This window comes from Brevundimonas sp. MYb52, assembly GCF_002979535.1.
Classification (GTDB): Bacteria; Pseudomonadota; Alphaproteobacteria; order Caulobacterales; family Caulobacteraceae; genus Brevundimonas.
In genome coordinates this window covers 1-53928 of sequence record NZ_PCPB01000010.1, presented here as the reverse complement: position 1 = coordinate 53928, position 53928 = coordinate 1, and the positions used below count along the sequence as shown (strand labels likewise).

General features: G+C 68.0%; 59 protein-coding genes, 1 tRNA gene and 1 riboswitch (1 of these 61 only partly in view). Of the genes, 39 read left to right on the top strand and 21 right to left on the bottom strand.

Annotation, left to right across the window (positions count from 1 at the left end; translation table 11 throughout):
• From CQ039_RS11645 to CQ039_RS11630, 4 genes are all read right to left on the bottom strand, one after another.
• On the bottom strand, positions 1–358 hold the beginning of the coding sequence (locus tag CQ039_RS11645; RefSeq protein WP_233190143.1) for a transporter. Its footprint begins 992 nt before the window's first position; 358 of the gene's 1350 nt are visible here — the first part of the coding sequence; its start codon is at positions 356–358; its stop codon lies off the left edge, out of view.
• Between the two features lie 28 nt (positions 359–386).
• Positions 387–1142 carry a Crp/Fnr family transcriptional regulator gene (locus CQ039_RS11640; protein WP_105562495.1) on the bottom strand — a complete coding sequence of 252 codons (756 nt, stop codon included), beginning with the start codon at positions 1140–1142 and terminating at the stop codon, positions 387–389.
• Positions 1143–1335: 193 nt separating this feature from the next.
• The gene (locus tag CQ039_RS11635; RefSeq protein WP_105562494.1) at positions 1336–1866 is read right to left on the bottom strand and encodes a rhodanese family protein; all 531 of its coding nucleotides are present in this window, start codon (positions 1864–1866) and stop codon (positions 1336–1338) included.
• Positions 1867–1877: 11 nt separating this feature from the next.
• Positions 1878–2192: a helix-turn-helix transcriptional regulator gene (locus CQ039_RS11630; protein ID WP_105562493.1), complete on the bottom strand. Its 315-nt coding sequence runs from the start codon at positions 2190–2192 to the stop codon at positions 1878–1880.
• Between the two features lie 67 nt (positions 2193–2259).
• Between CQ039_RS11630 and CQ039_RS11625 the strand changes: the two genes are divergently transcribed.
• The 5 genes from CQ039_RS11625 (at position 2260) to CQ039_RS11605 (ending at position 9304) form a co-directional block, all read left to right on the top strand.
• On the top strand, positions 2260–3138 hold the full coding sequence (locus CQ039_RS11625; RefSeq protein WP_105562492.1) for an MBL fold metallo-hydrolase: 879 nt from the start codon (positions 2260–2262) through the stop codon (positions 3136–3138).
• Positions 3139–3236: 98 nt separating this feature from the next.
• The gene (locus CQ039_RS11620; RefSeq protein WP_233194708.1) at positions 3237–3581 is read left to right on the top strand and encodes a hypothetical protein; all 345 of its coding nucleotides are present in this window, start codon (positions 3237–3239) and stop codon (positions 3579–3581) included.
• A gap of 57 nt (positions 3582–3638) precedes the next feature.
• Positions 3639–4892: a TolC family protein gene (locus CQ039_RS11615; RefSeq protein ID WP_105562491.1), complete on the top strand. Its 1254-nt coding sequence runs from the start codon at positions 3639–3641 to the stop codon at positions 4890–4892.
• The gene (locus tag CQ039_RS11610) at positions 4892–6073 is read left to right on the top strand and encodes an efflux RND transporter periplasmic adaptor subunit (protein ID WP_105562490.1); all 1182 of its coding nucleotides are present in this window, start codon (positions 4892–4894) and stop codon (positions 6071–6073) included. Before CQ039_RS11615 ends, CQ039_RS11610 begins: the two co-directional genes overlap by 1 nt.
• A 9-nt stretch (positions 6074–6082) precedes the next feature.
• Positions 6083–9304, top strand: coding sequence for an efflux RND transporter permease subunit (locus CQ039_RS11605; protein WP_105562489.1), 3222 nt, complete (start codon positions 6083–6085; stop codon positions 9302–9304).
• Between the two features lie 31 nt (positions 9305–9335).
• On the opposite strand, the gene CQ039_RS11600 is transcribed toward CQ039_RS11605, so the two are convergent.
• Positions 9336–9563 (bottom strand): hypothetical protein, encoded by a 228-nt coding sequence (locus CQ039_RS11600; RefSeq protein ID WP_105562488.1) that lies wholly within the window; start codon positions 9561–9563, stop codon positions 9336–9338.
• 250 nt (positions 9564–9813) lie between these two features.
• Between CQ039_RS11600 and CQ039_RS11595 the strand changes: the two genes are divergently transcribed.
• The 8 genes from CQ039_RS11595 (at position 9814) to CQ039_RS16630 (ending at position 18667) form a co-directional block, all read left to right on the top strand.
• Complete coding sequence (locus tag CQ039_RS11595; RefSeq protein WP_146112097.1) at positions 9814–9906, top strand: potassium-transporting ATPase subunit F; 93 nt, start codon at positions 9814–9816, stop codon at positions 9904–9906.
• Between the two features lie 16 nt (positions 9907–9922).
• Positions 9923–11635, top strand: coding sequence for a potassium-transporting ATPase subunit KdpA (gene kdpA, locus CQ039_RS11590; protein ID WP_105562486.1), 1713 nt, complete (start codon positions 9923–9925; stop codon positions 11633–11635).
• Between the two features lie 12 nt (positions 11636–11647).
• Positions 11648–13723: a potassium-transporting ATPase subunit KdpB gene (gene kdpB / locus CQ039_RS11585; protein WP_105562485.1), complete on the top strand. Its 2076-nt coding sequence runs from the start codon at positions 11648–11650 to the stop codon at positions 13721–13723.
• Between the two features lie 16 nt (positions 13724–13739).
• Positions 13740–14483 carry a TorF family putative porin gene (locus CQ039_RS11580; RefSeq protein ID WP_105562484.1) on the top strand — a complete coding sequence of 248 codons (744 nt, stop codon included), beginning with the start codon at positions 13740–13742 and terminating at the stop codon, positions 14481–14483.
• On the top strand, positions 14483–15064 hold the full coding sequence (gene kdpC / locus CQ039_RS11575; protein ID WP_105562483.1) for a potassium-transporting ATPase subunit KdpC: 582 nt from the start codon (positions 14483–14485) through the stop codon (positions 15062–15064). Before CQ039_RS11580 ends, kdpC begins: the two co-directional genes overlap by 1 nt.
• A complete protein-coding gene (locus tag CQ039_RS11570) occupies positions 15064–17733 on the top strand; it encodes a sensor histidine kinase KdpD (RefSeq protein WP_105562482.1) in 2670 nt (889 codons plus the stop codon). The genes kdpC and CQ039_RS11570 overlap by 1 nt, the downstream gene beginning before the upstream one ends.
• Before the next feature lie 10 nt (positions 17734–17743).
• Complete coding sequence (locus CQ039_RS11565; RefSeq protein WP_105562481.1) at positions 17744–18433, top strand: winged helix-turn-helix domain-containing protein; 690 nt, start codon at positions 17744–17746, stop codon at positions 18431–18433.
• Between the two features lie 72 nt (positions 18434–18505).
• Complete coding sequence (locus tag CQ039_RS16630) at positions 18506–18667, top strand: hypothetical protein (protein WP_158255985.1); 162 nt, start codon at positions 18506–18508, stop codon at positions 18665–18667.
• Positions 18668–18693: 26 nt separating this feature from the next.
• Here CQ039_RS16630 and CQ039_RS11560 read toward each other — a convergent pair whose 3' ends face one another.
• From CQ039_RS11560 to cpdR, 3 genes are all read right to left on the bottom strand, one after another.
• Complete coding sequence (locus CQ039_RS11560; RefSeq protein ID WP_105562480.1) at positions 18694–18915, bottom strand: hypothetical protein; 222 nt, start codon at positions 18913–18915, stop codon at positions 18694–18696.
• 488 nt (positions 18916–19403) lie between these two features.
• Positions 19404–19478: transfer RNA gene (locus tag CQ039_RS11555), tRNA-Val, on the bottom strand.
• A 114-nt stretch (positions 19479–19592) separates the two neighbouring features.
• Entirely contained in the window at positions 19593–19949 is a 357-nt protein-coding gene (gene cpdR, locus CQ039_RS11550; protein WP_105562479.1) for a cell cycle two-component system response regulator CpdR, read from the bottom strand.
• A gap of 126 nt (positions 19950–20075) precedes the next feature.
• On the opposite strand from cpdR, the gene CQ039_RS11545 reads away from it, so the two are divergent.
• Complete coding sequence (locus CQ039_RS11545) at positions 20076–20915, top strand: N-formylglutamate amidohydrolase (protein ID WP_105562478.1); 840 nt, start codon at positions 20076–20078, stop codon at positions 20913–20915.
• Positions 20916–21164: 249 nt separating this feature from the next.
• Here CQ039_RS11545 and CQ039_RS11540 read toward each other — a convergent pair whose 3' ends face one another.
• Positions 21165–21851, bottom strand: a complete 687-nt coding sequence (locus CQ039_RS11540; RefSeq protein ID WP_105562477.1) for a DUF599 domain-containing protein — start codon at positions 21849–21851, stop codon at positions 21165–21167.
• Between the two features lie 137 nt (positions 21852–21988).
• On the opposite strand from CQ039_RS11540, the gene ppa reads away from it, so the two are divergent.
• Positions 21989–22546 (top strand): inorganic diphosphatase, encoded by a 558-nt coding sequence (gene ppa / locus CQ039_RS11535; protein WP_105562476.1) that lies wholly within the window; start codon positions 21989–21991, stop codon positions 22544–22546.
• 125 nt (positions 22547–22671) lie between these two features.
• Here ppa and CQ039_RS11530 read toward each other — a convergent pair whose 3' ends face one another.
• Entirely contained in the window at positions 22672–23343 is a 672-nt protein-coding gene (locus tag CQ039_RS11530) for a bifunctional 4-hydroxy-2-oxoglutarate aldolase/2-dehydro-3-deoxy-phosphogluconate aldolase (protein WP_105562475.1), read from the bottom strand.
• Positions 23344–23433: 90 nt separating this feature from the next.
• Positions 23434–24264 (bottom strand): alpha/beta hydrolase, encoded by an 831-nt coding sequence (locus tag CQ039_RS11525; RefSeq protein ID WP_105562474.1) that lies wholly within the window; start codon positions 24262–24264, stop codon positions 23434–23436.
• A 48-nt stretch (positions 24265–24312) separates the two neighbouring features.
• Between CQ039_RS11525 and CQ039_RS11520 the strand changes: the two genes are divergently transcribed.
• On the top strand, positions 24313–24570 hold the full coding sequence (locus tag CQ039_RS11520; protein WP_040347054.1) for an Lrp/AsnC ligand binding domain-containing protein: 258 nt from the start codon (positions 24313–24315) through the stop codon (positions 24568–24570).
• Positions 24571–24709: 139 nt separating this feature from the next.
• Here CQ039_RS11520 and CQ039_RS11515 read toward each other — a convergent pair whose 3' ends face one another.
• Positions 24710–25480 (bottom strand): hypothetical protein, encoded by a 771-nt coding sequence (locus CQ039_RS11515; RefSeq protein ID WP_105562473.1) that lies wholly within the window; start codon positions 25478–25480, stop codon positions 24710–24712.
• 135 nt (positions 25481–25615) lie between these two features.
• Here CQ039_RS11515 and CQ039_RS11510 point away from each other — a divergent pair, with 135 nt between their 5' ends.
• The gene (locus CQ039_RS11510; protein ID WP_158255984.1) at positions 25616–27286 is read left to right on the top strand and encodes an AIPR family protein; all 1671 of its coding nucleotides are present in this window, start codon (positions 25616–25618) and stop codon (positions 27284–27286) included.
• Positions 27287–27374: 88 nt separating this feature from the next.
• Here CQ039_RS11510 and thiC read toward each other — a convergent pair whose 3' ends face one another.
• Positions 27375–29288 (bottom strand): phosphomethylpyrimidine synthase ThiC, encoded by a 1914-nt coding sequence (gene thiC / locus CQ039_RS11505; RefSeq protein ID WP_105562471.1) that lies wholly within the window; start codon positions 29286–29288, stop codon positions 27375–27377.
• Between the two features lie 63 nt (positions 29289–29351).
• A riboswitch (TPP riboswitch) is annotated at positions 29352–29461 on the bottom strand.
• A gap of 56 nt (positions 29462–29517) precedes the next feature.
• On the opposite strand from thiC, the gene CQ039_RS11500 reads away from it, so the two are divergent.
• From CQ039_RS11500 to CQ039_RS11485, 4 genes are all read left to right on the top strand, one after another.
• The gene (locus CQ039_RS11500) at positions 29518–29970 is read left to right on the top strand and encodes a GNAT family N-acetyltransferase (protein ID WP_105562470.1); all 453 of its coding nucleotides are present in this window, start codon (positions 29518–29520) and stop codon (positions 29968–29970) included.
• 173 nt (positions 29971–30143) lie between these two features.
• Positions 30144–31145: a D-cysteine desulfhydrase gene (locus CQ039_RS11495; RefSeq protein ID WP_105562469.1), complete on the top strand. Its 1002-nt coding sequence runs from the start codon at positions 30144–30146 to the stop codon at positions 31143–31145.
• Entirely contained in the window at positions 31142–31846 is a 705-nt protein-coding gene (locus CQ039_RS11490) for an aspartate/glutamate racemase family protein (protein ID WP_255413087.1), read from the top strand. The genes CQ039_RS11495 and CQ039_RS11490 overlap by 4 nt, the downstream gene beginning before the upstream one ends.
• On the top strand, positions 31839–32405 hold the full coding sequence (locus CQ039_RS11485; protein ID WP_146112098.1) for a PH domain-containing protein: 567 nt from the start codon (positions 31839–31841) through the stop codon (positions 32403–32405). The genes CQ039_RS11490 and CQ039_RS11485 overlap by 8 nt, the downstream gene beginning before the upstream one ends.
• Positions 32406–32435: 30 nt before the next feature.
• Here the strand turns inward: CQ039_RS11485 and CQ039_RS11480 are convergent, their stop codons facing one another.
• Entirely contained in the window at positions 32436–33113 is a 678-nt protein-coding gene (locus CQ039_RS11480; RefSeq protein ID WP_105562467.1) for a DsbA family oxidoreductase, read from the bottom strand.
• Between the two features lie 142 nt (positions 33114–33255).
• Between CQ039_RS11480 and CQ039_RS11475 the strand changes: the two genes are divergently transcribed.
• On the top strand, positions 33256–34191 hold the full coding sequence (locus tag CQ039_RS11475) for a nucleoside hydrolase (RefSeq protein WP_105562466.1): 936 nt from the start codon (positions 33256–33258) through the stop codon (positions 34189–34191).
• Positions 34188–35033 (top strand): ribokinase, encoded by an 846-nt coding sequence (locus CQ039_RS11470; protein ID WP_105562465.1) that lies wholly within the window; start codon positions 34188–34190, stop codon positions 35031–35033. The genes CQ039_RS11475 and CQ039_RS11470 overlap by 4 nt, the downstream gene beginning before the upstream one ends.
• Positions 35034–35036: 3 nt before the next feature.
• Here the strand turns inward: CQ039_RS11470 and CQ039_RS11465 are convergent, their stop codons facing one another.
• The 3 genes from CQ039_RS11465 to CQ039_RS11455 form a co-directional block, all read right to left on the bottom strand.
• Positions 35037–36011 (bottom strand): hypothetical protein, encoded by a 975-nt coding sequence (locus tag CQ039_RS11465; protein WP_105562464.1) that lies wholly within the window; start codon positions 36009–36011, stop codon positions 35037–35039.
• The gene (locus tag CQ039_RS11460) at positions 36008–37447 is read right to left on the bottom strand and encodes a glycosyltransferase (protein ID WP_233190140.1); all 1440 of its coding nucleotides are present in this window, start codon (positions 37445–37447) and stop codon (positions 36008–36010) included. Before CQ039_RS11460 ends, CQ039_RS11465 begins: the two co-directional genes overlap by 4 nt.
• Before the next feature lie 251 nt (positions 37448–37698).
• Positions 37699–37905: a hypothetical protein gene (locus tag CQ039_RS11455; RefSeq protein ID WP_233190139.1), complete on the bottom strand. Its 207-nt coding sequence runs from the start codon at positions 37903–37905 to the stop codon at positions 37699–37701.
• A gap of 126 nt (positions 37906–38031) precedes the next feature.
• On the opposite strand from CQ039_RS11455, the gene CQ039_RS11450 reads away from it, so the two are divergent.
• The gene (locus CQ039_RS11450; protein WP_105562462.1) at positions 38032–38805 is read left to right on the top strand and encodes a YebC/PmpR family DNA-binding transcriptional regulator; all 774 of its coding nucleotides are present in this window, start codon (positions 38032–38034) and stop codon (positions 38803–38805) included.
• A 19-nt stretch (positions 38806–38824) separates the two neighbouring features.
• Here CQ039_RS11450 and CQ039_RS11445 read toward each other — a convergent pair whose 3' ends face one another.
• On the bottom strand, positions 38825–39484 hold the full coding sequence (locus CQ039_RS11445) for a hypothetical protein (RefSeq protein ID WP_105562461.1): 660 nt from the start codon (positions 39482–39484) through the stop codon (positions 38825–38827).
• Positions 39485–39589: 105 nt separating this feature from the next.
• Between CQ039_RS11445 and CQ039_RS11440 the strand changes: the two genes are divergently transcribed.
• Both CQ039_RS11440 and CQ039_RS11435 read left to right on the top strand, forming a co-directional pair.
• Entirely contained in the window at positions 39590–40288 is a 699-nt protein-coding gene (locus CQ039_RS11440) for an MgtC/SapB family protein (RefSeq protein WP_105562460.1), read from the top strand.
• A 224-nt stretch (positions 40289–40512) separates the two neighbouring features.
• Positions 40513–41229 (top strand): MgtC/SapB family protein, encoded by a 717-nt coding sequence (locus CQ039_RS11435; RefSeq protein WP_105562459.1) that lies wholly within the window; start codon positions 40513–40515, stop codon positions 41227–41229.
• A 25-nt stretch (positions 41230–41254) separates the two neighbouring features.
• Here CQ039_RS11435 and CQ039_RS16900 read toward each other — a convergent pair whose 3' ends face one another.
• From CQ039_RS16900 to CQ039_RS11425, 3 genes are read right to left on the bottom strand one after another with little or no spacing between them, the layout of a single operon-like run.
• Positions 41255–41383, bottom strand: a complete 129-nt coding sequence (locus CQ039_RS16900; protein ID WP_255413086.1) for a hypothetical protein — start codon at positions 41381–41383, stop codon at positions 41255–41257.
• Positions 41380–42615 (bottom strand): MFS transporter, encoded by a 1236-nt coding sequence (locus CQ039_RS11430; protein ID WP_105562458.1) that lies wholly within the window; start codon positions 42613–42615, stop codon positions 41380–41382. Before CQ039_RS11430 ends, CQ039_RS16900 begins: the two co-directional genes overlap by 4 nt.
• The gene (locus CQ039_RS11425; RefSeq protein ID WP_158255983.1) at positions 42608–43021 is read right to left on the bottom strand and encodes a MarR family winged helix-turn-helix transcriptional regulator; all 414 of its coding nucleotides are present in this window, start codon (positions 43019–43021) and stop codon (positions 42608–42610) included. Before CQ039_RS11425 ends, CQ039_RS11430 begins: the two co-directional genes overlap by 8 nt.
• Positions 43022–43115: 94 nt before the next feature.
• Between CQ039_RS11425 and ruvC the strand changes: the two genes are divergently transcribed.
• From ruvC to tilS, 13 genes are all read left to right on the top strand, one after another.
• Positions 43116–43634 (top strand): crossover junction endodeoxyribonuclease RuvC, encoded by a 519-nt coding sequence (gene ruvC, locus CQ039_RS11420; RefSeq protein WP_105562456.1) that lies wholly within the window; start codon positions 43116–43118, stop codon positions 43632–43634.
• A complete protein-coding gene (ruvA, locus tag CQ039_RS11415) occupies positions 43631–44254 on the top strand; it encodes a Holliday junction branch migration protein RuvA (protein WP_105562455.1) in 624 nt (207 codons plus the stop codon). The genes ruvC and ruvA overlap by 4 nt, the downstream gene beginning before the upstream one ends.
• 142 nt (positions 44255–44396) lie before the next feature.
• On the top strand, positions 44397–45422 hold the full coding sequence (gene ruvB / locus CQ039_RS11410) for a Holliday junction branch migration DNA helicase RuvB (protein WP_105562454.1): 1026 nt from the start codon (positions 44397–44399) through the stop codon (positions 45420–45422).
• Between the two features lie 119 nt (positions 45423–45541).
• The gene (locus CQ039_RS11405; RefSeq protein ID WP_105562453.1) at positions 45542–45943 is read left to right on the top strand and encodes a hypothetical protein; all 402 of its coding nucleotides are present in this window, start codon (positions 45542–45544) and stop codon (positions 45941–45943) included.
• Positions 45944–45946: 3 nt separating this feature from the next.
• Positions 45947–46393, top strand: coding sequence for a tol-pal system-associated acyl-CoA thioesterase (gene ybgC, locus CQ039_RS11400; RefSeq protein ID WP_105562452.1), 447 nt, complete (start codon positions 45947–45949; stop codon positions 46391–46393).
• 285 nt (positions 46394–46678) lie between these two features.
• The gene (tolQ, locus tag CQ039_RS11395) at positions 46679–47434 is read left to right on the top strand and encodes a protein TolQ (protein WP_105562451.1); all 756 of its coding nucleotides are present in this window, start codon (positions 46679–46681) and stop codon (positions 47432–47434) included.
• A 3-nt stretch (positions 47435–47437) separates the two neighbouring features.
• Complete coding sequence (locus CQ039_RS11390; RefSeq protein ID WP_105562450.1) at positions 47438–47899, top strand: ExbD/TolR family protein; 462 nt, start codon at positions 47438–47440, stop codon at positions 47897–47899.
• A gap of 4 nt (positions 47900–47903) precedes the next feature.
• On the top strand, positions 47904–48773 hold the full coding sequence (locus tag CQ039_RS16550) for a hypothetical protein (protein WP_146112147.1): 870 nt from the start codon (positions 47904–47906) through the stop codon (positions 48771–48773).
• 179 nt (positions 48774–48952) lie between these two features.
• Entirely contained in the window at positions 48953–50353 is a 1401-nt protein-coding gene (tolB, locus tag CQ039_RS11375) for a Tol-Pal system beta propeller repeat protein TolB (RefSeq protein WP_105562447.1), read from the top strand.
• 151 nt (positions 50354–50504) lie between these two features.
• Positions 50505–51059: a peptidoglycan-associated lipoprotein Pal gene (pal, locus tag CQ039_RS11370; protein ID WP_105562446.1), complete on the top strand. Its 555-nt coding sequence runs from the start codon at positions 50505–50507 to the stop codon at positions 51057–51059.
• A 109-nt stretch (positions 51060–51168) separates the two neighbouring features.
• The gene (locus tag CQ039_RS11365) at positions 51169–52320 is read left to right on the top strand and encodes a DUF3667 domain-containing protein (RefSeq protein ID WP_233190138.1); all 1152 of its coding nucleotides are present in this window, start codon (positions 51169–51171) and stop codon (positions 52318–52320) included.
• A 68-nt stretch (positions 52321–52388) separates the two neighbouring features.
• A complete protein-coding gene (locus CQ039_RS11360) occupies positions 52389–53231 on the top strand; it encodes a tol-pal system YbgF family protein (RefSeq protein WP_105562445.1) in 843 nt (280 codons plus the stop codon).
• Between the two features lie 83 nt (positions 53232–53314).
• On the top strand, positions 53315–53928 hold a 614-nt coding region (tilS, locus tag CQ039_RS11355; RefSeq protein WP_233194707.1), incomplete at its 3' end, for a tRNA lysidine(34) synthetase TilS.

Genomic DNA, 53928 nt, shown 5'->3' with positions numbered 1-53928 from the left:
CAGTCGCCTGACCGGCGCGCAAGGCGGCCATCTCTGTGTCGGCGAAGGGGCGTGAGGCGTCGGACTGGAACCGCCAGCGCGGGTCGATGCCGGACTCGGCGACGTCGGCGGGCGGCGCGACCCCCGCTGCGCGTTGGGCCAAGAGCGCGTCCTGGGCCTCGATGCGTTTCTGCTGGTCCAGAACCAAGGCCTCCAGCCGCGCCACGCGCGCAGCCAGATCGTCGTCCTGGGCCAGGGCGAGGCCGGGGCTGAGCAAGGCCGCCGCGGCGACCGACGCCAGCAGCAGACCGGCTCTGGGACCCTTTCGACGAGCGCCGCGCAAGTCGCGCTGCCGAGGCGAAGGACGATGCTGGGTCATGACGCGCTCTCTCTCATACGGTTGTGGGTCAATGAAGGACGGGAAAGTCGCCGCCATAGTCGCAGGCGGCGCGCAGGTAGGATTCGTCCAGAAGGGTCAGCCAGCCGTTCTGCATGGCGATCAATCGATTGCGTTTCATCTGGCCCAGGGTGCGGCTGACGTGCACCAGGCTGAGGCCCAGGGCGTCGGCCAGCGCCTCCTGCGTCAGCGGCAGATGCATCCGGTCGTGGCTGCACAGGCCGGCGCGGTGCAGCCGGTCGCGCAACTCGAGTAACAGGTGCGCCAAGCGGGCCACGGCGGACTGTCGCCCCAGCCGGACCACGTGGTTCAGCAGGCAGATGTCTTCATAGCGACGGGCGGCGATCAGGGCCCGGCGTAGTCGGTCGTGGCGCGGGTCCTGCAGCGCCAGGATTTCTCGCAACATGACGGCGTCGACGCATTCCACCCGGGTCAGGGCGACGGTGGCTGCTTCATCCAGGGGGCGGGGCTCGGAACTCAGTCCCACGCCGTCGCCCGGCAGAAGGAAGCTGAAGATCTGACGTTGACCGTCGGCCAGAACGCGTTGGCGGCAGGCCCAGCCGCTCAGGATCAGGCGCGGCGTCACCGCCCGTCCCTCGGCGGTGAACGGGTCTCCGGCGGCGATGACTTCCTGAAAGACGCATAGGCGTCGCACCAGGGCGCGTTCTTCGTCGGATAGCCGTGCGGCGGTGTTGAGCAGGCGCAAGGTCGGCGTGTCCGCAGGCACGGTCAGGCTGCGTCGCACGCTGAGGGTTCGCGACGTCATCGCTTGCACGCTTTGCGGCGCGACGGCGGCCCTCCAGCCGCGCAGCGCCCCTCCTTCGCCAAATACATATCCGGCGCTCCTCCGCGGGGCCAAACGGCCACCGAACGCCGGTGTTCCTCTTTGGGACGGGAAACATTTATTTCCGCAGGATCTGTGGCCTAGACGCCAGACCCTCCAGCCTCGGGGCGCTGGGTCAGCGGGGTCGCGGCTGGTTCCAGGGGGCGAGCGCCAGCAGGCGGGCCATGCCGCAGAACCCCGTGGCCCCCGCCACGAACAGGCCGACGCCGACAAGGGCGCTGAGACCCCAGAAGCCGGGGTGGACCAAGCTCCCCAGCAGGGCGCCGGTCAGGATCAGACCCCCGGCGGCCATCTGCACCTGCCGCATCAGTTCCAGAGGGGCCTTGGCGTCGGCGCGGACGGGCAGGCCGGCCCTTCTCCAGGCGTCCAGGCCGCCGTCCAGGACATAGGTCGGGCCGCTGAAGCGCTCGGCCAGGCGCGCGCCGTTCATGCCGGTGCGATGACCTGTGCGGCACATGAAGACAACGGCCTGGTCGGGCGCGACAGCCAGCGGCGTCTCGTCGAAGACCGAGAGAGGCGCGGGCAGGGCGCCGAGGACGTGGGCGCGGCTGAACTCGTCCGGCTCGCGGATGTCGATCAGGCGCACGGCGCCGGACTTCAAGCGAGCGGCGACTTCGGCGGGCGACAGAAGGGCAGGGGCGGTCATGGTCGAGTCTTTCAGGCGGGCGGGGGGCAATAGATCTGGGCGAGGACGGCGATTACGCTGAGCGCGGCGGGATCGGCGATGCGATAGAAGACAGCGGTGCCGTCGCGCCGCGTCGCCACCAGACCATCCTCCCGCAGCCGAGCCAGATGCTGGGACAGGGCGGATTGAGATAGCCCCGTCTGCAGTTGGGACACCTGCTGTTCACCTTCGCCGAGTTGGCACAGCAGCATCAGTCGATGTTCGTTCGACAGGGATTTGAGCAGCCGCGCGGCCTCTGCGGCGTTACGCTGGAATGCGTCCAATCCGATGGCTTCAAGTGTGGTCATGGCGACAGTATATTAGGTATTGCTAAATTAGCAAATCCTAATAAATAAAAGGCCGAAGGAGATCCGCATGATCCAGTCCGCGCCGCACTCGCCGCATGTCGTCGGGGTGTTCGATCCGGCGACCCATACCGTCAGCTATGTGGTGGCTGATCCGACGAAGGGGGCGGCGGCCATCATCGATCCTGTGCTGGATTTCGACTCCGCTGCGGCGCGCACCTCGACTGGATCGGTCGAGCGCTTGCTGGCCCTGATCGCCGAAAAGGGGTGGCGTCTAGACCGGGTGCTGGAGACCCATGCCCATGCCGACCACCTGACGGGCGCCGATGAAATTCGCGTCCGCACCGGGGCGCCGATCGGCATAGGCGAGCATATCAAGCAGGTGCAGAAGACGTTCGGCGACCTGTTCGAGGCTTCGGACGTCTCACCGGACGCCAGCGTCTTTGACCAGACCTTCGCTGACGGCGACTGCTTCCTTTTGGGGGAACTGGAGGTCGAGGTCCTGCACACGCCGGGCCATACCCCCGCCTGCGTCAGCTACCGGATCGGTGACGCCGTCTTCGTCGGCGACACCCTGTTCATGCCCGACTACGGCACAGCGCGCTGCGACTTTCCGGGCGGCGACGCGCGAACCCTGCACCGCTCGATCCAGAAGCTGCTGGCCCTGCCGGACGCCACGCGGGTCTTTGTCGGCCATGACTACCTGTCTCAGGGCCGCGAGACCTTCGCCTGGGAAACCACCATCGGGGCGCAGAAGGCCGGGAATATCCACATCGGCGGCGGGCGATCCGAAGACGACTTCGTCGCCCTGCGCGAGGCGCGGGACGCGACGCTCAGCCCGCCGCAACTGATTCTGACGGCGTTGCAGGTCAATATTCGCGCCGGCGCTCTGCCGCCCTCCGCCTCCTCGGGGCGTCGGTTCCTGAAGACGCCCTTGAATGCGATCTGAGTAGCGGCGTCCAGAGGGCTGTGTTTTGACAATCCGTCGCGGCAGATGAACCTTATAACAGATTGCCGCGCGTTCGGGCGGACAGTATCCAGCGGCGCATGACCTGGCCGATGGGGACATGGACGAAGCTGGTTGTGGCGGTGGCCTTCCTCGCCGCCGTCTTTTGCTTCGCCCCCATCGCTGATGCAGCGACCTGTGCGCCCGAACCGCCTGTGGCGCACGCCTCGGTCGATCATGACGCGGGCGACGGCGATCACGGCGGGCAGGCGGGCGGTCACGGCGTTTGCGCCCATGGCCATTGCCATCACAACAATACAGCGCGAACGGACGCAGGCGATAGCCTGCCGGTCCAGGCGCATGCGCGGCCGGTCCACGCCTTTCCCGCCAGTGATTTCCCCACCTCGGTGTCTCCCGACGGCCTGAAGCGACCGCCCAGAGTCTGACCCGACGACGGCGCCCCTGCGCGCTGATGTTCGTGTCAAACCTCTGAAAGATGAATCATGCCTCCCTCCTATCGCCGGCCGCCGCGTGTCGCGGTCGGCTGCGCCCTGGCCGCCTGGGCGGTCCTGTCGGCTGGCTCCGCCTGGGCCGACCCGGCGCCTTCGTTCGCCGAACTGTTGTCTCGGCTGGATCAGACCCCGGCGACGCTTGAAGCCGACGCCCTGACGCAGGCCGCTGAAGCGCGGGTGCGCCAGGCCGGCGTGCGTCCCAACCCGATGCTGGGGTTAGAAGCTGACAGCCTCTTCGGCACAGGACCCTATGCGGGGACTGCAAACGCTGAAGCCACGCTGTCGATCAGTCAGGATCTGGAGCTGTGGGGCCGACGCGCCGCGCGGGTCGAGGCCGCACGGGCGGATGCCGGCGCGGCGGCGCGCCAACGCGACCTGGCGGTCGTGGACGCCGCGGGGCGTCTGGCCTTGATCTACGCCGAAGCCGAGGCGGCCGAACGTCGGGCCGAACTGGCCGAAGAGAGCCTGATCCTGACCGTCGCCGATGCGCGCGCGGCGTTGGCTTTGGTGGAGCAGGGGCGCGAGCCCTTGCTGCGCGGCATCCAGAGCGAAAGCGAAGCCGCCGCCGCCCGCGCCGCGCGCGATGAGGCTCAGGCCGAACGGGATGCGGCCTTTGCACGCCTCGCCGCCGTCGCCATGCTGGCGGTTCCTGTGACCGGGATCGACGCCAGCCTTCTGGATCAAACCCCCAGCGCGGCCCGTGAGGCGCCGACGGCCGCGCCGACGGTGCGTGTGGCTGAGGCCGGGCGTGACGCCGCCGAGCGTCGTATCACCGTCGAACGCATTCGTGCCCGGCCGGACGTCAACGCCAGCCTGGGCCTGCGCCGCTATGAGGCCGAGGACGCCACAGCCCTGACGTTCGGGATCAGCATGCCCCTGCCGCTGTTCGACCGGAACCGGGGCAATATCGACGCCGCCCAGGCCGAGTTCCGCGCCGCCGAGGCAAGGTTGGCGGCTGTGCGGCTAGAGGCTCAGGCGGATCGCGCCGCAGCCCGAGCCCGGCTGGCCGCCTCGGCCAGCCGGGTCGGCGCCGCCGACGCCGGGATCGCCTCGGCCGAGGAAGCCTATCGCCTGTCGCGGATCGGCTTCGAGGCGGGACGTATCTCGCAACTGGAGCTTCGCGTGACCCGCGCGGCCCTGGTCAACGCCAGAACCACCGCCGTGGATGCGCGACTGGCGCGTGTCCGGGCGGAAATCGACCTTGCGCGCCAGGACGGCCGCGCCCCCTTCCAGGGAGATCAATGATGCTGAAGCTCACATCCGACAAAAAGCTGCTGGTCGGCGGCGTGGCCGCGTTCGTCGTCCTGGCCGGCGCCGGTTTTTATCTGGTGACGGGGTGGTCCGAGGCGCCGCCCGCCGTCACAGGCGCAGCCGCCCAGAATGAGAACGAAGCGGACCAGGCCGAGACCGAGGGCCCCGAGGGCTTTGTCGCGCTAGATCCCGCCCAGGCCCAGGCCGTGGGCGTCGTCGTGGTCGGCGTCGGGCGGGGCGGCGGGGCCGAGACGCGGCTGGCCGGACGGGTCGAACCGATGATCGACGCCCGCGCCGCCGTCGCCGCCGCTGTCGGCGGTCGCGTTGAGCGTGTTCTGGTCGCGCCGGGCCAGACGGTCAGGATCGGCCAGCCCCTGGTCTCGCTGGTCAGCGGCGACGCCGCCAGCCTGAGGGCCGAAGCCGACGCCGCCGAGGCCGCCTACATCGCCACCGAACAGGCGCATGGCCGCGACGAGGAACTGGCGGAACAGGGCGTCGTGTCGCAACGCGAGGCCGAGGTGTCGCACGCCCAGGCCCTCAGCGCCCAGGCCGCGGCGCGGGCGGCGCGCGCACGCGCCGTTGCGGCGGGTTCGCCCAACGCCTCGGGCCGTCTCAATGTCGTCAGTCCCATCGCCGGGGTGGTCACCAACGTCCAGGTCGGACCGGGCGGCTTTGTCGCCCAGGGCGGGGTGGTGGCCGAGGTCGCCAACCCGGCGCGCGTCGAGTTGGTGTTCAACGCCCCGCCGACCTTGGCCGCCCATGTGCGGGCTGGTTCGCCCCTGAGGGTCAGCAGTCCGGCGGGCGATTTCGACGCCGTCGTCACCGGCGTCGCCGCCGGGGCGAATCTGAACAGCGGGGCCACTGTGATCCGGGCGCGGCCGAACGGTGCAGGATTGCCGCCCGCCGGTTCAGCGGTCACCGGCGCCATCGTCACCGGCGAGGCTGTGGGCGGTCTGACCGTCCCGACCGAGGCGGTGCAGACCGTCGAGGGCAGGGCGGTCGTCTTCGTTCAGGTCGCGGGCGGGTTCCAGGCCCAGCCGGTTCTGGCGGGGCGGCAGGCCGGGGGCCGCACCGAAATCCTTCGCGGCTTGGCTGGAACCGAACGGGTCGCCGGCGCCAACGCCTTTCTGCTGAAGGCTGAGCTCGCCAAGGGCGAAGCCGAGCACGGTCACTAGGGGCGCGCCATGTTCAAATTCATCATCGAACAGTCGGTCAGGCTCCGATGGTTCGTCGTTCTGGTCACGGCCCTGGTCGCGGCCTACGGCCTGCTGGAACTGACGCGCCTGCCCATCGACGCGGTGCCCGACATCACCAACCGCCAGGTTCAGGTGACTACCGTCGCCCCGGCCCTGGCGCCGGAACAGATCGAGCGCCAGGTCACCTATCCGATTGAAACGGCCATGGCCGGTATTCCCGGCCTGACCTCGACCCGGTCCCTGAGCCGCAACGGTTTCAGCCAGGTGACGGTCATCTTCACCGACCGGACGGACATCTATTTCGCCCGTCAACAGGTGGCCGAGCGGCTGGCCCAGGCCCGCGAAACCATGCCCGAAGGCGTCGAACCGGCATTGGCCCCGATCACGACGGGTCTGGGCGAGGTCCTGATGTGGACCGTCGACTACAAGCCGTTCAACAGCGCCAACCTGGCCAGGCCCGGTCAGCCGGGCTGGCAGCCGGGCGGGGCCTATCTGACGCCCGAGGGCGATTTGCTGACCACGCCGCAGCAGCGGGCCACCTATCTGCGGACGGTGCAGGACTGGATCGTCGCGCCGCAGATGCGGACGGCGCCCGGACTGGCCGGGGTCGATACGGTCGGCGGCTACGTGAAGGAGTATGCGGTGCGCCCGGACCCGGCGCGCCTGTCCGCCTATGGCCTGAGCCTGGGCGACCTGATCCAGGCGCTGGATCGGGCCAACGCCCAGGCGGGGGCGGGTTATGTCCAGCGCGCGGGCGAGGCCTTGACGGTGCGCACCGACGCTCTGGCCTCGACGGTCGATGATCTGGCCCAGGCGCCGGTGGTCAATCGCAATGGTCTGGTCGTTCGGGTCGCCGACGTGGCGACGGTCGAGATCGGCCAGGCGCCGCGTCTGGGCGGGGCCAGCCGCGACGGCCACGAAGCCGTCCTCGGCACCGCCTTGATGATTGCGGGCGGCAACAGCCGCACCGTGGCCCAGGCGGCGGGCGAACGTCTGGAGCAGGTTCGCAAGACCCTGCCCGCCGGGATCGAGGCCGTGACGGTTCTGGACCGCAGCGCCCTGGTCAACGCGACCATCTCGACGGTGGCGCGCAACCTGACCGAAGGGGCGGTTCTGGTCATCGTCGTGCTCTTCCTGCTGCTCGGCAATATCCGGGCGGCGACCATCGCAGCCCTGATGATCCCGATCAGCTTCCTGTTCGCCGTCATCGGCATGAACCGTTTCGGGATCAGCGGAAACCTGATGAGCCTGGGGGCGCTGGACTTCGGCCTTCTGGTCGACGGCGCGGTCGTGGTGGTCGAGAACACGCTTCTGAGACTGAGCCAGCGCCGTGCCGAGATCGGACGGATGCTGACCCGGAACGAGCGGCTGGGCGTCGCCGTTGCGGCGGCGCGGCAGATGGTCAAACCGGCCGCCTTTGGTCAGTTGATCATCCTGCTGGTCTTCACGCCGCTGCTGATGCTGGAAGGGGTCGAGGGCAAGACCTTCATCCCGATGGGGGCGACGGTCATGTTGGCCCTGGTGGGGGCCTTCATCTTCTCCTTCACCTTCGTCCCGGCCATGACGGCCTTGCTGGTGCGCGATCCCAAGGTGGTCGAGGTCGATGAGCGCGGTCAGGCCCGTGAGCATGAAACCTTCCTGCTTCGCCACGCGCGGCGCTGGATTCAGCCGGCCATCGGGGCGGCGGTCGATCGGCCGAAGGTCGTCCTGCTGTCGGCGCTCGGGGCTCTGGCCATCGGCGGTGTCGCCTTCAGCACCCTGGGCCGGGAGTTCATTCCGACTCTGGACGAGGGGGATGTCGCCATGCAGGCCTTGCGCGTGCCCTCGGCTTCGCTGGAGCAGTCGCTGGCCATGCAGATGGCGCTGGAGCGGGCGATCCGCGCCCAACCCGAGGTCAAGACCGTCTTTTCGCGCACCGGCACCGCCGAGGCCGCCGTCGATCCCATGCCGCCGAACATCTCCGACAGCGTGATCGTGCTGAAGGATCGCAAGGACTGGCCGAACCCCAGGCTCAAGAAAGAGGCCCTGATCGCCCGCTTTGAAGAGGCGGCGTCCAAACAGATCGGCAACAGCTTCGAGTTCAGCCAGCCGATCGAATTGCGCTTCAACGAGTTGATCTCGGGCGTCCGCACGGACCTGGCGGTCATGATCTATGGCGAGGACTTCGCCGTCATGCAGAAGGTCGCTGACCAGGTAGCGACCGCCCTGCGAGACACTCAGGGCGCGGCGGATGTTCGGGTGGAGCAGGTCTCGGGTCTGCCGACCCTGACGGTCCGCGTCGATCGGTTCGCAGCGGCCAGTTACGGCCTGTCGGCGGCGGATGTGTCGGAAGCGGTTTCGGCGGCTGTCGGCGGCGCCGAGGCGGGACGGATCTTCGAGGGCGACCGTCGCTTCGACGTCGTGGTGCGTCTGGCCGAGGACACGCGCAACGACCCGGCGGCGCTAGCGGCCCTGCCTATAGTCTCCGCGACCGGCGTTACCGTGCCGCTGTCGTCGGTGGCCCATATCCAGACCGCCGAGGGGCCGAACCAGATCAGCCGCCACGACGGAAGTCGTCGCATGGTGGTTCAGGCCAATGTCCGGGGCCGCGATCTGGGCGGCTTTGTCGCCGACGCCCAGAAACAGGTCGATCAGATCCAGCTGCCGGCAGGCGTTCGTCTGGACTGGGGCGGGCAGTTTGAAAACCTGAAGCGGGCCGAGCAACGTCTGGGTCTGGTCATCCCCATTGTCTTCGTCCTGATCGGGGTCTTGCTGTTCATGGCCTTGGGGTCGTTTTCGGAAGCCGGCCTGGTGTTCGCCTGCGTGCCTCTGGCCCTGATCGGCGGGGCGCTGGCGCTGCTGCTGCGGGGCATGCCCTTCTCGGTCTCGGCGGCGGTGGGCTTCATCGCCGTGTCCGGGGTGGCGACGCTCAACGGCCTGGTCCTGATGCAGGCGATCCGCGAGCGCTTGCAGGCGGGATTGGCTCCACGCGACGCGGCTGTCGAGGGGGCGTCCAGTCGTCTTCGCGCGGTGCTGACGACGGCTCTCGTCGCCATCGTCGGCTTCATCCCCATGGCCATTGCTCACGGGGCGGGGGCCGAGGTTCAGAAGCCGCTGGCGACGGTGGTGATCGGCGGCCTGCTGACCGCGACGGCCCTGACCCTCCTTGTCCTGCCGACCTTCGCAGCCAGAGCGGTGCGGCGTCGGGCGGTAGAGGGCGGCGCGGACTAGGCGCTGGTCTTCCGGTGATCGGTCGCGGCGTTCAGGACGCGTCGCGACCGATTTCGCTCTCGCCAGTCTTGCTCTCGTTCCGGGTTGCCCGGCCCCAGGCGTCGTCGGCGCGGGCTTGGGCGATTTCCTCCGGGGTGGCGTCAGGGGCGCCGTCGGCGTCGCGGTCGGTGAAGCGGCGCGGCTGGACGAAGGCGAAGCCTGCGCCGGCCAGGATCATGGCGACCACGCCCACCAGGATCAGCGCCGTCATCGTGTCCATGCTTGTCTCCTTGGGTTCAGAGGGGCAACGCCCTGGCCCGCCTTCGGCTCCGTCGGCGGCGCGCCTCGTCCTTTCCTTATGCGCGCCTTATGCACGGCGCCGCTTTCCGCATGGCTCCCTTACGCCCCAAAGGCGTCTGTTCCGGCTCTCACTGAGTTGGAGGCTTCGGCATGGCCGATATGATCTTTCTGGCGATCGGCGGCGGGGCCTTCCTGGCCTTCGCCGCCCTCGCTGCTGCGTTGAAAAGGCTGTGACCATGGTGCTGAACCTCCTGTGGGGCGCCGGCGCCCTGGTCATCGCCGGCTACATGGTCGCGGCCCTGCTGCGCCCCGAGCGGTTCTGAGCGGAGCCGCCTTCTCATGAATATTCAAGGATGGGCCGAGATCGCCCTGACCCTCGGTCTGGCCGTCGTGCTCGGCTGGCCGATCGGGATCTATATGTCGCGCGTCTGGAACGGCGAGCGCACCTGGCTGGACCCGGTGCTGAAGCCGGTCGAGGGCCTGTTTTATCGCGCTGCCGGGGTGGACCCGACGCGCATCCAGGGCTGGCTGGGCTATGTCGGCGCCCTGCTCGCCTTCAATCTGGCGGGCTTCCTGCTGCTCTACGGCCTGCTGCGTCTGCAGGGGGTTCTGCCGATGAACCCGCAGGGGTTTGACGGCCTCAGTCCGCACCTGGCCTTCAACACCGCCGTCAGCTTCGTCACCAACACCAACTGGCAGAGCTATGGCGGCGAGGCGACGATGTCGACCTTCACCCAGATGGTGGGTCTGACGGTGCAGAACTTCGTCTCGGCGGCCACCGGCGCGACGATTGCGGCAGCTCTGGCCCGCGCCTTCATCGCCAATCGCGGAGAGGGAGTCGGCAACTTCTGGGCCGACCTGACGCGGACCAGCCTCTATGTCCTGCTGCCCATCGCCTTCATCGTCGCCGTGACTCTGGCCGGGCTGGGCGTGGCGCAGTCGCTGGCGGCCTCGGCCCATGCGACGACGCTTGAAGGCGGCTCGCAGACCATCAGCCTGTTCCCGACCGCCAGCCAGCTGGCGATCAAGCAGCTGGGCATCAACGGCGGCGGCGTGTTCAACGTCAACTCGGCCCACCCGCTGGAGAACCCGACGCCGCTGACCAATCTGATCACGGCGATCTGCATCAATGTCATGGGCTGGGCGGCCTTCTTCGCCTTTGGTTGCAGCGTCCTGGCCAAGAAGGAGGTCCGCGCCTTGGCGGTGGCCGCCGTCATCCTGCTGGGGGGCGCAGCCTCGGCCCTCTACGTCATCGAAAGCCAGCCGGCGCCCGCCCTGGTCGCCGCCAGCGTGGATGCCTCGGTTGGCAATATGGAGGGCAAGGAGGTCCGCTTTGGCGTCCCGGCCTCCGTGGCCTGGGCGGCCCAGACGACCGGCGCCTCGAACGGCTCGGTCAACTCCATGCACGCCAGCTACATGCCGCTGGGCGGGGCCGTGACCATGTTCCTGATGCAGTTGGGCGAGATCCTGCCCGGCGGGATCGGTTCGGGCGTCGCCGTCATGGTCTTGATGGCCATGCTGGCGGTCTTTGTCGCGGGCCTGATGGTCGGCCGCACGCCGGAATATCTGGGCAAGAAGATCGAGGCGCGCGAGATCCAGTTCGCCATGCTGGCGGTTCTGGTGGTGCCCCTGTCGGTGCTGGGCTTTTCGGCCGTCGCCGCCGTCCTGCCCGAGGCCCTGGCGGGTCTGCTGAACAAGGGGCCGCACGGCCTGTCCGAGGTCCTCTATGCCTATACCTCGGCGACGGGGAACAACGGCTCGGCCTTTGCCGGTCTGACCGCTAACGCGCCTTGGTGGAACACCACCCTGGGTCTGGCCATGCTGCTGGGCCGGTTCGTGCCCGCTATTGCGGTTCTGGCCGTCGCCGGCGCCCTGGTCGCCAAGCCCCGGCTGGCGCCCTCGACCGGGACCCTGCCGACCCATGGCCCGCTGTTCATCGGCCTGCTGATCGGGGTGATCCTGATCCTCGGCGGCCTGCAGTTCTTCCCCGCCCTCTCGCTGGGTCCGATCGTGGAGCATTTCGACATGCTTCAGGTCGTGGCCCGGTTCTGATCGGATAATCCCATGACTCAAGTCACGCTCGATCCGTCGAGCCCTCGGTCCCCCCACGTCTCATCGCCCATCGCAGGCGGACTGACCGGGGCCATGCTCGGCCGGGCGCTAGGCGACGCTGTCGTCAAGCTGAACCCGACCAAGCTTCTCAGAAACCCGGTGATCTTCGCCACCTGGATCGTCGCCCTGCTGGCGACCGCTTCGGCGGTCGTGGCGGTCGCCAGCGGCCAGGCGGCGGGCTTCGCCATCCAGCTGGCGCTGTGGCTGTGGGCCACGGTCCTGTTCGCCAATGTCGCCGAAAGCATCGCCGAAGGGCGCGGCAAGGCGGCGGCGGACTCCTTGCGCGCCACCCGCGTCACCACCAAGGCCAAGCTGATCGTCGATCCGGCGACCGGCACGGTGGTCCCGACCCCGGCGGGGGAGCTGGAGATCGGCTCCATCGTCCTGGTCGAGGCCGGCGACGTCATCCCCTCGGACGGCGAGATCATCGAGGGCGTCGCCTCGGTCAACGAGGCCGCCATCACCGGCGAAAGCGCCCCCGTCATCCGCGAAAGCGGCGGCGACCGTTCCGCCGTCACCGGCGGCACCACCGTGGTGTCGGACTGGATCAAGGTCCGCATCACCTCGGCTCCCGGCGCCACCTTCCTCGACCGCATGATCGCCATGGTCGAGGGCGCGGACCGTCGCAAGACGCCGAACGAGCTGGCCCTGTCGGTGCTGCTGGCCGGGCTGACCCTGGTTTTCCTGATCGCGGTCGCCAGCCTGCTGGGTCTGGGCGCCTATTCGGGGATCAAGCTGGACCCCATTGTGCTGGGCGCCCTGTTCATCACCCTCATTCCGACGACTATTGGTGGCCTGCTGTCCGCCGTCGGCATCGCCGGCATGGACCGCCTGCTGAAGGTCAACGTCCTGGCCACCTCGGGCCGTGCGGTGGAGGCGGCAGGCGACGTCGACACCTTGCTGCTCGACAAGACCGGCACCATCACCTTCGGCAACCGCATGGCCACCGAGGTCATCGCTGTGCCGTGCGTGCGTCCCGACGCCGCCATGCGGGCGGCGGTCATGGCTTCGCTGGCGGACGAGACGCCGGAGGGTCGCTCCATCGTCGAACTGGGCCGCAACGCCGGGGTGACGGGCGATCTGCCGTCTGGCGCCCGGACCATCCCCTTCAGCGCCGTGACCCGCCAATCGGGTCTGGAGGCCGACGGCCAGTCGTGGCGAAAGGGGGCGGTCGACGCCGTGCTGAAGTCCCTTGGTCTGGCCGAAGCGGATGCTCCGGCCGAGTTCCGCGCCGCCGTGGACCGCGTCGCCCGCTCGGGCGGCACGCCCCTGGCCGTGACCGAGAACGAAGCTCTGGTCGGCGTCATCCACCTGAAGGACGTGGTCAAGCCGGGCGTGAAGGCGCGCTTCGCCGACCTGCGCCGCATGGGCCTGCGCACCGTCATGATCACCGGCGACAATCCGGTGACGGCGGCGGCCATCGCTTCGGAGGCCGGGGTCGACGACTTCCTGGCAGAGGCCACGCCCGAGGACAAGATGCGCCTGATCAAGGCGGAACAGGCCAAGGGGCGGATGGTCGCCATGTGCGGCGACGGGGCCAATGACGCCCCCGCTCTGGCTCAGGCTGATGTCGGCGTGGCCATGCAGACCGGGGCCCAGGCCGCGCGCGAGGCCGGCAACATGGTCGATCTCGACAGCGACCCGACCAAGGTCATCGAGATCGTCGAGGTCGGCAAGCAACTGCTGATCACGCGCGGCGCCCTGACCACCTTCTCGATCGCCAACGACGTGGCCAAGTATTTCGCCATCATCCCGGCCATGTTCGTGGTCGGCCTGCCGTCGCTGGCGGCGCTGAACGTGATGAAGCTGTCCAGCCCGGAAAGCGCCATCCTGTCGGCGGTCATCTTCAACGCCCTGGTCATCATCGCCCTGATCCCGCTGGCGCTGCGCGGGGTGAAATACCGCGCCGTGGGGGCCGGGAAACTGCTGGGCCGCAACCTGCTGATCTACGGCCTGGGCGGCCTGATCGCGCCCTTCGTCGGCATCAAACTGATCGACATCCTCATCTCCGCCCTCGGCCTGGCCTGAGGGGAAGGACACCATCATGACGAAACGCAACACACCCAAAGCCTCGGGCGCCAATGACGCCCTGTTCGGCGGCGCCTGCCTGGTCGCCATCATCGCGCTCGGCCTGTGCAGCAGCCCGGCCCAGGCCGAGGACAGGACCGGCCCCGACGTCGCTTTCAACGCCGCCGTCGCCAGCGACTACGTCTTTCGAGGCGTCAGCCAGACCGAGGGCGATCTGGCCCTCTCCGCCGGTGTCGATGTCACCCATGGCCTGTTCTACGCCGGGGCCTGGGCCGGCAATGTCGCCTTCGCCGGGGACGCCGAAACCGACGCCGAGATCGACCTCTACGCCGGGGTCCGGCCCGAGTTCGCCGGCTTCAACTGGAACTTCGGCGTGGTCAGCTATTTCTATGCGGGTCAGTCGGACGGGGCCGACTATGACTATGTCGAGTTGAAGGCCGCAACCTCGCGCGCGGTAGGTCCGGCGACCCTGGGGGCGGCGATCTACTACTCGCCCGACTTCTTCGGCGCGTCCGAGGACGAGGCGACCTATGCCGAGATCAACGCCGCCGTCAGCCCGGCGGATCGGTGGACCCTCTCGGCGGCGGTGGGGCGGCAGTGGGTGTCGTCTGACTTCGACTACACGGCCTGGAACCTGGGCGCGGCCTATCAGCTGACGGACCATCTGGCGCTGGACGTCCGCTATTTCGACACCGACGAACACGGCTTCGGCTCGGCCTATGACAGCCGGGCCGTGGCCAGCCTGAAGGCGATTTTCTGATGCTGAACCAGATCCGTCCGGCGGTCGTGATGATCGCCCTGTTCACCGGCGTCCTCGGCGTCGCCTATCCTCTGGCCGTGACCGGGGTGGCCCAGGCCGCCTTCCCGGAACAGGCGAACGGCAGTCTGGTCCGCGACAAGGCGGGGCAGGTGGTCGGCTCGGCCCTGATCGGTCAGTCGTTCGCTGCGCCGGGCTATCTGCATCCGCGCCCCTCGGCGGCGAGCTATGACGCCTCGGCCTCGTCAGGGTCGAACCTCGGCCCGCTCAACTCGGACCTGATCGCCCGGGTCAAGACGGACGCGGAGGCGCTCAGGACCGAGGCGGGCGGGGCGGTCGTCCCCGCCGACGCCGTGACCACCTCGGCCTCGGGCCTCGACCCGCATATCTCTCCGGCCTACGCTAGGCTGCAAATCGCCCGCATCGCCAGCGCGCGCGGGGTGGGGGAGGCGCAGGTGCGAGAGGTGATCGAACAGCACGTCGAAGGCCGCACGTTCGGCGTCCTGGGCCAGCCGCGCGTCAATGTGCTGCTGACCAACCGGGCGCTGGACGCCCGCTTCGCGCGTCCCGCCGCGGAGGGCTGATGGCGCCGCCCATCCCCCCGACGATCGAGACCCCGGCCGCCCCGCGCAAGCGTGGGCGGCTGAAGGTTTTTCTGGGCATGTCGCCCGGCGTCGGCAAGACCTATGAGATGCTGCGCGCCGCCCGTCGTCGCAAAGCCGAGGGCGACGACGTCGTGGTCGGCGTGGTCGAGACTCATGGCCGCAAGGAGACCATGAGCCTGCTGCGCGGGCTGGAGGTCATGGCCCGCAGCCCCATGGCCTATCGCGACCGAACCCTGCTGGAGTTCGATCTCGACGGGGCGATCGCCCGGCGGCCCGAGCTGCTGCTGGTCGACGAATACGCCCACTCCAACGCTCCCGGATCGCGCCATCCCAAGCGGTGGCAGGACGTAGAGGAAATCCTCGACGCCGGGATCGACGTCTGGACCACGCTGAACGTCCAGCATCTGGAAAGCCTGTCGGACGTGGTGCTGCGGATCACCGGAGTGCGTCAGCGCGAGAGCGTGCCGGACAGCGCCCTGTCGCGCGCCGACGACATCGAGGTGGTGGACATCACCCCCGAGGAGCTGCGCAAGCGTCTGGCCGAGGGCAAGGTCTATGTGCCCGAGACGGCGCGGCTGGCCTCGGACAACTTCTTCAAGGTCGAGAACCTGACGGCCCTGCGCGAACTGGCCCTGCGCCGCGCGGCCCAGACGGTAGACGACCAGTTGGTCGCGCGCCTGCGTGAGCAGGGGGTGCCGGGGCCGTGGGCGGCGGGCGAGCGGATTCTGGTGTTGGTCGCGGGCGACGCCATGGCCGCGCCTCTGGTTCGCGCCGGGCGGCGGCTGTCGGACATGATGATGGACGCGCCCTGGACGGTGGCCCATGTCGACCGTCCTTCTGGCGCGCGCCACGGCGTCGGCTCGGCCGGAAAGCTGTCGGACGCGCTGAAGCTGGCCGAGCAGCTGGGCGGGCGCACCGTGGTCCTCAGCGGCGACGACACGGCGCGCGCTGTCATGGATCACGCCCATCAGAACAACATCACCCAGATCGTTCTGGCCAAGGGCCGCGACAGCCGCCTGTCCGAATGGCTGGGCCGATCGCTGGCCGCCGAACTGCTGCGTCAGGCGCGCGGGGTGGCGATCCACGTCATCACCGACGGCGCCGAGGCGGACGACAAGCCTGTGCGAGAGCCGCGCGTCAACCTGACCGGCGGCTGGCGCGGATACGCCGTCGGCGCGGCCTGCGTGGTCGCCGCTACAGGTCTGGCCCTGCTGCTGGACCGGACGTTCGAGCGGGTCGATCTGGGCGTCATCTATCTGTCGGCGGTGCTGGCGGCGGGGGTGCTCTATGGCCTGCGTCCGGCGCTGGCGGCGGCGACGCTGGCCTTCCTGACCTACAACTTCCTGTTCCTGCAGCCCAAGTTCAGCTTCGCCATCGGCTCGCCGACTGACCTTCTGACCCTGGTCGTCTTCTGGGCCGTGGCCCTGACGACCGGGGTCCTGGCGGGGCGCGTGCGCGAACAGGCGCGGGCGGCCCAGCGCCGCGCCTCGGCGGTCTCGGCCCTGCTGGCCGCCAGCCAGCGTCTGACCGGGGTGGGCGACCGCGCCGCCGCCGCCCGCATTCTGGCCGAGCAGACTGCGGCTGCGGCCGGTGCCGGGGCCGTGGTCCTGCTGCCTCTCAATGACGAACTGACCCTGATCGCGGGCGCGCCGACCAAGGCGCCGCTGGACGCCGAGGCCATGGCCGCCGCCCGCTGGGCCTGGGAGAAGGGCGAACCGGCGGGTCACGGCACCGGCACCCTGCCGCAGGCGCGCTGGACCTTCCGGCCCTTGCAGGGCGTGCGCGACCGCGCAGGCGTCGCCGGGATCGAGGCGGCGGCCCTGGCTCCCGGCTCGGACGAGGAAAAACTGGCCCTGGCCCTGCTGGATCAGGGCGCCGTGGCGGTCGAGCGCGCCGATCTGGCGGGACAGGCGGTCGAGACCGAGACCCTGCGCCGAACCGACCGTTTCCGAGGCGCGCTGATGAACTCGGTCAGCCATGACCTGCGGACGCCCCTGTCCACGGTCCTGGGCGCCTCGACCACATTGATCGACCTGGGTGACAGGCTGACGCCCGCCGTGCGCGCCGACCTGTTGCTGTCGATCCGCGAGGAGGCCGAGCGCCTTAGCCGCTATGTCGGCGACCTGCTGGACATGACCCGGCTGGAGGGCGGCGGCTTGAACATCCGCGCCGACTGGGTCGATGTGCGCGACGTGCTGAACGCGGCGGGCAAGCGCGTGGCGCGGCGGTTGGGCCAGCGCAAGATGACCCGCGACTTTCCGGCCCAGCTCAGTCTGGTCATGGTCGATCAGGGGCTGTTGGAACAGGCCCTGGTCAACATCCTCGAGAACGCCGTCGCCTACAGCCCCGACGGCTCGACCGTCGAACTGGCGGCCTATGAGGACCGAGGCGCGGTGGTCATCTCCATCGAGGACGAGGGCCAGGGCATCCCCACCGCCGAACTGGAGCGGGTCTTCGACAAGTTCCGCCGCATGGAGGAGCCGTCGGACCGCACCAAGGGGGCCGGGTTGGGCCTGGCCATCGCCAAGGGCTTCGTCGAGGCCATGAACGGCCGTATCGCCGCCGCCAGTCCCATTCAGGATGGAAAAGGCACGCGCATCCTGATCAGCCTGCCCAAGGCCGTCGTCACCCACCCGAGCCTGCTCTAGGGTCCGCCGTATGGCCGCTGTCCGTCCCCAGATTCTCGTCATCGACGACGAGCCCCAGATCCACCGCTTCCTGTCCCCGGCGCTGGACGCCGCCGGCTATGAACCGCGCCGCGCCGACAGCGGGCAGGAAGGCCTGCGCGGCATCGCCCTGTGGAGCCCCGACGCCGTGGTCCTGGACCTGGGCTTGCCCGACATGGACGGCAAGGACGTGCTGGCTCGCGCCCGCGAATTCTATGCCGGCCCCATCATCATCCTGTCGGCGCGTGACAGGGAGGCCGAGAAGATCGCGGCGCTTGATCTGGGCGCTAACGACTATGTCGAAAAGCCCTTCGGCGTGGGCGAACTGCTGGCTCGGGTCCGCGCCAATCTGCGCCAGGCCGCACCGCGCGCGGAGGTGCAGGGGCCGCTGACAGCGGGGGAGGTGGTCATCGACCTGGAGCGCCGCCTGATCACCCGCGCGGGCGAGGCCGTGCGCGTCACGCCCAAGGAATACGACGTCCTGGCCCATCTGGCGCGCAACGCCGGCAAGGTGGTCGGCCACCGCGACCTCTTGACCGCCGTCTGGGGCAAGGCCCACGCCGACGACACTCAGTACCTGCGCGTGGTCGTCGGCCAGTTGCGTCAGAAGCTGGAGGCCGATCCCGCCCAGCCCCGTCTGATCGCCACTGAACCTGGCGTGGGCTACCGGCTGACGGCCTGATTGGGCGTTGCGGCGCCAAGCACAACTTTTGCGTGTTTTGTTCGTGCGGTTTCACAACGGCACAGGTGGTTCGTGCGCGAACAGTTTGAAGAATTGGCGGTGGCTTGGCTGTGTCGCTCGTTTGAGCAGCGGTCTCCGGTGATCGGAGAGGCCTGTGTCGAGATCGCCGCCATCTGCGACGCTCTGGCCAGCCTGACGGCGCGGTTGGATGTTCTCGCGTCTCAGCAGGACTAGGGCGCGGAGCGCCGGCGGCGGCGAGGTTACGAAATCTCGAAGTCGATGATGGTTTCGGCTGTCTCATAGCCATGCTGGCGCGCCAGTTTGGCCGCGCTCTCGGGCGAGGCCATCATGTGATGCGACAGGCGTTTCGGCCCGCCGTCGATGATGGGCGCATATTCGTACCAGACGACGTCGCCATGGGGCGAAGGACGGCGCAGCCGCAGAACGGCGGCGCTTTTCGCGACCTGTTGCGTGTCAGCCATGTTGAAGCCGCCGAACCTTGACGATTTCCATACGCAGTCCCCCCAAAGGGTGTTTCCATCACCCTGTTCTGTGGAGTTGCCACCTTGCCGGCGCGGAGGGAAGGCCTGTGCGTCTCAAATCGACGAGATGTTTGGCGTTTAGGGGGCTGGCGCGTTCGCCGGCCGCGACGGCCGCGATCCGAAACATGCGTGCGCCGGCGCGAGGCAGAGGGCCGAACAGGATTTTATTTCTCGCGCCCGCCCTGGCGACGAGGAATCCTCCGTTTTTCAGAACTGGCCCCGATCGCTTGCGCCGTGCGTTTTTGTCGCGATTTGGAAGCCTGGCTTATAGCCTTGGGGCCAGGATGAGGCCCTGTCGTCAGGCGGCGATTCGCCGGTCCTGAAAGCCCTAGCGGCCAAGAAAAGCTGGAGACAAGGCGAAGGCAGGGCTTTGACGATGTCGTGTCAAAATGCACCGTGGGTGCAACCGCCTAAGCGATTGAAAAGAATGGTGGACGCGACAGGGATTGAACCTGTGACCCCTACGATGTCAACGTAGTGCTCTCCCGCTGAGCTACGCGTCCGCCTGTTCTGCGGCCCGGCCGACTGATGTGTCGGTGGGCGGGAAGGCGGCGTCTATAACCCGCAGTTCGCGGGGGCCGCAAGAGGCTTGTGTCTTCTTTTTTCGTATTTTTTCGTTAGGCGGCGATCATGCGTTCGACCTCGTTCACTAGGTCGCGCAGGTGGACGGGTTTGGACAGGACCTTGGCCTGGGGCGTGGCCTGTGCGGCCGACAGGGCGACGGCGGCGAAACCGGTGATGAACATGATGCGGATGCCGGGTTGGCGCACGGCGGCGACGCGCGCGACCTCGATCCCGTCGGCGCCGGGCATGACGATGTCAGTGAGCAGCAGGTCGTAGGGGCCTTGCTCCAGGGCGTCGATGGCGTCGTCGCCGTTTTCGCAGTCCACCACGGCATGACCGGCGCGTTCCAGCGCGCGTGTCAGGAAGCCTCGAAGCGAGCCGTCGTCTTCGGCCAGCAGAATACGCGCCATGCAGGGTCAAGTCCTTGAATATCGAAGCGGACCCTAGGCGCTGATCGGTAAACTCGCGGTGAAAATCATCCCTAGGGCGAGCGCGTAGAGGGCGCGGTCGGGGATAAATCAGTCTATGGCCAAGCCATGAACCCAGCGCCGACCGACGCGACCTTCAGCCTTGTCCCCGTCCTTCGCGGGCGTGCGACGCCTTTGGTGTTCGCCTCGCCGCATTCGGGGGAGCTCTATCCCGAAGACATGGCGGCGGCCGAGGATCTGTCCGAGATGTCGCTGCGCAGCGCCGAGGATGCGGCGGTGGATCGGCTGCTGGGCGCGGGCGCGGCGGCGGGGGCGGCGCTGATCGCCGGGCGCATAGGCCGAGCCTATGTCGATCTGAACCGTGCGCCTGAGGAACTGGACCCGATCTTGATCGACGGGGTGTCGGCGACGCCGCCGCCGGGGCTGAAGACCCAGGCCGGATACGGCGTCATTCCGCGCTTGGCCGGCGATGGCGCGCCGCTCTACGATCGCCGCCTGACGCGGGAGGAGGCGGTTGGGCGGATCACCAGGGTGCATCAGCCCTATCATGAAGCCCTCGGCGACCTGATGCGGGCGGCGTTGGCGCGTCATGGCCGCGCGGTTTTGGTCGACTGGCATTCCATGCCGTCGCGCGCCACGGGACCGAACGGGCCGGACGTGGTGCTGGGCGACCGGCATGGCGCCAGTTGCGAGACGGACCTGACGCGGCGGTTGCGGGCGCTGTTTGAGGCCATGGGTTGGCGCGTGGCGCTGAATCGGCCCTACGCGGGCGGGTATGCGACCCAGCTCTGGGGGCGGCCGGAGGAAGGCTTCGAGGCGATCCAGATCGAGCTGAACCGGCGACTTTACTGGGACGAGGCCTCGGGCGGCCCCTCGGCCGGTTGGGGGCGCTGCCAGTCAGGGCTGAACCGGGTCATTGCGGCTCTGGGTCAAGACTTCGCCGCCTGACCCAGCGAGGGCCAAAAAAAAGCCGCGCCCGGGGGCGCGGCATATAAAGTCTATAGGGAGGAAACGCCCAGGAAGGGCAAGACGCCCGAAAGCGTCGAAAGCCAAATTAGGTTGCAGCGCACAAAATTTCAAGCGCCGATTTTTGACTCGCGATCACAGGCTGTTACGTAAATCCGTTTCGCAGTTACGCCGGGTAAGGATTGCTGTCCGCACGAATCGTTCGCGGCTGCAATAAGACCAAAGTCGGGCCTAACTGCGCTCCAGCAGCCGTCGGGCCGCCCGCACGGCCCGCGCGGCCGGCGACCCAGCCTGACGCCAGACCAGAAGGCCGAAGGCCGAGATCACGCCCAGCGCCAGCCACAGAGGCCCGAACAGCCAGGCCGCCGCCGCCAGGGCGAAGTAGTAGCCCCGCACCCCCTGGCTGAAACCGCCCAGGGCCGGGTTCAGCACCTGGGCCACCGCATGGCCATAGGCGACGCGGTCCGTCTCGGTGTGGATTTCCGGTGCGGCGCCGATCAGGGCTAGGGCGTAGTTCATCTGGCGCAGCGACCAGATGAAATCGAGGAAGCCGCGGGCCAGGCAGACCAGAACCAGGGCCAGCTTGGCCTCCAGAATTTTCATCGGCACCGCCTCGGCGCCCACGGCGGCGAAGCCCTTCAGCGCGTTCTCGCCGCCGAACAGGATGCCGGCCACCGCCGCGATCAGCAGCAGGTTGGTCGAGGCGAAGAAGGAGGCGGAGTTGATAGAGTGGCCCATCAACTGGCTGTCGATCAGCCGCATCTCGCGATGGGTCATGGCCGTCATCCAGCTGTCGCGGACCACCAGCATGTCGTCGTTCAGCGATCCGCTGCGCCGCGCGATCAGCCCCAGGATCGGGCCATAGCCGAGCCAGGCGATGAAGAAGAGGCTGAGGGCGATCCAGTCGAACAGGGTCATGCCCTGTTGATGCCTTCAGTTCGGCCTATGGAGCAAGGGCGATCGCCCGCAAACGGCCCCTGAAGCTTGCTGTTCGGCGACGCAGAGCTTATCACGCGCCCCAAACTCCCCGTTCGCACCTGCAACAAGAGCGTAACATGAACATCGAAGCCATTCCGGTCGGCCCGAATGCGCCGTGGGACATCAACGTCATCATCGAGATCCCGCAAGGCGGTCTGCCGGTGAAGTACGAGATGGACAAGGAATCCGGCGCCCTGTTCGTCGACCGCTTCCTGCACACCGCCATGTATTATCCGGGCAACTACGGCTTCGTGCCGCACACCCTGTCGGACGACGGCGATCCTTGCGACGTCATCGTGCTGAACCCGACCCCGGTGGTGCCCGGCTGCGTCATCCGCTCGCGCCCGATCGGCGTGCTGAAGATGGTCGACGAAGCCGGCGGCGACGAGAAGATCTTGGCCGTGCCGGTCGACAAGCTGAACCCCTACTACACCGAGGTTTCCAGCTACCGTCAGCTGCCGGCCATCCTGATCGAGCAGATCGAGCACTTCTTCACCCGCTACAAGGATCTGGAGAAGGGCAAGTCGGTCACGGTCAACGGTTGGGGCGACGCTGGCGAGGCCGCAGAACTGATCGCCGCCGGCATGGCCGCCCACCAGGCCAAGCTGGCCAAGGCCGCCGCCGAAGCCGCCTGAGGCGCTTCGGGTTCTGAATAGGAAGGCCCCGCTGGTTCGACCGGCGGGGCCTTCTTCTTTGGGGCGCTATCGCTCGCCGCTTGAGCGCGGTTCTCCCTCCCCATGAAGGGGAGGGAGAGGCGTTGCTACTTGTTTCGGAAGGCCGCAATCGCCTCGACCGTCTGGCGCACCTTGGCCTCGATGCCGGCCCAGTCCTTCGCCTGAATCGCCGCGTCGGTGATCAGCTTGGAGCCCATGCCCGCCGCCACGATGCCCGAGCCGAACCATTTGGCGATGGAGGCTTCGTCGGGGTCGACGCCGCCGGTCGGCATGATCTTGGTCCAGGGCATGGGGCCCAGCACCGCCTTGACGAAGTCGGGGCCGCCGACCGAGGCGCCGGGGAAGAGCTTGACGATCTCACAGCCCAGGCTCTGCGCTTCGGAAATGTCGCGCACCGAGCCGCAGCCCGGCGAATAGGCGACCTGACGGCGGTTGCAGACCTGCGCCACCTCGGGCACCAGGCAGGGGCTGATGACGAAGCGTGCGCCCGACGCCAGGTAGAGAGCCGCCGTCGGCGCATCCAGGATCGAGCCGACGCCCATGATGATGTCGGGATCGGTCTGGGCGAACTGCTTGGACAGGTCGGTGAAGGTCTCCCAGGCGAAGTCGCCGCGGTTGGTGAACTCGATGGCCTTGGCCCCGCCGCGGGCGCAGGCGCGGATCACCTCGGCGCAGACCTCGGGGTCGGCGTGATAGAAGACCGGGACGACCCCTTGAGTTTCGAGGGCGGTCAGCACGCTGAGGCGGTCGTGTCGCATGGGGTCTCCTTCGGACTTTTCAGGCCCGCAGATCGGCGGTTCCCGGCGCCCCCGTCAAGGGAGCGCCGATCAATCCCGGTAACCGGTCGCCTATTCGGCGGTGGCCAGCGTCACGAGGCGCCGGACCATGCTGCTGTCCTTGTCGGCCAGCGGGTCCAGCATGGTGAAGTGATCCAGCCCGTCCAGCACCTCGACATGGGTGTCGGCGCCCTTGCCGCCCCACTCGGCGGCCATGCTGCGGCTCTGGCGGATGAACTCGTTGCTTTCCGCCCCGCCGACCCAGCAGTCCAGCGCCCGCCCGCCTGGCGCCCCGCCGTTCGGCGCGGGCCAGTAGATGGGCGACAGGGCCCGCGCCGTCATGGCGTCCAGCCCAAGCGCCGCGTTCAGCGAGGTGTGGATCAGCGGCTCGATGTCGAACACGCCCGAAATCGCCAGCGCCGCCCGCGCGCGGCCTTCGGACAGCATGCAGGCCGCCATATGGCCCCCGACCGAATGGCCGAAGACCAGGGGCCGCTTGCCGGTGCGGTCGCGCACCAGTTCGGTGGCCCGGCGCATCTGGCCGATGATGGCGCCGACCTTGACCGTCGGGGCCAGGTCATAGCCGGGGATGACGACGCTGATCCCCTGATCCAGCAGGGCCGGCGCCACCCAGGCGAACCAGGCCCGGTCCAGGGCCTGCCAGTAGCCGCCGTGGATGAAGAGGGCGGTCGGCGACCCCGCGCCGGCGTCGAACCACTCCATCTTCTGGCGCTCGCCGGGGCCGTATTCGACGGTTTCCGGCCGCCGGGCGTCGATGACGCGGGCCGAGTCTTCTCGCCATCGTTTCAGGATCGCCGGATGTCCCGGCACGCGTTCCCGATTGTTGTAAGCCGCCTCGTAATCGACTGGAGGGGCCGTCAGTGTCGCCGGAGCCTTACCCATGCCGTTTCCATCCGCTATGCACCTCCGCTTGAACGGGAGGTTCCGACCATGATGACCGCCATTTTCGTCTTCATCAAATGCGAGTTGGGCTACGCCAACGATGTCGCCGCCGATCTGGTCGACAATGTTGAAAACGTGTCGGAAGTTTACTCGACCTCGGGTCAGCACGACCTGCTGGCCAAGTTCCAGCTGCCGAAAGACGCCGACATCGGCACCTTTGTGACCAAGCAGGTGCAGACCCGCCCGCACATCCGCGACACCTTCACCGTCATCACCTTCTCGCCCTTCCTGCCCTCGAAGAAGTAGGCGCGAGCGCGCGCCGGGCGTCGGCGCGCGGGGTGTTCCGCTTCTGTAGCGTCTGAGACGGTTTTCGCGTCATCCGAGGCCGTGGGCCGGGGCTGGCCGAGCCCCCGCCCAATCCCTCTCCCTCGAAGGGGAGGGCTTTTCAGGGCGGCGGGTCGGGCTCGGGAAAAACAGAGTCCAATTCGTCCAATCTGTCTGAAATCTTCCCGTCCGGGTCCAGCCGGGCCTTGAGGGCGGCCATGCGGGCCTCGATGGCGAGGCGGCCGGCGAGGTCGTGGGGCGAGAGGGCGGCGGCGTCGCGGGCGACATCGGCGACGGCCTTCAGGTCGGCCTCCAGCGTGGCGGCGGGATCGGGGGCGGGTTCTGGTGTCAGTGCCGCGAGCAGAGCCGGGTCCGTCAGGGCGCGCCAGGTGCGCAGCCAGGAGGCGGCCTCGGCGGCGCGGCCGCGGCGGACGGCGCGGTCCAGCCGCATCAGGGCCTGGGCCGCCATCTGGGCCAGATCGGGCGGGGCGGCGCCGGGCGGGTTGTCGTCTTCGTCGTCAGGGGCGGGCCAGACGTCTTCCATGTCGCTGCGGCGCCAGCCCTCGCGCGCGGCGCGGGACCGCAGGGTGCCCGACTTCAACTGATAGCGGTCGCAGACGGCCTCGGCCGTGTCCCCGGCTAGATAGTCGCGCCGCGCCGCCGCCCAGACCGCGTCCGAGCGCACGCGATAGCCCGCCGTCTGCGAAAGGTCGGGAGAGCGGTCGGGATCAGGCGAGACGCCGGGGGCCGGGCGGTCGTCGGGATCGTCGTCATCGAGGACGGGCCGCACATGGTCGGGGATGTAGCTGATGTCGCCCAGCTCATCCTGCTCCCACCGCCCGGACCGGATCACCCGAGGCTCGCCCTCGTGCCAGTAAGCCTCGTCGCCCATCTCGCCTCCTCCTGCCTGTGGCGAGGAGGTTGGAGGATGGGTGCGTCAGGATCGGACGGGGGCGGCTGACGCTTAAAGGCAACCGGCGCATAACGTAGGTATGTCGGCAGCTATCGACTCATGTATGAGTCTTGCATGCATGCGATCACAAAACTCGAACATTCGATAATCGATGCGCGCTTGCGCGAGTATGAGAACGCTGGTCAGGCCAAAGGTGCGCCGGCAGCGTTTCAACTCCTAGCGCTCGACTGCCTGTTTCCGAAAAAAAACGAAACCAGTTTAGAGCTTATTACCGATGGAGTAGGGGATCGTGGTGTAGATGCTGTCTACATCCAAGATGACCCTATTAGTCCGACGATCAGTATTTTTCAGTTCAAATATCATACAAAGATAGAGGGTTGTTCAAAGAATTTCCCTGAAACAGAATTATACAAAATAATGGCATTCCTTCAGGAGTTGTTTGATAGGAATGAAGGGCTGTCAGCATCTGTCAACGAGGCTCTTGCCCAAAAAATAGAGCAAATAAGTTCTTATTTTGATGCCGGAATTTATTGTAAATATAAAATATATTTAGTCAGTAATGGTCAGCATCTTGCTAAAAGTGGCATAAGGATAATTGAAGAATTTTGCTCTCGTTATGATTGGATTTCATACGAGGAGGTTGGGTTTCATGAAATTGCTCGACTTATATACCGTCCAGAACGAGAAAGTGTATCTGGTCAGCTTCAGGTAATAGACAGGCAGATATTTGATAGATCTGACGGGGATGTTCGTGGAGCTATAGCTTGCGTCGATGCTTTGTCGTATCTGAAATTGATATGCAATGAAGATCTTACGTCAATCAAGAGGCATATATTTGACGACAATATTAGAGTTTTTCTTGGATTAGATGGTGGTTACAACGGCGATATTTTTAGAAGCGCTGTTTCTGATGATAATCACTTATTCTGGTATCAGAATAACGGGATAACAATTACGTGTGAAAATTTCAGCTATAATAGTGGGATCAGAAGTCCTGTCCTTACTGTGGATGGGCTTCAGGTGGTAAATGGAGCTCAAACTTCACATGCCCTGTTCCAAGCTTATCAAAGAAACCCTATCCGGACTCAAAACGTACTACTTTTGATAAAGGTTTACGAAACGGCAAAGGCGGACATATCGCGGCGAGTCGCTGTTGCTACTAATAGCCAAGCTAGAATTCTACAGCGCGATCTTCATTCGAACGACGAGATTCAGCATAAGTTGGAGGGAGCTTTTTCTGACAAAGGCTACTTCTACGAAAGAAAGAAAGGTCAGTATAGTGACAAGCCCAATACGCAACGTATAGACGCGTTCAAACTGGGTCAGGTCATACTGAGTTATTTTTTAGGTGAGCCAGAACGTGCGCGCGTACAGTCCGACGAGATATTTGGAAGTCTGTACGGCGACATTTTCCACGAGCACTACGATCTAGACGAATTGGTGCAGGTCTGGGAGCTCTCGCTGGAGATCGAGCAGAGGCGTCAACGGGAGGCTGAGATAGCTCGTTCAACCGTGGGCGAAACGCGGGAGTTGTCGTGGCTCCCTTATGGGAACTGGCATGTTCTCTACGCGATCCGGCTGCTTGCCAACGCTAAAGAAGTGAAAGTTCCGCCACACGCCGAGACGCAGGAATACGTGACGCAGGGGATCGAGATTATCCAACGTGTTGTGACCGATGGTCCCAAGCAAGCTGTCTACGAGCTGTTCCGTAGCCGTAAGACAAGGGATCGAGTGCTGCGATCGGTATATCCTCAAGCTCAACAAATGATGCTTTTTGCCGTCTAAGCTTATTGCGTAGGGGGGGGCGGACGCGAGTCTACCCGAAGCTGCCTCGCGTCCTTAGTCCTGACCCCGGCGTGAGCGGGCGGGGCGGCTAGACCTTCACCTCAATCGCTGCCCCACCCGCCCGGAACCTGGCGCTCATCTCCGCCATGCCGGCTTCGGCCTCCGTCAGCGAGGCGCCCGCGTCGTTCTGCGCCATGGCGTCGCGGCGGATGTCCTGGCTGATCTTCATGCTGCAGAACTTGGGGCCGCACATGGAGCAGAAGTGGGCGGTCTTGTGGGCCTCCTTGGGCAGGGTGGCGTCGTGGTATTTGCGGGCGGTTTCGGGGTCGAGGCCGAGGTTGAACTGGTCCTCCCAGCGGAACTCGAAGCGGGCGCGCGACAGGGCGTCGTCGTGCATGCGGGCGGCGGGGTGGCCCTTGGCCAGGTCGGCGGCGTGGGCGGCGATCTTGTAGGTGATGACGCCGTCCTTGACGTCCTGACGGTCGGGCAGGCCCAGGTGCTCCTTGGGCGTGACGTAGCAGAGCATGGCCGTGCCGAACCAGCCGATCATGGCCGCGCCGATGGCCGATGTGATGTGGTCATAGCCGGGGGCGATGTCGGTGGTCAGCGGGCCAAGCGTATAGAAGGGCGCCTCGTGGCAGTGCTTGAGCTGCTCATCCATGTTGGCCTTGATCTTGTGCATCGGCACGTGGCCGGGGCCTTCGATCATGACCTGACAGCCCTTGGCCCAGGCGATTTTCGTCAGTTCGCCCAGGGTGCGCAGCTCGGCGAACTGGGCCTCGTCGTTGGCGTCGGCGATGGAGCCGGGGCGCAGGCCGTCGCCGAGCGAGAAGCTGACATCATAGGCGCGCATGATGTCGCAGATGTCCTCGAAATGCTCGTAGAGGAAGCTCTCCTTGTGGTGGGCCAGGCACCACTTGGCCATGATGGAGCCGCCGCGCGAGACGATGCCCGTCACGCGCTTGGCCGTCATTGGCACAAACGGAAGCCGCACGCCCGCGTGGATGGTGAAGTAGTCCACGCCCTGTTCCGCCTGTTCGATCAGGGTGTCGCGGAACACCTCCCAGGTCAGGTCTTCGGCGATGCCGTTCACCTTCTCCAGCGCCTGATAGATGGGGACGGTGCCGATGGGGACGGAAGAGTTGCGGATGATCCAGTCGCGGATGTTGTGGATGTTGCGGCCCGTCGACAGGTCCATGACGTTGTCGGCGCCCCAGCGGGTGGCCCAGACCAGCTTGTCCACCTCGTCATCGACGCTGGAGAGGACGGCCGAGTTGCCGATGTTGGCGTTGATCTTCACCAGGAAGTTGCGGCCGATGATCATCGGCTCGACTTCGGGGTGGTTGATGTTGTGCGGGATGATGGCGCGGCCGCGGGCGATCTCTTGCCGCACGAACTCAGGGGTCACGAAGTCGGGGATGGCGGCGCCGAAGTCTTCGCCGTCGCGGATGCAGGGGGCGTTCTGCTCGCGGCGCAGGTTCTCGCGGATGGCGACGTATTCCATCTCGGGCGTGATGATCCCGGCTTTCGCGTATTCGTACTGGGTGACCGGGCGGCCTTCGACGCCCTTGAACACCTGATGGTTCGAGACGTCGAAGCGGGGGGCGAGGTGCTTGCCGCTGGCGTGGCCGTTGTCCTCGGGTTTGACCTCGCGCGGGTTGGCGACGGGGGCGATGTCGCCGCGGTCCAGCTGCCAGCTGGATTTGACGCGGGGCAGGCCCTTCTTGATGTCGATGGTCACGGTCGGGTCGGTGTAGGGGCCGGAGCTGTCATACATCGTCACCGGCGGCTCGTTGGCGCTGGGGTGGACGGCGACCTCGCGGAAGGGGACGCGGATGTCGGGGTAGAGCTCGCCCGCCACATAGACCTTCACGCCGCCGGCGCGGGGGCCGGTGGGGATGCGGCCGGTCTCGGCCTCGACGGCCTTGCGGGCCTCGGCGAGGGGGAGCTCGACATTGGGCTCGTGCGGCTGTTCGGTCGTCGGCGTGACGTTGATGTTCATGGCGGCCTCAAAGCGTTTGAGGTCCGCCGACGTCGGGCGTGCCGGTCCTGTGGCGTGAAGCCGGGGCCGGAAGCGTACTCATCCCTTCGCCGGCATGACCCGGATCAGGTTCGACGGGTCAGAGGAGAAACCTCTATCTCAGCCGCTCGATTGCGACCCCCCGGAGAACGGCGCGACCCTAGCCCGTTTCGGGGGTAGGTCAAGCGAGGGCGGCGTGGCAGGAAGGGGAATGATCCTTTCCCGAACCTACGCACCTGAGGACATGGCCGGGTGCCTGGCCCTGTTCGACAGCAATACGCCGCGCTTCTTTGACGTGAGCGAGCGGGAGGGGTTTGTCGGGTTTCTGAATGATCAGGCCCTGCGCTGGCCCTATCAGGTGCTTGAACTGGACGGGCGGATCGTCGGCTGCGGCGGCCATGCGGTCGAGGCGGACGGCATCAGCGTGGCCCTGTGCTGGGGGATGGTGGACAACGGCCTGCACGGTCAGGGGCTGGGAAAGGTGCTGACCGAGGCGCGGATCGCGGCGGCGTGGGCGACGCCGGGGGTGACGCACGTCATCCTGAACACCAGCCAGCACACCCAGGGCTTCTATGCCCGGTTCGGCTTCGAGACGCAGAAGGTCACGCCCGACGGCTATGCGCCCGGCATTGATCGCTGGGACATGGTGCTGAAACTGGAATGAAGGAGGGGGGGCGGTCCGGCTTCTCAGTCGGGGGGGCGTTAAGGCCGGACCGCCACAGACGACATCGGGGTTGGGGGGCGTCCGATGTGTCCGATGCAATAACAACGGACCTGAAACTTGGTTCCGCAAGAATTCGCGTGTTAGCCACGATTATTGAACGGGAGTCTTCGACCATGCATCTGGCCCGCTTTCCTCGCGTCCGACTGGCGCATCTGCCGACCCCGCTGGAGCCCGCGCCGCGGCTGTCAGAGGCGCTGGGGATCGATCTCTGGATCAAGCGCGACGACTGCACCGGCCTGGCTGGCGGGGGCAACAAGACGCGCAAGCTGGAGTTTCTGCTGGGCGACGCCTTCGAGGTCGGCGCCGACACCCTGGTGACGCAGGGGGCGGTGCAGTCGAACCATGTGCGCCAGACGGCGGCGGCCGCCGCCGCCCACGGACTGAAGTGCGAGATCATCCTGGAGGAGCGGACGGGTTCGACGGCGGCTGACTATGTCGAGAACGGCAATGTCCTGCTGGACCGGCTGTATGGAGCCGTGATCCGGCGCGTGCGGGGCGGGGCTGACATGGCGGCGGAACTGGAGACAACGGCCGAGGCGGTGCGGGCGCGCGGCGGCCGGCCCTATGTCATTCCAGGCGGCGGCTCGAACGCGGTCGGGGCCCTGGGCTATGTCGACTGCGCGCGGGAAATCCTGGTCCAGGCCGATGAACTGGACCTGGCGATCAGCCGCATCGTCACGGCGACGGGCAGCGCGGGGACCCATGCGGGCCTGGTCGCGGGTCTGGCGGTCATGGGGGCGGACATCCCGGTGCTGGGCATAGGGGTGCGGGCGCCGAGGGAGAAACAGGAGGCCAATGTCCTGAAGCTGGCGCGGGAGACGGCGTCTCTGCTGGGCCATCCCGATCGGGTGACGGATCAGATGGTGGTCGCCGACTGCGACTATGTCGGGGCTGGATACGGTCTGATCGACCAGGCGGTGATCGAGGCGCTGAAACTGGCGGCGCGCACCGACGGTCTGCTGCTGGACCCGGTCTATACGGGCAAGGCCATGAAGGGGCTGATCGCCCTGGCCAGGGCCGGGCGGTTCAGGGACGAGACGGTGGTGTTTCTGCACACCGGCGGGGCGCAGGGGCTGTTCGGCTATCAGGGCGAACTGGAAGGCGCGCTGGCGTGAATAGTCCTGCGGGCAAGAGTCTGGGCGTTCTGGGCGGCATGGGGCCGGCGGCGACGGTGGCCTTTCTGGCGCGGGTGCAGGCCCTGACCCCGGCCAGGGGCGACGAGGACCACATCCGCGTCATCGCCGACATCAATCCCCAGGTTCCGAACCGGCACGCCCAGCCCGAGGCGGCGGGCCGGGTCCTGGGCGAGATGGCGGTGCGGTTGCGCGACGCCGGGGCCGAGGTTCTGGCCATGCCGTGCAACACCGCCCACGCCCATGCAGCGGCCATTCGGGCGGCGGGCCTGCCCTTCATCGATATGGTGGCGGAGACGGCCAAGGCCGCGAAAGAGGGGGCGGCGACGAGAGCCGGCGCGCGGCGGATCGGGGTTCTGGCGACGCCGGGCGGCGAGGCGCTCTATGCCGAGGCCCTGGCCGCAGAGGGGGTGGAGATGGTGCGGCTGTCAGACGCCGACCGGGCGCGCTTCATGGCGGCGGTGTTCGGGGTCAAGGCGGGCGACGTGGGACCGGCGCAGCGCGCGGTCATGCGCGACCTGGCGGCGGTCCTGGTCGCGGCGGGGGCCGAGGGGGTGATCGGCGGCTGCACCGAGGTTCCCCTGTTGCTGGATGCGGCGGACCTGGCGGTTCCGCTGACCGACTCGGCCGAGGTGCTGGCGCAGGCCTGCGTGGATGTGTGTCGGGGGAATGGGCGTGGCTGAAACAATCAGCAGCTATATTCGGGCGGATGAGAAACTGTTGTGGCGCGGGAGGCCGCAGCAGGGGCTGCGCCTGGGCGGGCAGGAGTTCGTCTTGGCGCCGATCAGCCTGTTATGGGGCGTCATAGTGCTGTGGATGTTGTTGTCGGGAGGGTTCTCGACGGCGCGCGGGCTTCCATTTGTCCTGTTCCCGCTGATGTTCGCGCTGGCCGCCCTCTATTTCACGCTTGGCCGCTTCGTCCATGACGCCTGGCTCCGGTCGCGGATCGAGTATGCCCTGACGGACCGTCGCGTCATCGTCCTTCGGCGCGGCCTCGGCGACGAGGTGACGGCGCTGGACCTCGGGAAGGTGGATCAGGTGCGGTTCAGGCCGCGCGGCCAGCGAGGCGACATCTTCTTCGGGCCGAGTCCGAGGGGGCTCAACGTCTTCGGCACGCAGAGCTTTCGGTCGGGTCTGGCGCTGTGGGTTCCCAGCCTGTCGGAAACGCCCCAGTTGATGGGCGTCGAGAACGCCCGGCGTCTGTATGATCAGATTGAAGGCCTGCGGGCCGCCGCACGCTAAGGCGCGATTCGCGGCGGCCGCCGATGCCTTCTAGAGTTCAGAAGCGATCTGCCTCAGGGCCTGTTCAAAGGCCGCCGCCGGCTGGCCGCCGCTGATCAGATACTTGCCCTCGACCACCACGGCCGGGACCGAGGTGATGCCGCGTGCGCGCCACAGGTCCTCGGCGCTGCGAACGTCCTGGGCGTAGCGGCCCGATGCCAGGACTTCGGCCGCCTCGGTCCGGTCCAGGCCGGCGGCCTCGGCGGCCCCGGTCAGGACGCCGGCGTCGGTGATGTTGCGGTTGTCGGTGAAGTGGGCGGTGAACAGGGCGCGCTTCAGGGCTTCCTGCTTGTCGGGCGCGGTCTCATGAGCCCAGTGCAGCAGGCGGTGGGCGTCGAAGGTGTTCCAGATACGGCTGTCCGGCCCCATGCGCATGTCGAAGCCGACCTCGGCGGCGCGGGCGCGGATCATCTCGCGGTTCTGGGCCGACTGTTCGGGGGTGGAGCCGTATTTGCGGCCGATATGCTCGACGATGTTCTCGCCTTCGGGCGCGATCTGCGGGTTCAGCTCGAAGGGCTGGAAGGCGATGTCGGCGGCGACGCCTTCGCCCTTCAAGGTCTCCAGCGCGGTGGTCAGCCCGCCCAGACCTACGGCGCACCAGGGACAGACCACGTCCGAAACGAAGTCGATCTTCAGGGTCTTCAGCGGGGCGGGGGCGGCGTCGGTCATGGGGGAGCGTTTCCTGGGATCTGTTATCCGCACCATATGGTGTTGCTGATCGTGGCCGCCAGCCCCCCGTTTTCATTTCTCGCCGCCCAGGGAATGACGGGCGGCGGTTGCCTCGCGCGTCGTCGCGCGGCACACCGGGACGGTGAAACAGTCTCTCATCATTGATTGCGACCCCGGCGTGGATGACGCCACCGGGTTGCTGACCGCCTTCGCCTCTCCTGCGTTCGACCTGCTGGCCGTGACCACGGTCGGGGGCAATGTCAGCGCCGAAAAGACGGCGCGCAACGCCCGTATCCTGCGCCAGATCGCTGGGCGCGAAGACGTGCCGGTCTATGTCGGGGCCGAGCGGCCCTTGCGGCGCGAGCCGGCGGGGGCGGGCGAGTTCCACGGGGCTGAGGGGCTGGGCGATCTGGAACCGTTCGAGCCGGAGGCAGCGGTCGGCGAGGGAAGCTCGGCCGAGGCCATCGTGCGGCTGGTGATGGAACGGCCCGCCGGATCGGTGGCCCTGGCCGTCATGGGGCCGATGACCAATCTGGCCCTGGCCATGCGGGCCGAGCCGGGGCTGGCGGGCCGTCTGGGGCCGGTGGTGGTCATGGGCGGGGCGCGCTCGGAGGGCGGCAACATCACGGCCAGCGCCGAGTTCAACATCTGGGCCGACCCGGATGCGGCGGCCGAGGTCTTCGCCTCGGGCTGCCGGATGATCGTCATGGGGCTGGACGTCACCCATCAGGTGCGGGCGACCGAAGAGCGGATTGCGGCCATCGAGGCCCTGCCGACCGCTTCGGCCAAGGCGTCGGCGGCCATGCTGCGCTTCTCGCAACGGATTGAGCGGGTCATCGTCGGCTGGGACGCGGGGCCGCTGCATGACCCTTGCACCGTGGCCTGGTTGTTGCAGCCGGAGCTGTTCGAACTGGCGCCGTGCCGGATCGAGGTGGAGACCGAGAGCGACCTGACCCGCGGGCATACGGCGGTGGAGTTCCGCGTGGACCAGGCGACGGCGCATCATTTCTGGGCGACCGCGGCGGACGCCGACGGGGTCTTCGCCCTGATCACGGAACGACTGGGAGCAGGGCTATGAGGATCACCGTCGTCGGGTCGATCAATCTGGACATGGTGGCGTCCGCGCCCAGCCTGCCGGCGCCGGGCGAGACGGTGACGGGGGCGAGCCTGGCCCGACACGCGGGCGGCAAGGGCGCCAATCAGGCCCTGGCGGCGCGGCGGCTGGGGGCGGACGTCAGCCTGATCGGCCGCGTCGGCGAGGACGAGATGTCGGGGGCTGCGGTGGCTCTGATGCTGGCGCACGGGGTGGATCTGTCGGGGGTCGAGACGGACATCGCGGCGCCGACGGGGGTGGCTTTGATCGCGGTCGATCCGACGGGTGAGAACCAGATCGTGGTCGCCGCCGGGGCCAATCACTTCGTCACGCCGGAACAGTTGCCGTCGCGGATCGAGACGCCGCTGATCGCCCAGCTGGAGCTGCCGATCGAGACGGTCGAGGCGGCGGTGGGCCGGGCGACGGACTTCGTCTGTGTGAACCTGGCGCCGGCCGCCCCGGTGTCGGAGGCCCTGCTGCGCCGCGCCGATCTGATCGTGGTCAATGAGACGGAGGCCGCCTTCTATGGCGAGGCCCTGCACGTCGGCGGCGGTTTGGTGGTGGTGACCAAGGGGGCGCGCGGGGCGGTGATGTACCGGCGCGGCGTCGAGATGGCCTGGGCCACGCCGCCGCGCGTCGAGGCGGTGGACGCGACCGGGGCGGGCGACGCCTTCGTCGGGGCCATCACCGTGGCTCTGCTGGATGGGATGACGCCGGATGAGGCCCTGCATTTCGCCTGCGCGGCGGGCACCCTGGCCGCGACCCGGCCCGGCGCTCAGCCATCGCTGGGGACGCGGGACGAGGTCGAGGCCCTGCTGGCGGGCTAGGCGTCAGAAGGCTCGGACGACGCCGAAATTCACCTGGCTGTAGTCGTAGGTATAGCCGCTGGCGACGGGGGTGTTGCTGTAGGTGAAGCCGGCGTTGATCGCCCATTCGCGCAGAGGCGGGCTGACGACCTGGGCGTTGAAGTAACGGGCGCTGCGCCAGTCGCCGCCGGTTTCTTTCTGCCCGCCTACGCCGGCCGCCACGACATAGCGCCAGCCGCCGTGGTAGCGGCGCACCTGCAGCACCGGCATGATCTCGAAGTAGTTCTCGGGTGAGAAGTAGTCATACTCGCCGGGATCGCTGCTGTGGAAGTAGCGGGTGCGGACCTGGGCCGAGAGGCCCCATTCCGGCTTGACCACATGGATGTAGTTCAGGCGCAGGTGGGTGCGGACGTTCGAGCCGGTGAAGTCCTGCACGCCGGCGACCACGGTGAAGTTGTTGCGGTCGTCGACCGGCAGGTCGAAGGCCCCGCCGACGAAGGTGTAGTAGACGCCTTCGTCCAGGCCGCGCGGAGTCTCCAGGATCTCGCGCTCGACGAAGTATTCCTGACGGAAGCGGGCCTCGTTGTGGACGCTGGCGGAACCCAGGACGGTGTCGCCGTCGGTGCCGACCTGGCCCTTCCACGACCAGTCGCCGGTCTTGTCGGCGAAGCGCAGATAGAGGCGCTGATCCTCGGTCGCATCGCCGCCCAGAGGCTTGAAGCGGGCGGTCTCGACGCGCAGGCCCAGGTAGTCGTCGGGGCCGCGATAGCGCCAGTCGAGATTGGCGCCGAACTTGATGACGTCGGTGTCGTCGGCGTCGGTCGAGGCGAAGACGTCCAGGCCCACGGCGTGGGCGGGCAGGAAGCCGGCGGCGGTGGTGTCGGGGTGGGCGACGCGGGCGGTCTGCTGGGCGGTCTCGGTCTGGGCGTGGGCCAGGCCGGGCAGAGCGGCCGCGAGCGCGGCGGCGGCCCCCGCAAGGACGGCGGGCAGGCGGATCATTTGGTGTCCCATTTCTTTCTCATGCCCAGCAGTTCGGCGAAGTAGCCCCAGACGCAGACCGGCTGCATCACCAGACTGTAGCCCAGGGCGTAGAAGAGGAAGCCCCCGAAGTTGCGGCGCACCTTCAGCCCCTCGCGCCGGAACATCTGACGCTGGATGCGGAAGATGAACATGTTCCACAGGGCCGCCAGCGGCAACACGGCCAGGGTCAGAGGCCCCGCGATCCAGAAGATCCCGAACAGGGCCAGCACCAGGCCGGGGATGAAGATGAAGGTGTAGACCAGGTCCAACGGCAGGAAGCACAGGTTCCACCAGATGAAGATGGTGGTCAGACGCGGCTTGAGCAGCAGGGAGCCGTGGGCCTTGAAGGCCTCGATCAGGCCGCGCGACCAGCGTTTGCGCTGCAGGGCGAACTGCTTGAATTTCGTGGGGACATTGGTGAAGGCCAGGGCGTCCTCGGCATAGCCGATGCGGTGACCCTTCTCGAGCAGGGCCCAGGAGACGACGATGTCCTCGCCCACGCATTCGGGCCAGCCGCCGACCTCTTCCAGGGCGGCGCGGGTGTAGAGGGAGAAGGCCCCCTGGGCGACCAGGGTGCCGTGATACATGGACTGCATCCGCTTCACCGCGGCGATGCCGTGGAAGTAGTCCCATTCCTGGGCGCGGGTCAGGAAGTTCTCACGCGAGTTGCGGACCATGACGGCGCCGGCGATGGCGCGCGTGTTGGGCGGGTCGGTCAGCAGGCGCTCGACGATCTGGGCCAGGCCGTCGTGGCGCACCCAGGAATCGCCGTCGATGGTGATGATCAGGTCGTGGCTGGCTTCCTTCAGGCCTCGGTTCAGCACGGCGGCCTTGCCCGCGTTGACGGGGTAGTCGAGCACACGGACGACGGCGTTGCCGGGGAAGCTCAGCTCGCGAATCGCCTGCTGCGCCAGGGCGACGGTGGCGTCGGTCGAGCCGTCGTTGAGGACCAGGATCTCGTAGTCGCCGGGATAGGTCTGGGCCGCCAGGCTGGTCAGGGTGTCGCGGATGGCCGCGGCCTCGTTATAGGCGGCGACCAGGATGCTGACGGGCGGATAGGCGGCGGGCCGAACGCGCGGCAGCCTGCGGTCGAACAGCAGGGTGCCCAGCAGAAAGGCGTTCATGAAGCCCGGCACATAGGCGATGAAGCCGATGGCGATCAGGGCGAAGGCCCAGCTGGTGATCGCCGCCAGGTCATTGAGCCAGCGCTGCGACAGCCAGATGCTGAGCGCCGTCCAGGCGAAGGCCATGACCAGGGCGAGGGTGAACTTGGCCGGCACCGAGACATAGAGGCGGCGATAGGTGCGGGCGGGCGCAGCGGGTGATGCAAGCGGCGTCTCGGCGCCGGACGTCGCGGATGGCGCGCGCAGCGCCGAGGGGCGGGGCGCTTCGTCTGGGGTCGGGATCGTCGACATCTGAAGAACGAATGCTCTATTTTCGATGCGCGAATTCTATCAGCCTATTGATTTCCAGATTGTAAAACAGTGAAATCCTGGCTGTCTCTGGCGGCGCCGAAGTTAATGGTCAAGCTTGTGGGGAGCTGATTTCGGAAATCATTGTTTCCGAATGGCGAGGCGGTTGCTTGACGGCGCAAACGAAAACGTCGCCGACGCTAGAAAGCGACGGCGACGTCTGACTGTCGGCGACTATGCCCCGTAAGGCGGGATCAGCGCTCGTCGTACTGGCGCAGCAGGAACAGGGTTCCAACGGCGGTCAGGGCGCCCAGGGCGAAGGCGGCGACGATGGAGCCGGTGGCGGCGGCGGTCGAGACCGTGACGGGGCGCTTGGCGTACCATTCGACGATCTCGCCCGCATGGGCGTGGTCGAGACCTTCGTCATAGGCGTCGTCCAGATAGGTGTCGTCGGCGGCCATCAGCGTCTCCTCGTTACAGGCCTGCGCTAAATCCCCGGCGCAGTCGGGCGGTTCCCAGTCGTGACAGAGGATCGCACATCCAGTAAAGGCCTCGCCTCACGTTTCAGAAATCTGGCAGCGAGATTCATGGCCGGCCACTCGAAATTCAAGAACATCATGCACCGCAAGGGGCGCGCCGACGCCCAGCGTTCGAAGCTGTTCTCCAAATTGTCGCGCGACATCACCGTGGCGGCCAAGGGCGGAATGCCCGATCCGGCGCTGAACCCGCGCCTGCGTCTGGCGGTCAACAACGCCAAGGCCGAAAGCCTGCCCAAGGACGTGATCCAGCGCGCCATCAACAAGGCCGCCGGCGGCGACGCCGACACGATGGAAGAGGTCCGCTACGAGGGCCGGGGCCCCGGCGGCGTCGGCATCATCGTCGAGGCCCTGACGGACAACCGCAACCGCGCGGCCTCGAACATCGGCACGGCCTTCAAGAAGAACGGCGGCGCCCTGGGCGAGATGAACTCGGTCGCCTTCATGTGGGACAAGGTGGGCAAGATCACCTATCCCGCCGAGGCTGGCACCGAGGACGCCGTCATGGAGGCCGCCATCGAGGCTGGCGCCTCGGACGTCGAGAGCGATCTGGTCAAGCCGGACATCTATGAGGACGCGCCGGGCCATACGATCTGGACCGCCTATGAGGACCTGAACGAGGTGGCCGAGGCCATGTCCAAGGTGCTGGGCGACCCGAAGTCGACCGCCATCGTGTGGAAGCCGCAGTCGGAAGTGCCGGTGACCGGCGAGGCCGTGGGCACCCTGTTCAAGCTGCTGGACGCCCTGGACGCCGAGGACGACGTGTCGTCGGTCTATTCCAACGAAGACATCTCGGACGAGGACGCGGCCAAGTACGCGGGCTGATTGTCCCTGAGCCTGTCGCCTAGCGGGGGCAGGTCTCCATCCAGTCCTGATCCGGCTCGGCGGTCCTGAGGTCGCCGAGCGTCGGGATGTTGCGCTCGGCGTCGGCGGTGACCGTGAGGTAGGACAGGGCCGAGGCCGTCGGGGCTTCGCGCCGATAGACGCGGAGCGCAAAGGGCGCATGGCCGGGCGCTTCGACGCGCCAGACGCTCTCGCCTTCGCCGGCCCCATAGGCGTAGCAGCCGATCGGATCGACGCTGGCGCCGCGCACCTTCAGAGCCTCGACCGGATCATAGGGCACGGGTTCGCCCGTCGCCGACCAGTTGAAGATGATCCGCGTCGTCGGCATGCGCGTGACCTCGACATTTAGGCCGGCCAACTGGCCCTCGGTCGGCGAGCGCCAGCGGACCAAGGCGGCCCGCGCCCGCACGTCGGCAGGGTCGAGCGCTGACGGCGTGTCGGCGACGAAGATCGACAGGATGGCGTCGAGCATGGGGTTGGAGCGGGTGACGCTGGGCCATTTCTCGGCGCAGGCGGCGTCCGCCCAGTTCCCGGCGTCGGGGGCGGCGGCCAGGGTTTCGGCGCGGCAGCGGTCCAGGAACTGGCCCTGGGTTTCCTGTGCGGCGGCGGGCGCGGCGGCGGACAGGCAGGCCAGAGAAGCAACGAACAGGGCGGCGCGCATGGCGACTTCCTTTCGGCGATCGCGGATCGACGAAGGGTGCGCCCGATGTCAGATCGGGGCAAGCGCTGCGGCGGAACAGGCCGCCGGGCTGACCGTTGCCGTGACATGACCCTGACCGAGATCGAGAGCTTCGCCCTGCCGATCCTGGGCGCCGTCGCGGCGGGCGGGCTGATCGGGTTCGAGCGCGAGTGGCGCGGCCGGGCGGCGGGGTTTCGCACGCATATCCTGGTCAGCCTGGCCTCGGCCCTGCTGATGCTGGCGGCCATGGGGCAGGCGGACTGGGCGTTCCGCGCCCTGCCCGACGAGAACATCGTCACGGACCCGACGCGGATGGCGCACGGCGTGCTGACGGGCATCGGCTTTCTGTGTGCGGGGGTGATTTTCCGCACCGGGTTTTCCATCCACGGCCTGACGACGGCGGCGAGTCTGTGGATCACCTCGGCCATAGGCCTGTTGTTCGGGGCGGGGCTGTTCACCCTGGGCGTGGTCGGGACGGTGACGACGGGGCTGATCCTGGTGGCCCTGCGACTGGTCAGCGTGCGGCTGCCGGCGCGGGTGCTGACCGATGTGGAGGTGCGCTGGCGCCGCGACGGTCCGTCGCCCGAGGCTGAGGTCGAGGCGGCGTTGAAGGTAATCGACCCGACGCCGCGCCATGACCGCTTCGAGCTGATCGACGGCGGGGCGACGGTGCGGCGCAGCTGGCGCATCAAGGCCGGGAGCGAGGCCGAGCTGAAGGCGCTGGCGGCACGGCTGTGCGCCCTGCCGGGGGTGACGGACTATGTGCTGGACCCGCGGGATGATTGAGCGACGCGGCCCTCTCCCTCCCCTTCATGGGGAGGGTGGTCGCGCAGCGACCGGGTGGGGAGGGCGAGGCACGGAACGCGGGGCTCGGTGTGCCGAAGCGCCACCACCCGTCTTCGCCTTTCAGGCTCAGCCACCCTCCCCATGAAGGGGAGGGAGAAGGATGGCTTGCTGCAAGAAGCGGCGCGGTCCACGGTGGGCGGTCCTGTGCAGCTTGAGGTTCGGACATGACGGTGGATTGGGCGTTGGACGGAGGGCTGGATTGGGCCTTGATCGCCCCCGTGGCGGCGGCGATGGTCGCGGGCGGGCTGATCGGGATCGAGCGGACCTATCACGGGCATCCGGCCGGGTTCCGCACCCATATCCTGGTCTGCATGACGTCCTGCGTGCTGATGCTGGCGGCCATGCATCAGGCGACCTGGGCCTTTGTCGCCTTGCCGGATCAGAGGCTGGTGATCGACCCAACGCGGATGTCGCACGGCATCCTGACGGGCATCGGTTTCCTGTGCGCCGGGGTCATCTTCCGGGAGGGTTTCTCGGTGCACGGCCTGACCACGGCGGCCTCGTTGTGGACCACCTCGGCGGTGGGGGTCATGTTCGGCATCGGCATGTGGGACCTGGGCCTGATCGCGGGGGGCGCGACCCTGCTGGTGCTGGCCATCCTGAGATTCCTGGACGCCCGCCTGCCGCACGTCGGGGTGGTGGATGTGACCCTGCGTTGGGCGCGCGGCGAGGCGCCGGGGGAAGGGGTCCTGCGCGGCCTGCTGGCGGACAGCGGTCTGAAGCCGGTGCGCGTCGGCCATGTGGTCAGCCACGACGGCCAGATCCACGAACACCACATCAAGGCGCGCGGCCCCATGCCCCTGCGGGTCGACGACCTGTCGGCGCGGCTGGCGCAGCAGGGCGGCTTGGCCGGTTTCTCGGTCATGCCCAGGGACGACTAAGGGGACGATTGAGGCGGCCGTTCCTCTACATGCAGAAGGCGATGGCGGCGTCGAGCCAGACGGCGAGGCCGTGACGGCTCCACAGCCAGCCGCCCAGGGCGACGAGTGCGATCAGCGCCACAAGGCTGCAGCCGATGGCGAGACGGCGGCTCATTCGGCCGGGACCGTTGAGGCGCGCAGGATCGGCGCCTCGCGCACCGGGACATTGGCCAGGGCGGCCATGACGGCCAGGCCGATGGAGATGATCCAGATCGCGCCGTAGGAGCCGGTGGCGTCAAAGGCCACGCCCGCCAGCCAGGCGCCGAGAAACGCGCCGACCTGATGGCTGAGGAAGACGATGCCGGCCAGGGCCGACAGGTGACGCACGCCGAAGATCTGGGCCACCAGACCATTGGTCAGGGGCACGGTGCCCAGCCACAGGAAGCCGAAGGTCGCGGCGAAGATCAGGGCGCTGGCCGGCGACAGCGGGACCAGCAGGAAGACGGCGATGGCCACGGCGCGTGAGGCGTAGAGCAGGGTGAGCAGGCCCTTCTTCGACCCCTTGGAGCCCCAGGCGCCCCAGAGCCAGGAACCGAGTATGTTGAACAGGCCGATCAGGGCCAGGGAGGCGGCGCCGACCCCGCCGGACAGGCCCATGTCGCGCAGGTAGGCGGGCAGGTGGGTGCCGACGAAGGCGACGTGGAAGCCGCAGACGAAAAAGCCGAGGTTGAGCAGGGCGTAGCTGGGGTTGGTCAGGGCCTCCTTCAGCGCCGCCTTGAGCGGCAGGCCGTCGCGGGCGTCGGCGACGGGGGGCTTGCCCGCCACGCCCAGGGCCAGGGGAATGATCAGAGCGACCAGGCCGCCTAGGACGAACAGGGTGACGCGCCAGTCCAGGGCGTCGAGCATCCCCTGCGCCGCCGGCACCACCAGGAACTGGCCGAAGGAGCCGCCAGCGGTGACGATGCCGAAGGCCAGGGTGCGCTTTTCGGGCGGGACGGCGCGGCCGACGGCGCCCAGAACCACCACGAAGGTCACGCCCGCCATCGACAGGCCGACCATGACGCCGAAGCCGAGCATGAGGCCGAGCGCATCGGCCGCCGTCGCCGCCACGGCCAGGCCGGCCAGATAGACCAGGGCGCCGCCGACCGCGACCTTGCCGGCGCCGTGCTTGTCGGCCCAGGCGCCGACAAAGGGCTGGATCAGGCCGAACAGCAGGTTCTGGGCGGCGATGATCAGGCCAAAGGTCTGGCGATCGATCTCCAGATCCAGACCGATGGGGTTCAGGAACAGACCGAAGGCCTGGCGCACGCCCATCGACAGGGTGACGATCACCGCCCCGGTCAGGATCATGATCCAGGCGCGGCGCGACAGGCCGGAAGCGGGGGCCGGGGAAGCGGCGTCAGACATCGGTTTCAAGCTCGCTCAACAGGTCGATCAGGGCCGCTTCGCGCGGGCCGAGCAGGGCGGCGACGCGGGTCTGGGCGGTGGTCCAGTGCGGCAGGGCGTCGGCCAGCTTCTGCACGCCCTCGGGGGTCAGGCTGAGGGTCTGGCCGCGCGCGCCGGGCGCGGCCTCGGCGATGACCCACCCCTGACGGATCAGCGGCTGAAGGGTGCGCCACAGGGCGCTTTTCTCGTGAAGCGTGGCCTCGGCCAGATCGACCAGGCGCGAGGGGCCGAGGCGCGCCAGGGTCCGTAGCACCGCGAACTGGTTGATGTTCAGCCCGACGTCCGTCAGCGCCTCGTCATAGAAGCGCGACAGGGTGCGCGAGGCGCGGCGCAGGCGACCGCAGATGCAGGGAGAGGTGACATCCATTGCGTATGCAAAGCACGCCTTCATTGCATACGCAATGCGAAAGGCGAGGCGTGCGGTCATTGTTCGCTAACCCTCTTTGGGGCAATAGGAACGGATGGCGAACGAAACGACTCGCATCCTGGGGCTGGACCCCGGCCTGCGCCGCACCGGCTGGGGCGTGATCGAAAGCGAGGGCAGCCGCCTGCGCTGGATCGCGCACGGGGTGGCGGCCCCGCCGGAGAAGGCGCCCTTTCCCGAACGGCTGCTGCATCTGCTGGAGGAGGTGGGGTCGATCTGCGCCGCCTATTCCTGTGACGAGGCGGCGATCGAGGAGGTTTTCGTCAACATGAACGGGGCCTCGACGTTGAAGCTGGGCCATGCGCGGGCGGCGGTCATGCTGGCCCCTGCAAGAGCGGGCTTGAGCGTGGCGGAATATGCGCCCAGCCTGGTCAAGAAGGCCGTGGTCGGGGCGGGGCAGGCGGACAAGAGCCAGGTGGCCTTCATGATCAAGCGGCTGCTGCCCGCAGCGGGGGATGTGAAGGCGGATGCGGCGGATGCGCTGGCCGTGGCCATCACCCATGCGCATCATCGGCGGAGTTTGAGTTTGAATGCGAGCCTGAGGGGCGCGGCATGATCGGGCGTCTTAGAGGCGTGCTGGCCGAGGTCGGGGAGGCGGAATGCCTGATCGACTGCGGCGGGGTGGGCTATGTGGCGACCTGCGGGGCGCGGACCCTGGGGCGTCTGCCGGCGCCGGGCGACGAGACGACCCTCTATATCCATAGCCAGTGGAGCGAGGACGCGGGGCCGCGGCTCTATGGCTTCCTGTCGCGCGACGAGCGCCGGGCCTTCACCGTGTTGCTGGCCATTCAGGGCGTGGGGCCGAAGGCGGCGCTGAGCGTGCTGGACGTCCTGCCGCCGGGCGAACTGGCCAGCGCCGTGGCGCGTGAGGACAAGGCGGCGGTCGGCCGCGCCAACGGCGTGGGGCCGAAGCTGGCCCTGCGCATCGTCACTGAGTTGAAGGGCAAGGCTTTGGGCGACGGGCATTTCGCTCCGAACGCGCCGGGCGTTCACGCCGAGGTCGCCGCCGCTCCGCCGCCGCCGAGCGTGACGGGCGAGGCGGTCGCGGCCCTGCTGGGGCTGGGCATAGCCGAGGTCAATGCGCGTCGGGCCGTGGATCAGGCGCTGATAAGGCTGGGCGACGAGGCGGAGCTGTCGGCGGTGATCCGCGCGGCGCTGCAGGAGTTGGGGCGGTGAGGGTTTTCCAATCGCCGTCATCCTCGGGCCGCGCAGCGGACCCGGGGACCCAGACGTCTGAAGTTCGCGGGCCGTCGAACGGCCTGGGTCCCCGGGTCGCCCTGCGGGCGCCCGAGGATGACGGCAGAGGGCAGGGCGTCGCATGGAACGGGTGATCTCAGGCGACGCCGCGCCCGGCGAGCAGCACGACCGCGCGCTGCGGCCCCAGACCCTGTCCGAGTTCGTCGGCCAGTCGGCGGCCAAGGGTAATCTGAAGGTCTTCATCGATGCGGCGCGCGGGCGGTCCGAGGCGCTGGATCACGTCCTGCTGTTCGGGCCGCCCGGTCTGGGCAAGACGACGCTGGCGCAGATCGTGGCGCGCGAATTGGGCGTGGGCTTTCGGGCCACCTCAGGCCCGATCCTGGCCAAGGCGGGCGATCTGGCGGCCATCCTGACCAATCTGGAGCCGCGCGACGTCCTGTTCATCGACGAGATCCACCGGATGTCGCCGCTGGTCGAGGAGATCCTCTATCCGGCGATGGAGGACCACGTGCTGGACCTGATCATCGGCGAGGGGCCGTCGGCGCGCAGCGTGCGCATCGATCTGGCGCCCTTTACCCTGGTCGGGGCGACGACGCGGGCGGGGCTTCTGGCCACGCCGCTGCGGGATCGGTTCGGCATTCCGCTGCGGCTTGAGTTCTATACGCCCGAGGAACTGACGGCGGTGATCCGGGGGGCGGCGCGCAAGATGGGCGCGGCCATCACCGAGGACGGAGCCATGGAGATCGCGCGTCGGGCGCGGGGCACGCCACGCATCGCCGGGCGTCTGTTGCGCCGGGTGCGCGACTTCGCCGACGCCGAGGGGGGCACGATCGACCGGCTGGCGGCGGCGCGGGCGCTGGCGCGGCTGGAGGTCGATGAGCAGGGGCTGGACAGCCTCGACCGGCGTTTCCTCAAGGCCCTGATCGAGAACTATGGCGGCGGGCCGGTGGGGATGGATACGTTGGCGGCGGCGATCGCCGAGGCGCGCGACGCGGTCGAGGACGTGATCGAGCCCTATCTGCTGCAGCAGGGCTTCATCATGCGCACCCCGCGCGGACGGGTGGCCTGCGCCAAGGCCTATGAGCATCTGGGGCTGACGGCGCCGCAGGTTCAGCCCGCCCCGCCGCCGGACCTGTTCGGGAAGTAGGGACGTCAAACGCGACGCCTCCCCCTCCACATGAAGGGGGGGAGAAGGCGCTAGTCATTCGCAAAAGGGCTTCACCCGTTCTTCAAACCCGGCCATGCTGCTCGTGAAGGGAGACAGCGATGGCGCGAGGCGGGATCGGGACGGACCAGAAGATCGCCGTGCTGGGCGTGGCGGTGCTGCTGCTTGGCGCCTTGAGTCTGTTCGCCCTGAACCAGGGCGCGCGCTTCGGACCGACGCAGGCGAGCCCGGCGGAACGGGCCTTGACCCAGGTCAAGGCGCAGATGGGGCCGACCGCCGAGGTGCGCTATCTGGAAAACGGCAAGCGTCGCGCCGTTTGCGGCTACGCCGGGATCGCGGGCGAGAAGCGGGCGGTGGCCTTTGTCTCGCGGCCCAACCGCATCCTGATGGGCGACGATCCCCTGGGGGCCGAGTTCGCGGACATGAAGGCCGAGTTCTGTCCGGGCTTCAATGCGGCGGCGCCGGCCGCTAAGGCCTCGGCGACGACTTCCGTTCAGGGCTGACCCATGACCGATCTTCCCACCGCCGGCCGCTTTGACGGGCAGGATCACCTGCTGCCGGTGCGGGTCTATTACGAGGACACCGACTTCACCGGTCTGGTCTATCACGCCAACTATGTGCGGTATTTCGAGCGGGGGCGGTCGGACTTCCTGCGGGTGGCGGGGGTGGGCCATGTCGAGTTGCTGGAGCAGGACGAGCCGCTGGCCTTTGTCGTTTCGGACCTGGCGATCAAGTATGTGAAGCCGGCGCGGATCGACGACGCCCTGGTGGTGCGGACCCGCTATGAGGCCATCAAGGGGCCGCGCCTGATCATCCGTCAGACGGTCGAGCGCGACGGCGAGGTCTTGTGCCGGGCCGATGTGACGGCGGTCTGCATCCATCTGGACGGACGGCCGCGACGGCCGACCAAGCGGCTGGTCGAACTGGTGACGCCCTGGCTGTCGGGGGACTGACTTTCCTCCCTGTCGCGCAGCGATGGGGAGGTGGATCGGCGGCGTAGCCGACGAGACGGAGGGGGCGTCTCGACGTCTGCCCTCAGCGCCGCCCCCTCCACCACTGCGTGGTCCCCCTCCCCATGAAATGGGGAGGAAAGAATGCTGAAGCTTCGCAATAACGAGGTTGTCAGACGCAGCCCCCGTGACGTGAAGGCCGACGCCCGTTAGACCCGCCGCCATGAAACCGCCACGTCCGCCCGCTCGATAAGGGCTGACGACACCGGACCCATCCAAGGACGCCGCATGACCCCGCCCGCCGACGCCTCGCTGCTGAATCCCATCGAGCTGTTCATGACCGCCGACTGGGTGGTGAAGACGGTCATGATCGGCCTGGCCGCGGCCTCGGTCTGGTCCTGGACCATCATCATCGACAAGGCGGTGCGTTTCGCCCGCATGAACGCCCGCGCGACCGAGTTCGAAAAGCAGGTCGAGAGCGGCCGCTCGCTGGAAGACGTGGCGGCGCAGGCCGGGGCCCAGCCGGTCGATCCCCTGCCGCGCATGCTGGTGTCGACCCTGCAGGACTGGCGCGAGGCGCGTTCGCGCGGGGCCATGACGGACACGCAAGGAAACATGCTGATCGCCCGCATCGACCGGGCGCTGGACTCGGTCATCGCCCGCGAGAGCCAGAAGATCGAGAACGGTCTGGGCGTCCTGTCGGTGGTGGCCACCGCCTCGCCCTTCATCGGCCTGTTCGGCACCGTCTGGGGCATCATGAACGCGTTCGATCGCATCGCCGCGGCGGGCAACACCAATCTGACGACCGTGGCCCCGGCGATCGCCGAGGCCCTGTTCGCCACGGCCATCGGTCTGGCGGCGGCCATCCCGGCCTATATCGCCTTCAACGCCTTCTCGGTGTCGGCGGGCAAGTTCACCGGGCGTTTGGAAGCCTTTGCCGACGACCTGCAGTCGGCCATCGCCCGTCGTCTGGGCGCGCCCTCGGCTCCGCCGCCGCCGCCCCCGCCGCCTTCGGCTGACCTGAACCTGCGTCGGGGCGCCTGATCCATGGCCATGGGTGGAGGAGGCGGAAGCTCGGGCGGGCGCGGTCGTCGCCGCGCGCGCAAGCGTCCCTTGAGCGAAATCAACGTCACGCCGCTGGTCGACGTCATGCTGGTGCTGCTGATCATCTTCATGATCTCGGCGCCGCTGCTGACGGTCGGCGTGCCGGTGGAACTGCCCAAGACCGAGGCCAGCGCGGTCGAGACAAGCGACAAGCCGATCACGGTCTCGATCGACAAGGACGGAGCCATCTTCATCGGCGAGGGCGAGGTCCGCTGGGAGAACCTGGCGATCCGTGTGGCCGAAGAGGGCGGCGACAAGGCGCGCGACAAGGCCGTCTTCATCCGCGCCGACGGCCGGGCCCCCTATCAGGCCGTGGCCCGCGTGATGGCGCGCCTGTCGGCCTCGGGCTTCACCAAGCTGAACCTGATCACCGACACGGCCGCTGACGAGACGGCGGGGGGCTGATCGCTTGCGTCGGCCCAGTCCCGCCATTGTCGGATCTCTTGCGCTGCACGCCGGCGTGGTCGCGCTCGCCCTGGTGTCGTGGACGTCGAAGGACGAGCCCAAGCCGCTGGTGAACTCGGTGCCGGTGTCGATCGTCTCGGACATCGAGATCGCCGCCGCGCCTGCGGACAATCCGCAGCCCGAGCCCTCGCTCGAGGATGGGGCCACCGCTCCGGTCGAGACCCCGCCCGAGCCGGTCCCGCCGGAGCCGACGCCGGTCCCGCCGCAGCCTGCGCCGCGCCCGACCCCGCCGGCGCCGCGTCCCACGCCGAGGCCGCCGGAAAAGGCCCCCGCGCCGCGCCCGACGCCCACGCCTGCGCCGACGCCGCGCCCTACGCCGCCGCGACCGGCCCCGACCCCGCCTGAGAAGGCGGCCCCGCGGCCCACGCCGCCGCGCCCCAACCCGACGCCGCCGCGCCCGGCGCCCAGGCCCGCGCCGGGTCTGGACCTGGACGCCCTGGCCGGCCCGCCGCGCCAGACGCCGAACCGGGGCCGTCCGGCGCCGGGTCAGCAGGGGGCGGGGACCGCCTCGCGCGCCACCGGCCCGCAACTGGCCGCCTTGGGCGGCCAGGTGACGCCGAACTGGAACCTGAACTGCGACATGCCGGGGATGGATGAACTGGTGATCCGGGTGACGGTGCGCTTGAGCGCCGACGGCGACATCATCGGGTCGCCGCGCCTGCAGGATACGCGCAGCGATCCGACCTGGCGGGCGGCGTCGGAGGCCATGTTGCGGGCCTTGCGCGCGACCTCGCCGTTTACGGTGCCTGCCGGATTTCAGGCGCAAGAGGTGCCCTTCCGGTTTGAAACCGCGCGTCAGTGCGGGGGACGGTAGGGCTGGCCGACCCTGCGATCCTGCCTTGCGAAGCGGGGGAGGAGGAGGATTGCGGGGAGGTGGGGCTAAAGTCTGAAAGTCGCCCCATTCCGGGGCAAGCTTGTCTTTCACAAGCTGGTTTTTGTCATACGGTCTGGCGATAAGGACCGACGATCCGTCCAACTCCGGGAGTTCTTCTCATGCGTCTGCACCTTCTCCTCGCCTCGGCTGCTGCGGTCGTGATGGCGGCCCCGGCGATGGTTCAGCCGGCGTCGGCCCAGACTCAGTCTCTGACCCAGCCCCAAGCGACGGCGACCGCCGCGCCGATGCAGGACGTAGTGGTGGACGAGGGCGTGCTGCGGCCGTTGCAGATCGCGGTGGTGCCCTTCACCGGGCAGAACGGGCCGCAGATTTCCAACGTCATCAGCGGCAACCTGAAGCGCTCGGGCTTCTTTGACCCGCTGAACCCGGCCAGCTTCATCGAGACCGGGCTGACCCTGGCCAATGCGCCCAACTTCCCCCAGTGGACGACCATCGGGGCGCAGGCGGTGCTCTACGGCGGGGTGACGCCGCGCGCCGACGGGCGGGTGGACGTGGGCTTCCGCCTGTATGACCCCTATCGCCAGTGCCAGCTGGTCAGCTATCAGTTCACCGCCACCAGCGAACAGTGGCGCCGCATCGCCCACAAGATTTCCGACGTCATCTATCAGCGCATGACGGGCGAGGCGGGCTTCTTTGATTCGCGCGTCCTGTTCGTGTCCGAGAGCGGCACGCAGTTGAACAAGCTGTCGCGTCTGACCATCGTCGATCAGGACGGCTACAACCCGGTCTTCCTGACCCAGGGCGACGAGATCATCATGTCGCCGCGCTTTTCGGCGTCCAACCCGGACGAGGTCACCTATGTGGCCCTGGGCAAGGATTATAGCCGCATCTACCTCTACAACCTGTCGACCGGACGCCGCGAAAGCCTGGGCGAGTTCGACGGTCAGGTCCTGGCCCCGCGCTTCTCCAACGACGGCAACAAGATCGCCTTTTCGATCATCCGCGGCGGCAACACCGACGTCTATGTGATGAACCTGCGGACGCGTCAGCTGTCGCGTCTGACCAGCGACCCCGGCATCGACACCTCGCCCTCGTTCAGCCCCGACGGCAACCAGATCGTCTTCACCTCGGACCGTTCGGGGTCGGCGCGGCTTTACACCATGCGCTCGGACGGATCGGGTCAGCGGCCGATCAGCCGCGGCGGCGGCATCTACACCGCCCCGGCCTGGAGCCCGCGCGGCGACATGATCGCCTTCACCAAGCAGTCGGGCGGCCGTTTCCATATCGGGGTGATGAAGTCGGACGGGACGGGCGAGCGCACCCTGTCGTCCAGCTATTTCGAGGAAGGTCCGTCCTGGGCGCCGAACGGCCGCTACATCGCCTTTGCGCGCCAGAGCCCCGGCGGCGACACCCGTCTGTGGACCGTGGACCTGTCGGGCCGGGTGGTGTCGCAGGCGGGTTATGACGGACGCGGTTCAGACCCGGCCTGGTCGGGTCTGCTGGACGCCCCGCCGGTCAATCTGGGCATCGGCCAGGGCGCGGATTCCTGCCCGGCCTAGCCGTTTACGGCTTCGTGAGATCACGAGCGGAGCCATTCCCATAAACTGTGCGTTATCGCGTCTGGCGCGACGCGGCGCCGCAGTCTAGCTGACCTTCGATATAGCCAAGCTTGAGGCCGCCGTCCTCAGACCGAAACAAGGAGACGACCCGATGAACACTTCGACCCTGATCAAGCTGGCGACTGTCAGCGCCGCCGTCGCCGCCCTGGCGGCCTGCGCCCCCAAGCCCAAGGTCGAGCCGGCCGTGCCGGTCGAACCGACCCAGCCGACCGCGCCGCAATATCCGACCGCCCCGACCGGCCCTGTGACCGGCGGCAATGTCGGCGCGCCGATGCCCGGTTCGGAGCAGGACTTCGTCGTCAACGTCGGCGACCGCGTCTATTTCGATCTGGACAGCTATTCGGTGCGCCCCGAAGCCCAGCCGCGTCTGGACGCCCAGGCCGCCTGGCTGGCCCGCTATCCGCAGGTCACGGTCCGCATCGAAGGCAATGCCGACGAACGCGGCACGCGTGAATACAACCTGGCCCTGGGCGCGCGCCGCGCCGAGGCTGTCCGCACCTATCTGATCCAGCGCGGCGTGCCGGCGGCCCGCATCGACACCATCAGCTTCGGCAAGGAGCGTCCGATCGTGGAAGGCTCGAACGAGAGCGCCTGGGCTCAGAACCGTAACGCCCACACCGCCATCGTGTCGGGTGCGCCGCGCTAAGCACGGCGGAAGCGACTGAATGACGGGAGGCGTCGGCTTTGCAGCCGGCGCCTCTTTTCTTTGAGGGCGTAGCGGATCAAAGTCCGCGCCGAATCCGGGGGGAGTTTGCGTGATTGATCTGGAAGCAGCGGGCGGCGCCATGACGGGCGGCATCATCGCGGGCGCTATCGAAAAGCCGACGGGGCAGGCCGGGGACCATCATTCGACCTGCGCCGACTGCGGGGCGGAGGTCAGCGGCAACTTCTGTTCCAACTGCGGTCAGGCGGCGCACGTGCACCGCACCCTGCTGCACCTGGGCGAGGAGCTGCTGCACGGAGTCATGCACTTTGACGGGCGTTTCTGGCGCACCCTGCCGCTGCTGATCGTCAATCCTGGCCGGCTGACGCGCGAGTGGGTGCAGGGCAGGCGGACACGCTACGTCTCGCCCCTGGCCATGTTCCTGTTCACCCTGTTCGTCATGTTCTTCGCGCTGAGCTTCATGCCGCATTCGGAGGTGAAGCTGCAGGGTCTGCCGGAACAGATCGCCGCCCAGCGCGAGGCGATCACCGAGGCCGAGCAGGTCGTCGTCGCCGCCCAGAAGGAGGTCGACGCGGCCGTCGCGGCGATGGAGCCCGCCGACGGCGCGCCCCCGGCGCCCAACAGCGGCGCGCGGGCCGGGGTCGCCGCCGGGGTTCTGGCCGCCGCCCAGGCCGGGGTGATCAGCGAGAAGTCCAAGCTGGAGCGGCTGGAGCATGACGCCGTCGAGGGCCGCAAGGACGGCCTGTCGCCCGGCAGCTGGCAGGCCCAGGTGGCCGACATCGCCTCGGACGTGGGGCAGGACGGGAACGCCAACGGCCTGACCAAGACCGTGGCCAAGAAGCTGAAGAACCCGGACCTGGCGCTCTACAAGCTGCAGCAGACCATCTACAAGTTCGCCTTCCTGCTGGTGCCGCTGTCGATCCCGTTCGTGGCCCTGATGTTCCTGTGGAAGCGGGGGTTCACCCTGTATGATCACGGGGTTTTCGTTCTCTATTCGCTGACCTTCATGTCCCTGCTGCTGATGGTGGTGGTGGTCCTGGCGACGACGGTGAAGGGGGCTGGACCGGCTGCGGGGCTGATCGCCAGCCTGGTCGTGCCGGTGCACATGTTCGCTCAGTTGAAGGGCGCCTACAGCTTGAAGATCTTCTCGACCCTGTGGCGGACCATTGCCCTGGTGATCTTCTGCGAGATCGCCGCGACCCTGTTCATCGTGTCGATCATCTATCTGGGGCTGGGACACTGATCGCGGCCGCGATCTTGACCCTGAACTTGGCCTTGCGAGCGCCGCAAATCGGTGGGACGACTTGAGACATGCTGAAGCTGCCTTTTTCCAAATCCGCCGCCATGACGGCCATCGGTCTGACCCTGATCGGGGGCGCGGTCGTGGCTCAGACCGTGCCGATGGAGCCCGTCCAGTGGGACAAGCGCCGTCTGGACCAGCTGGACCGCAACGTCCGCCGTCTGGAGCGCGCCCTGACGCAGAGGAACGCCGCCGGCCAGCCGGTTCTGGTCGAGCCTGACCCCGAGGTCGTGGCCATGCAGGGCCAGCTGCAGATCATGGATCGGCGCCTGTCGGATCTGGAGCAGACCTTCCAGCGGGTAAACGCCGACAGTGAGCGCCTGACCTTCCAACTGGACGAGGCGACGCGCGACAACGCCGCCCTCAGCCGTCGTCTGCGCGACCTGGAAGGCCGGGTCGAGCGGGCCGAGAAGGCCGCCGAGGAAGAGGCCGAACTGAACGGGCCGATCACGGCCAACTCGCCGACCGGCGATGCGGCTCAGGACCTGACGGCGGCGCTGCGCCTGCTGGGGACCGACGGGCCGCGCGGGCAGCGGGCGCTGGAGACGGTCATCGTCACCTGGCCCAATACGCCGCAGTCGCGAGAAGCCAGCAGCCGTCTGGGCGACCTGCACGTCGCGGCGCGCGACAACGCCGCCGCCGTGCCCGCCTACGCCGCCGCCCTGAACGGCTGGCCGCGCACGCCCTGGGCGCCCGAGACGACGCTGAAGCTGGCCGAGGCCCTGCGCGCCACCGACCGGGCCACCCAGGCCTGCGGCGCTCTGAACGAGTTCACCCGCCGCTACGCCGACACGGCCACGGCGGCGCAGAAGACCCGCGCCACGCAACTGCGCACGCGGGCGAGCTGCAACTGACGCCAGACGACGCCGGCGGCCTGACCGGTCGGGTCTTCGCCCGGCTGGATGGGCGGCTGGACCCGGAACGGGCTGAGCCCATTGTGCTGGCCCTGTCGGGCGGCGGCGATTCGGTCGCCCTGCTGCACCTGGCGGCGGACTGGGCCAGGGCGCGGGGGCGGCGGCTGCTGGCCCTGACGGTGGATCACAATCTCAACGCCATGAGCGCGGACTGGACCCGGTTCGCGGGCGAAGCGGCGCGCGCGGTCGGGGCCGACTGGCGAGGGCTGAGCTGGGATGCGCCCCAGGCCGGGCCGGGGCTGACGGCGCGGGCGCGGGCGGCGCGGCATGGGCTGATCGCCGAGGCGGCGCGGGCGGCCGGGGCGGGCGTCGTGCTGATGGCGCATACGCTTGATGATGCAGCCGAGGCCGACTGGATGCGGGAACGCGGCGCGACCCTGGGGCGGGTGCGCGAGTGGTCGCCGTCGCCGGTCTGGCCCGAAGGGCGGGACCTGATGCTGCTGCGCCCCCTTCTGGACGAGCGACGCGAGGGGTTGCGGGGCTATCTGCGGGCACGGGGACAGGACTGGGTCGAGGACCCCGCCAACGCCGATGAACGGTTCGGCAGGAGCCGGGCGCGGGCGGCTTTGGCGGATGCAAATGATGAAGCCCTCCCCCTCGAGGGGGGAGGGCTTCATCATTTGCATCCGCCAAAGCC

What these genes read in the sequence shown, in the direction of transcription:
- CQ039_RS11640 (WP_105562495.1), bottom strand. Translation starts at nt 1,142, where the DNA reads ATGACGTCGCGAACCCTCAGCGTGCGACGCAGCCTGACCGTGCCTGCG.
- ruvB (WP_105562454.1), top strand. Translation starts at nt 44,397, where the DNA reads ATGGAACGGGTGATCTCAGGCGACGCCGCGCCCGGCGAGCAGCACGAC.
- CQ039_RS11500 (WP_105562470.1), top strand. Translation starts at nt 29,518, where the DNA reads ATGATCCTTTCCCGAACCTACGCACCTGAGGACATGGCCGGGTGCCTG.
- CQ039_RS11560 (WP_105562480.1), bottom strand. Translation starts at nt 18,915, where the DNA reads ATGGCTGACACGCAACAGGTCGCGAAAAGCGCCGCCGTTCTGCGGCTG.
- CQ039_RS11495 (WP_105562469.1), top strand. Translation starts at nt 30,144, where the DNA reads ATGCATCTGGCCCGCTTTCCTCGCGTCCGACTGGCGCATCTGCCGACC.
- CQ039_RS11515 (WP_105562473.1), bottom strand. Translation starts at nt 25,480, where the DNA reads ATGGGCGACGAGGCTTACTGGCACGAGGGCGAGCCTCGGGTGATCCGG.
- CQ039_RS11630 (WP_105562493.1), bottom strand. Translation starts at nt 2,192, where the DNA reads ATGACCACACTTGAAGCCATCGGATTGGACGCATTCCAGCGTAACGCC.
- CQ039_RS11540 (WP_105562477.1), bottom strand. Translation starts at nt 21,851, where the DNA reads ATGACCCTGTTCGACTGGATCGCCCTCAGCCTCTTCTTCATCGCCTGG.
- CQ039_RS11470 (WP_105562465.1), top strand. Translation starts at nt 34,188, where the DNA reads ATGAGGATCACCGTCGTCGGGTCGATCAATCTGGACATGGTGGCGTCC.
- cpdR (WP_105562479.1), bottom strand. Translation starts at nt 19,949, where the DNA reads ATGGCGCGTATTCTGCTGGCCGAAGACGACGGCTCGCTTCGAGGCTTC.
- CQ039_RS11465 (WP_105562464.1), bottom strand. Translation starts at nt 36,011, where the DNA reads ATGATCCGCCTGCCCGCCGTCCTTGCGGGGGCCGCCGCCGCGCTCGCG.
- CQ039_RS11530 (WP_105562475.1), bottom strand. Translation starts at nt 23,343, where the DNA reads ATGCGACACGACCGCCTCAGCGTGCTGACCGCCCTCGAAACTCAAGGG.
- CQ039_RS11480 (WP_105562467.1), bottom strand. Translation starts at nt 33,113, where the DNA reads ATGACCGACGCCGCCCCCGCCCCGCTGAAGACCCTGAAGATCGACTTC.
- CQ039_RS11510 (WP_158255984.1), top strand. Translation starts at nt 25,616, where the DNA reads ATGCATGCGATCACAAAACTCGAACATTCGATAATCGATGCGCGCTTG.
- CQ039_RS11565 (WP_105562481.1), top strand. Translation starts at nt 17,744, where the DNA reads ATGGCCGCTGTCCGTCCCCAGATTCTCGTCATCGACGACGAGCCCCAG.
- CQ039_RS11440 (WP_105562460.1), top strand. Translation starts at nt 39,590, where the DNA reads ATGACCCTGACCGAGATCGAGAGCTTCGCCCTGCCGATCCTGGGCGCC.
- kdpB (WP_105562485.1), top strand. Translation starts at nt 11,648, where the DNA reads ATGACTCAAGTCACGCTCGATCCGTCGAGCCCTCGGTCCCCCCACGTC.
- CQ039_RS11405 (WP_105562453.1), top strand. Translation starts at nt 45,542, where the DNA reads ATGGCGCGAGGCGGGATCGGGACGGACCAGAAGATCGCCGTGCTGGGC.
- CQ039_RS11425 (WP_158255983.1), bottom strand. Translation starts at nt 43,021, where the DNA reads ATGGATGTCACCTCTCCCTGCATCTGCGGTCGCCTGCGCCGCGCCTCG.
- CQ039_RS11545 (WP_105562478.1), top strand. Translation starts at nt 20,076, where the DNA reads ATGAACCCAGCGCCGACCGACGCGACCTTCAGCCTTGTCCCCGTCCTT.
- CQ039_RS11520 (WP_040347054.1), top strand. Translation starts at nt 24,313, where the DNA reads ATGATGACCGCCATTTTCGTCTTCATCAAATGCGAGTTGGGCTACGCC.
- CQ039_RS11455 (WP_233190139.1), bottom strand. Translation starts at nt 37,905, where the DNA reads ATGGCCGCCGACGACACCTATCTGGACGACGCCTATGACGAAGGTCTC.
- CQ039_RS11600 (WP_105562488.1), bottom strand. Translation starts at nt 9,563, where the DNA reads ATGGACACGATGACGGCGCTGATCCTGGTGGGCGTGGTCGCCATGATC.
- CQ039_RS16900 (WP_255413086.1), bottom strand. Translation starts at nt 41,383, where the DNA reads ATGAGCCGCCGTCTCGCCATCGGCTGCAGCCTTGTGGCGCTGATCGCA.
- kdpA (WP_105562486.1), top strand. Translation starts at nt 9,923, where the DNA reads ATGAATATTCAAGGATGGGCCGAGATCGCCCTGACCCTCGGTCTGGCC.
- CQ039_RS11435 (WP_105562459.1), top strand. Translation starts at nt 40,513, where the DNA reads ATGACGGTGGATTGGGCGTTGGACGGAGGGCTGGATTGGGCCTTGATC.
- CQ039_RS11625 (WP_105562492.1), top strand. Translation starts at nt 2,260, where the DNA reads ATGATCCAGTCCGCGCCGCACTCGCCGCATGTCGTCGGGGTGTTCGAT.
- CQ039_RS11360 (WP_105562445.1), top strand. Translation starts at nt 52,389, where the DNA reads ATGCTGAAGCTGCCTTTTTCCAAATCCGCCGCCATGACGGCCATCGGT.
- CQ039_RS11580 (WP_105562484.1), top strand. Translation starts at nt 13,740, where the DNA reads ATGACGAAACGCAACACACCCAAAGCCTCGGGCGCCAATGACGCCCTG.
- CQ039_RS11460 (WP_233190140.1), bottom strand. Translation starts at nt 37,447, where the DNA reads ATGTCGACGATCCCGACCCCAGACGAAGCGCCCCGCCCCTCGGCGCTG.
- ruvA (WP_105562455.1), top strand. Translation starts at nt 43,631, where the DNA reads ATGATCGGGCGTCTTAGAGGCGTGCTGGCCGAGGTCGGGGAGGCGGAA.
- tolB (WP_105562447.1), top strand. Translation starts at nt 48,953, where the DNA reads ATGCGTCTGCACCTTCTCCTCGCCTCGGCTGCTGCGGTCGTGATGGCG.
- CQ039_RS11620 (WP_233194708.1), top strand. Translation starts at nt 3,237, where the DNA reads ATGACCTGGCCGATGGGGACATGGACGAAGCTGGTTGTGGCGGTGGCC.
- ruvC (WP_105562456.1), top strand. Translation starts at nt 43,116, where the DNA reads ATGGCGAACGAAACGACTCGCATCCTGGGGCTGGACCCCGGCCTGCGC.
- thiC (WP_105562471.1), bottom strand. Translation starts at nt 29,288, where the DNA reads ATGAACATCAACGTCACGCCGACGACCGAACAGCCGCACGAGCCCAAT.
- CQ039_RS11615 (WP_105562491.1), top strand. Translation starts at nt 3,639, where the DNA reads ATGCCTCCCTCCTATCGCCGGCCGCCGCGTGTCGCGGTCGGCTGCGCC.
- CQ039_RS11390 (WP_105562450.1), top strand. Translation starts at nt 47,438, where the DNA reads ATGGCCATGGGTGGAGGAGGCGGAAGCTCGGGCGGGCGCGGTCGTCGC.
- pal (WP_105562446.1), top strand. Translation starts at nt 50,505, where the DNA reads ATGAACACTTCGACCCTGATCAAGCTGGCGACTGTCAGCGCCGCCGTC.
- ppa (WP_105562476.1), top strand. Translation starts at nt 21,989, where the DNA reads ATGAACATCGAAGCCATTCCGGTCGGCCCGAATGCGCCGTGGGACATC.
- kdpC (WP_105562483.1), top strand. Translation starts at nt 14,483, where the DNA reads ATGCTGAACCAGATCCGTCCGGCGGTCGTGATGATCGCCCTGTTCACC.
- CQ039_RS11525 (WP_105562474.1), bottom strand. Translation starts at nt 24,264, where the DNA reads ATGGGTAAGGCTCCGGCGACACTGACGGCCCCTCCAGTCGATTACGAG.
- tolQ (WP_105562451.1), top strand. Translation starts at nt 46,679, where the DNA reads ATGACCCCGCCCGCCGACGCCTCGCTGCTGAATCCCATCGAGCTGTTC.
- CQ039_RS11570 (WP_105562482.1), top strand. Translation starts at nt 15,064, where the DNA reads ATGGCGCCGCCCATCCCCCCGACGATCGAGACCCCGGCCGCCCCGCGC.
- CQ039_RS11450 (WP_105562462.1), top strand. Translation starts at nt 38,032, where the DNA reads ATGGCCGGCCACTCGAAATTCAAGAACATCATGCACCGCAAGGGGCGC.
- CQ039_RS11445 (WP_105562461.1), bottom strand. Translation starts at nt 39,484, where the DNA reads ATGCGCGCCGCCCTGTTCGTTGCTTCTCTGGCCTGCCTGTCCGCCGCC.
- CQ039_RS11430 (WP_105562458.1), bottom strand. Translation starts at nt 42,615, where the DNA reads ATGTCTGACGCCGCTTCCCCGGCCCCCGCTTCCGGCCTGTCGCGCCGC.
- ybgC (WP_105562452.1), top strand. Translation starts at nt 45,947, where the DNA reads ATGACCGATCTTCCCACCGCCGGCCGCTTTGACGGGCAGGATCACCTG.
- CQ039_RS11605 (WP_105562489.1), top strand. Translation starts at nt 6,083, where the DNA reads ATGTTCAAATTCATCATCGAACAGTCGGTCAGGCTCCGATGGTTCGTC.
- CQ039_RS11635 (WP_105562494.1), bottom strand. Translation starts at nt 1,866, where the DNA reads ATGACCGCCCCTGCCCTTCTGTCGCCCGCCGAAGTCGCCGCTCGCTTG.
- CQ039_RS11610 (WP_105562490.1), top strand. Translation starts at nt 4,892, where the DNA reads ATGCTGAAGCTCACATCCGACAAAAAGCTGCTGGTCGGCGGCGTGGCC.